At 67.5% G+C, this 57,671-nt stretch carries 51 protein-coding genes (1 of these 51 running past the window's edge); 30 read left to right on the forward strand and 21 right to left on the reverse strand.

Annotation, left to right across the window (positions count from 1 at the left end):
• Positions 1-427: 427 nt before the first annotated feature.
• Both nadC and QZ588_RS08210 read left to right on the forward strand, forming a co-directional pair.
• Positions 428-1,303, forward strand: coding sequence for a carboxylating nicotinate-nucleotide diphosphorylase (nadC, locus tag QZ588_RS08205; protein WP_295541620.1), 876 nt, complete (start codon positions 428-430; stop codon positions 1,301-1,303).
• Positions 1,304-1,465: 162 nt separating this feature from the next.
• Positions 1,466-1,837 carry a sulfur globule family protein gene (locus tag QZ588_RS08210; RefSeq protein WP_295541622.1) on the forward strand — a complete coding sequence of 124 codons (372 nt, stop codon included), beginning with the start codon at positions 1,466-1,468 and terminating at the stop codon, positions 1,835-1,837.
• A 160-nt stretch (positions 1,838-1,997) separates the two neighbouring features.
• Here QZ588_RS08210 and QZ588_RS08215 read toward each other — a convergent pair whose 3' ends face one another.
• The 4 genes from QZ588_RS08215 to QZ588_RS08230 all read right to left on the reverse strand — a co-directional run bounded on the left by QZ588_RS08215 (position 1,998) and on the right by QZ588_RS08230 (position 5,640).
• Positions 1,998-3,212, reverse strand: coding sequence for a glycosyltransferase family 1 protein (locus QZ588_RS08215; protein ID WP_295541624.1), 1,215 nt, complete (start codon positions 3,210-3,212; stop codon positions 1,998-2,000).
• A gap of 35 nt (positions 3,213-3,247) precedes the next feature.
• Positions 3,248-4,075: a 1-acyl-sn-glycerol-3-phosphate acyltransferase gene (locus tag QZ588_RS08220; RefSeq protein ID WP_295541626.1), complete on the reverse strand. Its 828-nt coding sequence runs from the start codon at positions 4,073-4,075 to the stop codon at positions 3,248-3,250.
• Positions 4,072-4,845 carry a GNAT family N-acyltransferase gene (locus tag QZ588_RS08225; RefSeq protein WP_295541628.1) on the reverse strand — a complete coding sequence of 258 codons (774 nt, stop codon included), beginning with the start codon at positions 4,843-4,845 and terminating at the stop codon, positions 4,072-4,074. Before QZ588_RS08225 ends, QZ588_RS08220 begins: the two co-directional genes overlap by 4 nt.
• Positions 4,846-4,974: 129 nt before the next feature.
• On the reverse strand, positions 4,975-5,640 hold the full coding sequence (locus tag QZ588_RS08230) for an HAD family phosphatase (protein ID WP_295541630.1): 666 nt from the start codon (positions 5,638-5,640) through the stop codon (positions 4,975-4,977).
• 108 nt (positions 5,641-5,748) lie between these two features.
• Between QZ588_RS08230 and QZ588_RS08235 the strand changes: the two genes are divergently transcribed.
• Entirely contained in the window at positions 5,749-6,384 is a 636-nt protein-coding gene (locus QZ588_RS08235) for an RNA pyrophosphohydrolase (protein WP_295541632.1), read from the forward strand.
• Positions 6,385-6,434: 50 nt separating this feature from the next.
• On the forward strand, positions 6,435-8,696 hold the full coding sequence (gene ptsP / locus QZ588_RS08240; RefSeq protein WP_295541634.1) for a phosphoenolpyruvate--protein phosphotransferase: 2,262 nt from the start codon (positions 6,435-6,437) through the stop codon (positions 8,694-8,696).
• A 128-nt stretch (positions 8,697-8,824) separates the two neighbouring features.
• Here ptsP and hemE read toward each other — a convergent pair whose 3' ends face one another.
• On the reverse strand, positions 8,825-9,895 hold the full coding sequence (gene hemE / locus QZ588_RS08245) for a uroporphyrinogen decarboxylase (protein ID WP_295541636.1): 1,071 nt from the start codon (positions 9,893-9,895) through the stop codon (positions 8,825-8,827).
• Positions 9,896-10,389: 494 nt separating this feature from the next.
• On the opposite strand from hemE, the gene uvrD reads away from it, so the two are divergent.
• The 7 genes from uvrD to QZ588_RS08280 all read left to right on the forward strand — a co-directional run bounded on the left by uvrD (position 10,390) and on the right by QZ588_RS08280 (position 19,586).
• The gene (gene uvrD / locus QZ588_RS08250; RefSeq protein ID WP_295541638.1) at positions 10,390-12,573 is read left to right on the forward strand and encodes a DNA helicase II; all 2,184 of its coding nucleotides are present in this window, start codon (positions 10,390-10,392) and stop codon (positions 12,571-12,573) included.
• A gap of 32 nt (positions 12,574-12,605) precedes the next feature.
• Positions 12,606-13,685 carry a TRAP transporter substrate-binding protein gene (locus QZ588_RS08255; RefSeq protein ID WP_295541640.1) on the forward strand — a complete coding sequence of 360 codons (1,080 nt, stop codon included), beginning with the start codon at positions 12,606-12,608 and terminating at the stop codon, positions 13,683-13,685.
• A complete protein-coding gene (gene hemW, locus QZ588_RS08260) occupies positions 13,682-14,872 on the forward strand; it encodes a radical SAM family heme chaperone HemW (protein ID WP_295541641.1) in 1,191 nt (396 codons plus the stop codon). Before QZ588_RS08255 ends, hemW begins: the two co-directional genes overlap by 4 nt.
• Positions 14,873-15,054: 182 nt before the next feature.
• Positions 15,055-15,255, forward strand: a complete 201-nt coding sequence (rpmE, locus tag QZ588_RS08265) for a 50S ribosomal protein L31 (RefSeq protein WP_295541642.1) — start codon at positions 15,055-15,057, stop codon at positions 15,253-15,255.
• A gap of 452 nt (positions 15,256-15,707) precedes the next feature.
• A complete protein-coding gene (locus QZ588_RS08270; RefSeq protein WP_295541643.1) occupies positions 15,708-16,967 on the forward strand; it encodes a malic enzyme-like NAD(P)-binding protein in 1,260 nt (419 codons plus the stop codon).
• Positions 16,968-17,089: 122 nt separating this feature from the next.
• A complete protein-coding gene (gene mdh / locus QZ588_RS08275; protein ID WP_295541645.1) occupies positions 17,090-18,019 on the forward strand; it encodes a malate dehydrogenase in 930 nt (309 codons plus the stop codon).
• A gap of 271 nt (positions 18,020-18,290) precedes the next feature.
• The gene (locus QZ588_RS08280; protein ID WP_295541647.1) at positions 18,291-19,586 is read left to right on the forward strand and encodes a citrate synthase; all 1,296 of its coding nucleotides are present in this window, start codon (positions 18,291-18,293) and stop codon (positions 19,584-19,586) included.
• A gap of 252 nt (positions 19,587-19,838) precedes the next feature.
• Here the strand turns inward: QZ588_RS08280 and QZ588_RS08285 are convergent, their stop codons facing one another.
• Positions 19,839-20,555: a hypothetical protein gene (locus QZ588_RS08285; RefSeq protein ID WP_295541648.1), complete on the reverse strand. Its 717-nt coding sequence runs from the start codon at positions 20,553-20,555 to the stop codon at positions 19,839-19,841.
• Positions 20,556-20,800: 245 nt separating this feature from the next.
• On the opposite strand from QZ588_RS08285, the gene QZ588_RS08290 reads away from it, so the two are divergent.
• The 9 genes from QZ588_RS08290 to QZ588_RS08330 all read left to right on the forward strand — a co-directional run bounded on the left by QZ588_RS08290 (position 20,801) and on the right by QZ588_RS08330 (position 34,415).
• Entirely contained in the window at positions 20,801-21,874 is a 1,074-nt protein-coding gene (locus QZ588_RS08290) for a pilus assembly protein PilM (RefSeq protein ID WP_295541649.1), read from the forward strand.
• Position 21,875: 1 nt separating this feature from the next.
• Positions 21,876-22,481, forward strand: coding sequence for a PilN domain-containing protein (locus QZ588_RS08295; RefSeq protein WP_295541650.1), 606 nt, complete (start codon positions 21,876-21,878; stop codon positions 22,479-22,481).
• 36 nt (positions 22,482-22,517) lie between these two features.
• Positions 22,518-23,129 carry a type 4a pilus biogenesis protein PilO gene (locus QZ588_RS08300; protein ID WP_295541652.1) on the forward strand — a complete coding sequence of 204 codons (612 nt, stop codon included), beginning with the start codon at positions 22,518-22,520 and terminating at the stop codon, positions 23,127-23,129.
• Positions 23,126-23,662, forward strand: coding sequence for a pilus assembly protein PilP (locus tag QZ588_RS08305; RefSeq protein ID WP_295541654.1), 537 nt, complete (start codon positions 23,126-23,128; stop codon positions 23,660-23,662). The genes QZ588_RS08300 and QZ588_RS08305 overlap by 4 nt, the downstream gene beginning before the upstream one ends.
• Positions 23,663-23,685: 23 nt before the next feature.
• Positions 23,686-25,962 carry a type IV pilus secretin PilQ gene (locus QZ588_RS08310; RefSeq protein ID WP_295541656.1) on the forward strand — a complete coding sequence of 759 codons (2,277 nt, stop codon included), beginning with the start codon at positions 23,686-23,688 and terminating at the stop codon, positions 25,960-25,962.
• A 118-nt stretch (positions 25,963-26,080) separates the two neighbouring features.
• A complete protein-coding gene (aroK, locus tag QZ588_RS08315; RefSeq protein ID WP_295541657.1) occupies positions 26,081-26,605 on the forward strand; it encodes a shikimate kinase AroK in 525 nt (174 codons plus the stop codon).
• A gap of 49 nt (positions 26,606-26,654) precedes the next feature.
• A complete protein-coding gene (aroB, locus tag QZ588_RS08320; RefSeq protein ID WP_295541706.1) occupies positions 26,655-27,755 on the forward strand; it encodes a 3-dehydroquinate synthase in 1,101 nt (366 codons plus the stop codon).
• A 495-nt stretch (positions 27,756-28,250) separates the two neighbouring features.
• A complete protein-coding gene (gene gltB, locus QZ588_RS08325) occupies positions 28,251-32,933 on the forward strand; it encodes a glutamate synthase large subunit (protein WP_295541659.1) in 4,683 nt (1,560 codons plus the stop codon).
• Between the two features lie 15 nt (positions 32,934-32,948).
• Entirely contained in the window at positions 32,949-34,415 is a 1,467-nt protein-coding gene (locus QZ588_RS08330) for a glutamate synthase subunit beta (protein ID WP_295541662.1), read from the forward strand.
• A 168-nt stretch (positions 34,416-34,583) separates the two neighbouring features.
• On the opposite strand, the gene QZ588_RS08335 is transcribed toward QZ588_RS08330, so the two are convergent.
• Entirely contained in the window at positions 34,584-34,784 is a 201-nt protein-coding gene (locus tag QZ588_RS08335; protein WP_295541664.1) for a (2Fe-2S)-binding protein, read from the reverse strand.
• A gap of 320 nt (positions 34,785-35,104) precedes the next feature.
• On the opposite strand from QZ588_RS08335, the gene bfr (QZ588_RS08340) reads away from it, so the two are divergent.
• Both bfr (QZ588_RS08340) and bfr (QZ588_RS08345) read left to right on the forward strand, forming a co-directional pair.
• Positions 35,105-35,578: a bacterioferritin gene (gene bfr, locus QZ588_RS08340; RefSeq protein WP_295541666.1), complete on the forward strand. Its 474-nt coding sequence runs from the start codon at positions 35,105-35,107 to the stop codon at positions 35,576-35,578.
• A gap of 2 nt (positions 35,579-35,580) precedes the next feature.
• Entirely contained in the window at positions 35,581-36,069 is a 489-nt protein-coding gene (bfr, locus tag QZ588_RS08345; RefSeq protein ID WP_295541668.1) for a bacterioferritin, read from the forward strand.
• A 377-nt stretch (positions 36,070-36,446) separates the two neighbouring features.
• Here the strand turns inward: bfr (QZ588_RS08345) and QZ588_RS08350 are convergent, their stop codons facing one another.
• Positions 36,447-36,854: a hypothetical protein gene (locus QZ588_RS08350; protein WP_295541670.1), complete on the reverse strand. Its 408-nt coding sequence runs from the start codon at positions 36,852-36,854 to the stop codon at positions 36,447-36,449.
• A gap of 36 nt (positions 36,855-36,890) precedes the next feature.
• Positions 36,891-37,079 (reverse strand): hypothetical protein, encoded by a 189-nt coding sequence (locus QZ588_RS08355; RefSeq protein ID WP_295541671.1) that lies wholly within the window; start codon positions 37,077-37,079, stop codon positions 36,891-36,893.
• Positions 37,080-37,646: 567 nt separating this feature from the next.
• Here QZ588_RS08355 and QZ588_RS08360 point away from each other — a divergent pair.
• Positions 37,647-37,997, forward strand: a complete 351-nt coding sequence (locus tag QZ588_RS08360) for a hypothetical protein (protein WP_295541672.1) — start codon at positions 37,647-37,649, stop codon at positions 37,995-37,997.
• A gap of 133 nt (positions 37,998-38,130) precedes the next feature.
• A complete protein-coding gene (locus QZ588_RS08365; protein ID WP_295541673.1) occupies positions 38,131-38,328 on the forward strand; it encodes a CPXCG motif-containing cysteine-rich protein in 198 nt (65 codons plus the stop codon).
• Between the two features lie 29 nt (positions 38,329-38,357).
• Here QZ588_RS08365 and QZ588_RS08370 read toward each other — a convergent pair whose 3' ends face one another.
• Entirely contained in the window at positions 38,358-38,543 is a 186-nt protein-coding gene (locus QZ588_RS08370; RefSeq protein WP_295541675.1) for a type II toxin-antitoxin system Phd/YefM family antitoxin, read from the reverse strand.
• Positions 38,544-38,722: 179 nt separating this feature from the next.
• Complete coding sequence (locus tag QZ588_RS08375; protein ID WP_366929546.1) at positions 38,723-39,835, reverse strand: quinone-dependent dihydroorotate dehydrogenase; 1,113 nt, start codon at positions 39,833-39,835, stop codon at positions 38,723-38,725.
• A 231-nt stretch (positions 39,836-40,066) separates the two neighbouring features.
• Between QZ588_RS08375 and QZ588_RS08380 the strand changes: the two genes are divergently transcribed.
• The 3 genes from QZ588_RS08380 to QZ588_RS08390 all read left to right on the forward strand — a co-directional run bounded on the left by QZ588_RS08380 (position 40,067) and on the right by QZ588_RS08390 (position 43,205).
• Positions 40,067-41,428: a TrpB-like pyridoxal phosphate-dependent enzyme gene (locus QZ588_RS08380; RefSeq protein WP_295541676.1), complete on the forward strand. Its 1,362-nt coding sequence runs from the start codon at positions 40,067-40,069 to the stop codon at positions 41,426-41,428.
• Between the two features lie 124 nt (positions 41,429-41,552).
• A complete protein-coding gene (locus QZ588_RS08385; protein WP_295541678.1) occupies positions 41,553-42,404 on the forward strand; it encodes a LysM peptidoglycan-binding domain-containing protein in 852 nt (283 codons plus the stop codon).
• A gap of 369 nt (positions 42,405-42,773) precedes the next feature.
• Positions 42,774-43,205 (forward strand): PepSY domain-containing protein, encoded by a 432-nt coding sequence (locus QZ588_RS08390; protein WP_295541680.1) that lies wholly within the window; start codon positions 42,774-42,776, stop codon positions 43,203-43,205.
• A gap of 88 nt (positions 43,206-43,293) precedes the next feature.
• Here the strand turns inward: QZ588_RS08390 and QZ588_RS08395 are convergent, their stop codons facing one another.
• The 10 genes from QZ588_RS08395 to QZ588_RS08440 form a co-directional block, all read right to left on the reverse strand.
• Positions 43,294-43,659: a hypothetical protein gene (locus QZ588_RS08395; RefSeq protein ID WP_295541682.1), complete on the reverse strand. Its 366-nt coding sequence runs from the start codon at positions 43,657-43,659 to the stop codon at positions 43,294-43,296.
• Complete coding sequence (locus QZ588_RS08400) at positions 43,652-43,930, reverse strand: hypothetical protein (RefSeq protein WP_295541683.1); 279 nt, start codon at positions 43,928-43,930, stop codon at positions 43,652-43,654. The genes QZ588_RS08395 and QZ588_RS08400 overlap by 8 nt, the downstream gene beginning before the upstream one ends.
• Complete coding sequence (gene pmbA, locus QZ588_RS08405; protein WP_295541684.1) at positions 43,927-45,276, reverse strand: metalloprotease PmbA; 1,350 nt, start codon at positions 45,274-45,276, stop codon at positions 43,927-43,929. Before pmbA ends, QZ588_RS08400 begins: the two co-directional genes overlap by 4 nt.
• 108 nt (positions 45,277-45,384) lie before the next feature.
• Entirely contained in the window at positions 45,385-46,827 is a 1,443-nt protein-coding gene (tldD, locus tag QZ588_RS08410) for a metalloprotease TldD (RefSeq protein WP_295541685.1), read from the reverse strand.
• A 165-nt stretch (positions 46,828-46,992) separates the two neighbouring features.
• Positions 46,993-47,820, reverse strand: a complete 828-nt coding sequence (locus tag QZ588_RS08415) for a carbon-nitrogen hydrolase family protein (protein ID WP_295541687.1) — start codon at positions 47,818-47,820, stop codon at positions 46,993-46,995.
• A gap of 184 nt (positions 47,821-48,004) precedes the next feature.
• Positions 48,005-52,150 (reverse strand): YhdP family protein, encoded by a 4,146-nt coding sequence (locus tag QZ588_RS08420; RefSeq protein WP_295541688.1) that lies wholly within the window; start codon positions 52,148-52,150, stop codon positions 48,005-48,007.
• Between the two features lie 74 nt (positions 52,151-52,224).
• Positions 52,225-53,679, reverse strand: coding sequence for a ribonuclease G (gene rng, locus QZ588_RS08425; RefSeq protein ID WP_295541690.1), 1,455 nt, complete (start codon positions 53,677-53,679; stop codon positions 52,225-52,227).
• Positions 53,680-53,767: 88 nt separating this feature from the next.
• A complete protein-coding gene (locus QZ588_RS08430) occupies positions 53,768-54,391 on the reverse strand; it encodes a nucleoside triphosphate pyrophosphatase (protein ID WP_295541692.1) in 624 nt (207 codons plus the stop codon).
• A gap of 7 nt (positions 54,392-54,398) precedes the next feature.
• Positions 54,399-54,896: a 23S rRNA (pseudouridine(1915)-N(3))-methyltransferase RlmH gene (gene rlmH / locus QZ588_RS08435; RefSeq protein ID WP_295541710.1), complete on the reverse strand. Its 498-nt coding sequence runs from the start codon at positions 54,894-54,896 to the stop codon at positions 54,399-54,401.
• A gap of 13 nt (positions 54,897-54,909) precedes the next feature.
• Positions 54,910-55,671, reverse strand: coding sequence for a hypothetical protein (locus QZ588_RS08440; RefSeq protein WP_295541694.1), 762 nt, complete (start codon positions 55,669-55,671; stop codon positions 54,910-54,912).
• Here QZ588_RS08440 and QZ588_RS08445 point away from each other — a divergent pair.
• The 3 genes from QZ588_RS08445 to QZ588_RS08455 form a co-directional block, all read left to right on the forward strand.
• Positions 55,670-56,212 (forward strand): TIGR02281 family clan AA aspartic protease, encoded by a 543-nt coding sequence (locus QZ588_RS08445; RefSeq protein ID WP_295541696.1) that lies wholly within the window; start codon positions 55,670-55,672, stop codon positions 56,210-56,212. The two genes, QZ588_RS08440 and QZ588_RS08445, sit on opposite strands and share 2 nt — an antisense overlap.
• Positions 56,213-56,308: 96 nt before the next feature.
• The gene (locus QZ588_RS08450; protein ID WP_295541698.1) at positions 56,309-57,049 is read left to right on the forward strand and encodes a TIGR02206 family membrane protein; all 741 of its coding nucleotides are present in this window, start codon (positions 56,309-56,311) and stop codon (positions 57,047-57,049) included.
• A 61-nt stretch (positions 57,050-57,110) separates the two neighbouring features.
• Positions 57,111-57,671 carry the 5' portion of a PfkB family carbohydrate kinase gene (locus QZ588_RS08455; RefSeq protein WP_295541700.1) on the forward strand. It continues 432 nt past the right edge of the window, so the window shows 561 of its 993 coding nt (coding positions 1-561); the start codon lies at positions 57,111-57,113; its stop codon lies beyond the right edge, outside the window.

Genomic DNA, 57,671 nt, shown 5'->3' on the forward strand with positions numbered 1-57,671 from the left:
CGTGAATACGTCCCTGTAGGCTTCACGACAGCATCCCTGCTGTCGAGACCCCCGCCAGCCGCAACCCAGCCCGCAGAAAGCGAAAACCGAGATGCGACGGGTATAATAGACGACGGCGGCAGAAAGAGACCTCCCAGCCGTGGCGAGCGCCCGGTACGCGCGGCTCGAGAAACCCGGTCGGCGGCTCTCAGCCGAGGCGCGTTGCGGCGATGGCGCCGTCGCGGTACGGCGACGCCCGAATTCGTCTCCCGCACCCTGCTGCAGCTGTGCGCCGACGCGTCATCGTCGGTGAGCCTGGCTCAGACGTCTCTGGTCCCGACGCGGATGGCCTCGGCGGCAGGGGGCGCCCGCACCAACGGTAGCCCGCCGCCGCCGCACCGGCGGTCTCTGTCGCTTGCCAACGTCTTCAACCGCCGCAGGTTCCGTTATGTCTGTTGCGTCAGCACCCGCCGCACTTTCCGCCTGTCTGCCGCCCCTCGATCACATCCGTGCGCATGTGCAGCGCGCCCTCGATGAGGATGTTGGCAGCGGCGACCTCACCGCCGCCTTGTTGCCGGCGCACCAACGGGCCCGCGCGCAGGTGCTCACCCGCGAGCCGGCGGTGCTCTGCGGCCAAGCCTGGTTCGAGCAAAGCTTTCGGCTCATCGATGCCGGTGTCGCCGTGAAGTGGCTCGCCGGCGACGGCGACGCAGTGGCGTCCGGTGCGGGGTTGTGCGAGGTCGAAGGCCCGCTGCGCGCCCTGCTCACCGCAGAGCGCACGGCGCTCAATTATCTGCAAACGCTCTCCGGCACAGCCACCCGCGCGCGGCGCTACGCCGATGCGGTCGCTGGTCTGCCTGTGCGCATCCTCGACACCCGCAAGACCCTGCCGGGCCTGCGCCGCGAGCAGAAATACGCCGTCTGCTGCGGTGGTTGTCACAATCATCGGATGGGACTGTACGACGCGGTCCTGATCAAGGAGAACCACATCGCCGCGGCCGGCAGCATTGCTGCGGCGCTGGGGACGGCACGCCGGCGAGTACCGGCGGCGGTGCCGGTGGAGATCGAAGTGGAGTCCATCGACCAGCTGCGGGAGGCTTTGACCGCCGGAGTCGAGCGGGTGCTGCTGGATAATTTTTCCCCTGCCGATCTGCGCCGCGCGGTGGCGGTGAGCCGGGGACGGGCATGGCTCGAGGCGTCGGGTGGTGTCGCGCTGGATGAGCTGCGGGAGATCGCCGAAACCGGCGTGGATGCCATCTCCGTCGGTGATCTGACCAAGAGTGTGCAGGCGGTGGATCTGTCCATGCGCCTGCTGGATGCCTGACGGGTACCGCACGCCCTTCGGCGATCGATAGCCAAAGACTATCATTTGATGTGAGTCAATTAAAAATAAAAATTTCGTATTTTAGAAGATTCTAATATTATAGTGCTTGCTGTCGCAGACAACGCGCAGCGCTTGCTAACCCAGAATACGAGGAAACTACAGATGAAAAAGCTTGCTACCGCCGCCGCCATCGCCGCCCTGCTGGGCGTTTCCGCCTCCGCCAGTGCCTGGTGGGGTCCGGGCTGGGGTGGCCCGGGTTACGGCTCCGGCTGGGGCGACGGCGTCGGCGACATGTTCAGCGATATGTTCGGCGACGGCTACGGCGACTTCAACATGAGCATGTCCGGCGGCGGTCGTGGCTGGGGTCGGGGCCGCGGTTACGGCTATGGTCGCGGCTACGGCTACGGTCAGCCTTACTACGGCGGCTATGGCTATCCGTATGGCTATGGTTACCCCGGCTATGCCGCGCCTTACGGTGCCCCCTATGGCATGCCGGCGGCCCCCGCTGCGCCGAGCCAGCCCGAGGCGAAGTAAGGCGCGATCCACGCCGCTCCTGCACCCCGCAGAGCGGCGTCGGTATTGGATCTTGCGGCGGCAGGGATGCCGCTCCACCCCCCTGTCGTATCAAACCAGCCCGCTGGCGCCGCCCTTTCCCCGCCCCGGCCGCCGTGGGTACTGCCATGATCGCCTGATCTCAGACGCCGTTCCCCGATGGCGTCGGACCGGGGCGCCCGAGCACCGTTTCGGTGGCCGCCGGGCGCCGCTCGCGTACCACATCGAGGAGGCGTTCCTCGACGCTGGCGATGACTTGCGGCCAGCTCAGGGACTCTGCGGTTTGGCGTGCGGCCCTCCCCATGGCGCGCAGTTGTGCGGGCGCGGCGGCTGCCGTCAGTGCCTGGTCCATGAAGGCGGTCTCATCGCCGCAGGGTGTCAGTAGGCCGTTGGTGCCATGGCGGATATGCTCGTGTGCGGCGGCGTAGTCGAAGGCGCTCACGGTCAGCCCGCTCGCCATGGCTTCTGTGACCACGTTGCCGAAGGTCTCCGTCAGGCTGGGGAAGAGAAACAGATCGCCGCTCGCATAATGTGTGGCGAGCGCCTCGTCGGTGCGGGCACCGACGAACCGATAGCCCGGGTGGCTTCGGGCGAGGCGCGCGCGCCCGGGGCCGTCCCCCACGAGCACGCAGCGTATGTTGCCAATGCGTGCGGTCAGTGCGTCCATGGTGTCGAGGGCGAGGCCGATGTTCTTCTCGGCGGCGATGCGCCCCACGTAGAGGGCGACCACGTCGTCGGCGCCACAGCCCCATTCTCGGCGCAGTGCATGGCTGCGTCGGACGGGATCGAACAGCCCGGTGTCGACGCCACGGCTGAACAGATGAACGTTGCGAAAGCCGGCGTCCCGGAGCTGGCTGCGCAGCGCCGTCGTCGGCACGAGGGTGGCGTCGGAGCGATTGTGGAAGCTCTTCAACGTGTTGACGATGGGCTGGGTGAGCAGCCCCAGACCATAGTGGCGGCTGTATTGGTGAAACTGGGTATGGAAGCCAGTGATCACCGGAATGGAGGACTGTAATGCCGCCTGCAGCGCCGCATGGCCCAGCGGCCCCTGCGTGGCGACGTAGAGCACCTCCGGGCGTCGCCGCAGCCACAGCTGCCGCAAGCGCCAATACACCGGCAGGCCGAAGCGCAGGCCGCGATAGCCGGGGATCGGCAGGCCGGGTACCAGGAAGTGCCCGCGTGGTGGCCGGACTCCCCGGTCGGCGGCCTGGCGTGGGCGCACCAGCAACACGTGATGACCGCGTTCGGCGAGCCCGCCGACGAGCTGGCGCATGGTGTTGGCGACGCCATTGATTTCCGGAGGATAGGTCTCGGTGACGACGGCGATGCGCGTGCCGGGTTGCTTCGGGTTCGCCATGGGTGCACCGATGTTCCAGATCCGGGGGCAGAGGCTCAGGCGGCCTTCGCCGCAAGGGGGGTTGCCTGCGCTGTTGCCGCGTCGGTGCCGCGGCGGCGCCGTCGCAGCTCGTCATCGATGGCGGTGCGCGTGGCCTCCGCCAGCTCGCGGCGACTGCCCGTGGGGCTCAGCACCGGAGGCAGGAACGTCAGTGTCACCGACAACTGCGGATGCCTCAGGATGCGTCCGAGGTGTGCGATCAGGGTGTCATCGCCTACGAAGGGTGCCACCGTATCCGGTTTTGGGCCGCAGCCGTAGTGGATGGCCACGGGCTGGACCGGCATGCTGCTGGCATCGACAGCCGCGAACAGCCGTGCATGGAAGTGCAGCAGGGTGTGGCCGGTTCCGGTCGTGCCTTCCGGGAAGAGCGCAACACGCTCACCGGCCTGCAGCAGCAGGGCAATCTCCCGGGCGATGCTCGTCGCCCGATGGGCGCCGCGCGGCAGAAACAGCGTCCCGGCGAGCTCAGCGAGCCAGCCCACCAGCGGCCAGCGGCGCACGTCAGCTTTAGAGACGAAACGCATCGGTGCCGCGCCGCCGAGCACCGAGATGTCGAGCCAGGACACGTGATTGGCGGCGACGAGTGCGCCCGCAGCGGCGCTGCCCCGACAGCTCACGCTGAGCCCCAGGCAGTGGCATAGCCGGCGATGCCACCAGGCCACCAGCGCTGACAGCCAAGGCGGCGACGCATTGAGGCGATGCAGCAGCGCCACGCCGGCGCCGAGCATCGCCCCGGTGAGCAGGTGCTCGCCCAGGCGCAGTGCCCGCCAGATCGGGATCAGCCTCGGGATCAGCTTCAGCAGCAGGCGTTTCGCGCTGTTCAATGCTCGCTGACACGCTCGAGAAAATGGCGGGCGTAGGTCGCATTCAGCTCGCCGAGATCCAGCAGCATCAAGATGTCGCCCACGTTGAAATCGGGGTCGCGGCAGGCCTCACCGCAGGCGCGCGCACCCAAGCGCACATAAGCCTTCAGCAATGCCGGCAGCGGTGCGTCCAAAACGGCCTCAGGGACGTCGGTGCGCAGCAGTGGCAGCTTGGGTGTGACCCGGAGCCTCGGCGCTGCCATGGCCTGTCTGCGTATGCGATTCATGATCGCCGCCGCCTGTACGTCACCCTCACCCAGTGGCACCGATGCACAACCGAACAGGTAATCGATGTTGTGGAGCTGAATATAGCCTGCAATGCCCGACCAAAGCACGGCGATGGCGGCGCCCTGACGACAGTCGGCGGAGATGCAGGTGCGACCCACCTCCAAGAGCTTGCCGGGTAGTGCGGAGATGGCGCCCAGATCGAATTCGGTCTCCGCGTAAAAGCCTCCGGTCCGCCGGGCCGTCTCGCCATTCAAAAGTCGTGTACAGCCCACCACGGTGTCGGTGCGCGTGTCCCGCACCAACAAGTGGTGACAGTATGCATCGAACGCGTCGGCGTCGAGCGCCGTGGCGCCATGCTCATGTGTGAGCTTGGCGCCCAGTTCTTCGGCGAAGACACGATAACGCAACGCTTGCGCCTGGCGTACCGCCTGCGGCCCCGCCGCCAGTTCCACATACAGACGTGCGCCCCGTCGTACCGGGAGCGCGGACGCGTTGACCCCCATGAGCTCACCTCGCGCAACCATGGGACCCGCGGCTGAACCCTCGGGTCGAGGGCGTAACTTAGCCCACCGGTGTTGCGGCAGCGTGAGGAAACAATGACAGAAAGGTGAATGCCAGGGCGTGTCGCGGGCTCAGGTTGCTCCGCCATGTAGTGAGATCACCGGCCAGCCGTGCTGCTGGGCCGCGGCCGCCAACAACGGATCCGGGTCCACCGCCACCGGATGGTCGACGCGCTCCAGCAGCGGTAGATCATTGATGGAGTCGCTGTAGAAATGGCTGCCGACGAGGCTCGCGTCGTGCTCTGCGAGCCAGTTCACGAGCCTGCTGACCTTGCCCTCGCGAAAGGCTGGGGTGCCGGCGACACGGCCGGTGAAGCCAGCACCGTCGCGCTCTGGCTCCGTGGCGATGAGATGCGGGATACCGAAGCGCGCCACGATGGGGGCGGTCACAAAGGCATTGGTGGCCGTGATGACCAACAGGGTATCGCCGGCCGCGCGGTGGCGTGCCACCAAGTTCAGCGCCGGCTGGCGGATCAGCGGGGCGATGTGCTGCTCGACGAACTCCTGGCGCCAGCGCAGCAGCACCTCGGGCGGGTGCTCGCGCAGCGGGCGCAGCGCAAAGGCGAGAAAGGCGTCGATATCCAGGCGCCCGGCCTTGTAGTCGGCGTAGAAGCGGGCGTTGGCCGCCTCGTAGGCGTCGCCATCGACCACGCCGCGGGCCACCAGGTGCTGGCCCCAGAGGTAGTCCGAATCGCCGGCGAGCAGGGTGTTGTCGAGATCGAAGATGGCGAGTGGCATGCTGCAACGGGTCTCCGGACGGATGCTGCTCAAGGTAGCCGAAGACCGAAGCATCAGCAAAGACTGAAATACCAGTGGATTTGCCCGGTTGCCGGCGAGTGTGGAAAAATGCCGGTTGGCTCAACGAGGTACGCCACCTTGATCGACCCGGAAGGTTTTCGCCCCAACGTCGGTATTATTCTCAGCAACGAGCAGCGCCGACTGTTCTGGGGTCGGCGTATCGGCCAGAACGCCTGGCAGTTTCCACAGGGTGGCATCCGCGCCGACGAAACCCCCTTACAGGCCATGTATCGGGAGCTGGAAGAAGAGGTGGGCCTGTGCCCGCATCAAGTGACGGTGCTCGGCTGCACCCAAGGTTGGCTGCGCTATCGGCTGCCCCGGCGCTTCATTCGCCGGCGTTGCGGGCCCACCTGCATCGGCCAAAAGCAGATCTGGTTCATGCTACGCGTCGACTGCGGCGAAAACGCCTTCTGTCTCGATCGCTCCGAGAAACCGGAGTTCGATGCCTGGCGCTGGGTGCGCTATTGGCACCCACTGCGTGAGGTGGTGTACTTCAAGCGCCATGTCTACGCCCAGGCGCTGGAGGAACTGGCGCCTCTGCTCTATCCGGAGCATGCGCAACGGCCGGTGCGCCCCACCGAGCCCGGCGAGACCGACGGCGCACGACACGGCGAGTCCCCCAAGCCCGGGGGCCGGCACCGTGCACCGCAGATGGCCAGTCAGCTGCGCCAGCGCCGGCGCTGACGCCGCGCCCGTGCCAGGCGCAGGATCGCCGGCCGCGCAACACTCCGACTATGCTCACGACGCTGCGGCGCATCATCGAGGCGGTGGATCGGGCGCCAGCGCTGGATACGGCGCTGGCGATCGTGGTCTGCGAGGTGAGGCAGGCCATCGGCGCTGATGTCTGCTCCGTCTACCTCACCGACGGCGCCCGGCGCGAGCACGTCCTCATGGCCACCGACGGCCTGCCGCCGGCGGCGGTCGGTCGAGTACGCATCCCCCTGCATCGTGGGCTCGTCGGTCGCGCCGCCGAGCGGGCGGATATCGTCAACCTCGACGATGCGCATACCCATGCCTGCTATCTCACCGTCAATGATAGCGGCGAGGAGCCCTACCATGGGTTCCTCGGCGTGCCCATCATCCAGCATCGACGCGTGCTCGGCGTACTGGTGCTGCGTCGGCGGTCGGCGCGCCGCTTCGATGATGACGAGGTGACCTTTGTCGTCACCCTGGCGGTGCAGCTCGCCGCCGCCATCGCCCTGGCGCGTCGCGGCGGCGAGCTGGCGCAGCTCCAGCAGCCCGGGCTGCCGAACCATTTCCTGGGGGGCATCGCTGCGGCACCGGGGGTCGGCATTGGCACCGGATTCGTCGTGTATGCCCCCGCCGACCTCGATGCGGTGCCAGACAAGCCAGCCGCAAGCGTCGGCGCCGAAGTCGACGCCTTCCGCGCCGCCGTTGCGGGCGTCGCCACGGACATTGCCCGACTGGCGGAGCGCCTGAGCGGGACCCTGCGCGACGAGGACCAGGCATTGTTCGATGCCTGGCGCCTGATGCTGGAGAGCGAGAGCTTCGTCGCCGATACGATCCAGCGCATCCACGCCGGCAACTGGGCGCAGGGCGCGCTGCGGGCGACGGTCGCCGAGCTGCTGGCGGAGTTCGATCGCGTGGATGATCCCTATCTGCGCGAGCGCGGTGCGGACGTGCGCGACCTTGGTCGCCAAGTGTTGTTGCGCCTGCAGCAGGGCGCCGCGCCGCGGTCAGACTATCCGGCGCAGACCGTATTGGTTGGCGACGAGATCAGCGCCATGCAGATCGCCGCTGTCCCCCGGGCGGCGTTGGCGGGCATCGTCAGTCGCCGTGGCTCCGCATCTTCCCATGTGGCGATCCTGGCCCGCGGCATGGGCGTGCCGGCGGCCGTGGGCGTGCTGGAGCTGGCGGTGAACCGGCTCGAAGGCTGCGCCATGATCGTCGATGGCTACCGCGGCCGGGTCTATGTGCAGCCCTCCGCCGCCGTCGCCGCCGAGTACCGCCGGCTGGCGGTGGAAGAGCGGGCCTTCTCGGCGGAGCTCGAAGCCCTGCGCGGCCTGCCGTCCGAGACCACGGATGGCTTCGCGTTACCGTTGTACCTCAACACGGGGCTGGTGCTGGAGCAGCGCCCCCTCGGGATCGACGAGTCCGCGGGTGTCGGACTCTACCGCACCGAGCTGCCGTTTCTGGTGCGCGATCGCTTCCCCAGTGAAGAGACCCAGCGCGAGCATTATCGACAGGTCCTGGCAACCTTCGCGCCGCGGCCGGTGACGATCCGCACCCTGGACGTGGGCGGCGACAAGCCTCTGCCCTATTTTCCGGTGGCTGAAGGCAATCCGTTTCTCGGCTGGCGCGGCATTCGCATCACCGGGGATCATCCGGAGATCTTCATGACGCAGGTACGGGCCATGCTGCGCGCGGCGGTGGGCCTGGACAATCTGCAGATCCTGCTGCCGATGATCACCCACGTGGACGAGCTGGACGACGCCCTGGCCTCGATCCAGCGTGTCTGCGATGAGCTCCAGGAAGAGGGTCACGCCGTGCGCCTGCCGCCGGTGGGGGCGATGATCGAGGTGCCCGCGGCCGTCTATCAGGCGGACGCGCTGGCGCAGCGAGTGTCCTTTTTGTCCGTGGGCACCAACGATCTGACCCAGTATCTGCTGGCCGTGGACCGCAACAACGCCCGTGTCGCCGCGCTCTACGATGAGTTTCATCCCGCGGTGCTGCGGGCGTTGATGCAGGTGGCGGCTGCTGCCCGCGCCTATGGCTGCGAGATGAGTGTCTGTGGCGAGCTGGCCGGCGATCCTCGGGCCACACCGCTGTTGTTGGGGCTTGGTGTGCACAGCCTGAGCATGGGCGCGGGCAGCCTGTTACGGGTCAAAGGCGTGGTGCGGAGCATCAGCCGGGCCCGCGCCCGTGAGCTATTGGGCCGTGCGCTGCGGTGCGAGCGCGGCGCTTGCGTACGGGCATTGTTGATGGACGCGCTGGAGGAGATCGGCCTGGGTGGTTTGGTGCGGCCCGGGCGCTGAGGTTGTGCCCGTCACGCCCGGGCGTTCGGTGCTTGCCGGCGGGCGCGTGGCCCTTGGGGGACGCCATGGCACCATCTCCGCCAGCCGCCGCCACGGATTGCTCGCGGTGTGAGCCGGACATTGCGGGATCAGGCGGTGGCGTGATACGGACGGCTCAGCCTGTGCACGGCCTCCACCATGGCTGCGGCGTGGTCCGGATTGGTGTCCGGATGGATGCCGTGGCCGAGATTGAACACATGGCCGTTGCCGGCACCATAACTGGCCAGCACCCGCCCCACTTCGCGCTCGATGCGCGTCGGCGACGCATACAGGGTGCAAGGGTCCAGGTTGCCTTGTAAGGCAACCTTGTCCTGCACCAGGCGGCGCGCGTCGGCGAGGTCGGTGGTCCAATCGACGCCGAGGGCATCGCAGCCGGTCTCTGCCAGGCGGTCGAGCCATTGACCGGCGCCCTTGGAGAACAGCACCACGGGCACGCGACGGCCGTCGGCTTCGCGCGTGAGGCCCTCGACGATGCGCTCCATGTATCGTAGAGAGAATTCGCGAAAGTCGCCGGGCGTGAGCACGCCACCCCAGGTATCGAAGACCATGGCCACCTGGGCGCCGGCGGCGATCTGGGCATTCAGGTACTGGGTGACGGCGTCCGCCACCTTGCCGAGCAGTGCGTGCATGAGGTCCGGACGGTCGAACATCATCGCCTTACTGAGCGCGAAGTGCTTGGTGGTGCCGCCCTCGATCATGTAGGTGGCCAGCGTCCAGGGGCTGCCGGAGAAGCCGATGAGCGGCACCCGGCCGGCGAGCTCGCGGCGGATCACGCGGACCGCGTCCATGACATAGCCCAGCTCGTCCTCCGGGTCTGGCACATGGATGCGCTCTACGTCGGCGGCGGTGCGCACGGGATGCTCGAAATGCGGCCCCTCGCCTTCGGCGAAATCGAGGCCGAGCCCCATGGCGTCCGGGATCGTCAGGATGTCGGAGAAGAGGATGGCGGCGTCCAGCGGGAAGCGCTCCAGGGGCTGGATGGTCACCTCGCAGGCGAGTTCCGAGTTGCGGCACAGATCCATGAAGCTCCCGGCTTGTGCCCGGGTCTTGCGGTATTCCGGCAGATAGCGCCCGGCCTGGCGCATCATCCACACAGGGGTGTAATCGACGGGTTCGCGCAGCAGGGTGCGCAGCAGGGTGTCGTTCTTGAGCTCGCTCACAGGGCAGGATTCCGGGCTTTGGTGGTGTCGAGACGGTGGACGCGCGCCGCAGCTTGGGCGCTCTCCTGGCAGGGCGGGACGCCCCGGCGTGCGTTCGTGGCGCCTGTTGGGCCCTCGCGGCGACGCGGGCGCGAGCACCGGATGGGCAGCACCCGATGCTGGCGGATCGGGTCCGGCCGGGACAGCCGGCCCACATCGCCACCGCGGGCGCGCCCGCAGCATACTACAGGCCCCCTGACAGCGAGCAATGCGCTCGGGCGCCGGGGGGCCAAGCGTGTGCTGCCGCCGGGCTGCATTGGGCAGCACACGCGGTATACCCGGCGGATGTCAATGTCCGGCGCAGGCGTCTGCGGGCCAGGTTGCAGCTGGCGGGGGACGCCGTGAATACGTCCTTGTAGGCTTCACGACAGCATCCCTGCTGTCGAGATTCCCGCCAGCCGCAACCCAGCCCACAGAAAGCGAAAACCGAGATGCGACGGGTATACAATGGCGCGATGGATGACGTCTCTTCGATTCTCGACGCCTTGAACGAGGCCCAGCGCACCGCCGTTGCCGCCGGCGCCGGCAACCGGTTGGTGCTCGCCGGCGCCGGCTCCGGCAAGACACGGGTGTTGGTGCACCGTATCACCTGGCTGATCCAGGTGGAGCAGGTGCCGCCCTTCGCGCTGCTGGCGGTGACCTTCACCAACAAGGCCGCGCGGGAGATGCGCCAGCGCATCGAGGGCCTGCTGGCCCAGCCCATCGGCGCCATGTGGGTGGGAACCTTCCACGGGCTGGCGCATCGGTTCCTGCGCGCCCATTGGCAGGACGCCCGGCTGCCGCAGCAGTTCCAGATCCTGGACGCCGATGATCAATACCGCCTGGTGCGGCGGCTCCTGAAGGAGCTGGCGCTGGATGAGGCACGCTGGCCGCCGCGGCAGGTGCAGGGCTTCATCAATCGCCACAAGGACGAGGGTCGCCGCGCCCAGAACATCGATGCCGGCGGCGACTTCTACCAGCATCAGATGATCGACATCTACCGCCATTACCAGGACGCCTGTGAGCGTGCCGGGGTGGTGGACTTCGCCGAGCTGCTGCTGCGCGCGCATGAGGTGCTGCGGGACCGCCCGGACATCCTGCACCACTACCGCGAGCGCTTCCGGCACATTCTGGTGGACGAGTTCCAGGACACCAACGCCATTCAGTACGCCTGGCTGCGACTGCTGGCGGGGGAGCGCGACAACCTGTTCCTGGTGGGGGACGATGATCAGTCCATCTACGGCTGGCGTGGCGCCAAGGTGGAGCATATCCAGCGCTTCCAGCGGGACTATCCCAACACCGAGGTCGTGCGCCTGGAGCAAAACTACCGCTCCACCGGCAACATCCTGGGCGCCGCCAACGCGCTTATCGCCAACAATCCGAGCCGGCTCGGCAAGCACCTCTGGACCGAGGACGGCGCCGGCGAGCTCATCCGTCGCTATGCCGCCTTCAACGAGGTGGACGAGGCGCGCTTCGTCGTCGAGCGTATCCGCCGCTACTGCGTGGACGAGGGCATGGCCCGGGGCGAGTGCGCCATCCTCTACCGCACCACCGCCCAGTCCCGGTTGTTCGAAGAAGCGCTGATTCAGGCCGGCATTCCCTACCGTGTCTATGGCGGCCAGCGCTTTTTCGAGCGCGCCGAGATCAAGGACGCCCTCGCCTATCTGCGCCTGCTGGTGAACGTCCACGATGACGGCGCCTTCGAGCGTGTGGTGAATCTGCCACCCCGGGGCATTGGTCCGCGCACCCTCGACGTCCTGCGCGAGCAGGCCCGCGCCACCGGCGTCTCGCTATGGTCGGCGGCACAGCAGGTGGTGGGCGGCGGTGCACTGCCACCGCGCGCCCGCGGCGCCGTGCGCCGCTTTCTTGAACTGGTGGACGGCCTGCGCGCAAGGGCCGCTGGCGACGTCACGGCGGATGTCGAGCCGCCGACGGACCTGGCGGCGCTCACCGGCGCAGTGGTCGCCGCCGTCGGCCTGGCGGAGCATTACAAGAAGGAGCGCGACGGTCGCGGCGTGGAGCGTATCGAGAACCTGGAGCAGCTCGGCGAGGCCACCCGCCGCTTCGCGGCCGAAGCCGGCGACGACGAGGGCGATCTGCTCGGGAGCTTCCTCGCCCACGCGGCGCTGGAGGCCGGCGATGCCCAGGCGGATGACGCCCAGGACGCCGTGCAGCTCATGACCCTACACAGTGCCAAGGGGCTCGAATTCCCGGTGGTGTTCGTCACCGGCGTGGAGGAGGGGCTCTTCCCGCACAGCATGTCCGCGGACGACCCGGCCCGGCTCGAAGAGGAGCGCCGGCTCTGTTACGTGGGCATGACCCGTGCCATGCAGCGCCTCTATCTCACCCACGCCGAGAGCCGCCGTCTGCACGGCCGTGAGGAATACCCTCTGCCGTCGCGCTTCCTGCGGGAGGTGCCGGCGGCGCTGGTGGAAGAAGTCCGCGGCGGCGGCGTCGCCCGGCCAGTGGCTGACGCCGCCGCCGCGGTCAGCGACGGCGGTTTCCGTCTCGGTCAGCAGGTGGTGCATCCGAAGTTCGGCCCGGGCGTGGTGCTGAGCACCGAGGGCTCCGGTGCCCAGGCCCGCATCCAGGTCAATTTCGAGTCCGTCGGTGCCAAATGGCTGGTGTTGGCCTACGCCCGGCTCGACGCGGTGGGCTGATTTCCATAAGACATCACGACGAGGAGCATGCCATGCAACGCCGCATCTTCATCGCCGGCGCCGCCGGTGTTACCGCCGTCGGCGCCACGCTGGCGACCCCCGGCGCCGGGGCCAAGCCCCAGCACCAATGGAAGATGGTGACCACCTGGCCAAAGAACTTCCCGGGCCTGGGGACGGGCGCCAACAAGCTCGCGGCGATCATCGGCGAGATGAGCGGCGGGCGTATCGAGGTGAAGGTGTTCGGTGCGGGCGAGCTGGTGCCCGCCTTCGAGGTGTTCGATGCCGTGTCCCGCGGCACCGCTGAGATGGGCCACGGCTCCGCCTACTACTGGAAGGGCAAAAGCGAGGCCGCGCAGTTCTTCTCCACCGTGCCCTTCGGCCTGACGGCGCAGGAAATGAACGGCTGGATGTACTACGGTGGCGGGCTGGAGCTTTGGCGCGAGCTCTATGCCGAGTTCGGCCTGGTGCCAGCACCCGCCGGCAACACCGGCGTGCAGATGGGTGGCTGGTTCAATAAGGAGATCAACGCCGTGGCCGATCTCAAAGGCCTGAAGATGCGCATTCCGGGTCTCGGCGGCGAGGTGCTGAAGCGCGCCGGCGGCACGCCGGTGAATCTGCCCGGCGGCGAGTTGTTCACATCGCTGCAATCCGGTGCCATCGATGCCACCGAGTGGGTGGGTCCCTACAATGATCTCGCCTTCGGTCTGTACAAGGCTGCCAAGTATTATTACTACCCGGGCTGGCACGAACCGGGTACGGTGCTGGAGGCGATGATCAACAAGCAGGCCTTCGATGGACTGCCCAAGGATCTGCAGGCGATTGTGCTGAATGCCTGCAAGGTGGTGAACCAGGATATGCTCGCCGAGTATACGGCGCGTAATCCGGCGGCCTTGCAGACGCTGCTCAACGAGCACGCCGTCGAGCTGCGCAAATACCCCGGCGACGTCCTCGACACGTTGCGCGCGCTCGCCGACGAAGTGGTGGCGGAAATCGCCGAGCAGGACGCCTTCTCCCGCAAAACCTTTGCCTCGTACCAGAAGTTCCTGAAACAGGCGAAGGTCTGGAGTGCCATCTCGGAGCTGACCTACCTGCAGGCGCGGGATCAGGCTTGAGCGCCGTCGACGGGCGGGCGCCGAGCGGCCGGCGCTGGTTTCCCGCTGGCGCGCCGCCTTTGGCCCTCTACGTCCACCTGCCCTGGTGTGTGCGCAAGTGTCCGTATTGCGACTTCAACTCCCACCGTGTCACTGGCCCGCTGCCAGAGGACGCCTACCTGGACGCCCTGTTCGCGGATCTCGATGGCCAGCGCGGGGCGGCGGTCACCGAGCGGGCGATCAGCTCGATTTTCATCGGCGGGGGCACACCGAGCCTGTTCTCCGGTGCCGCCATCGCTCGGCTGTTGGATGGCATTCGTGCCCGCTGCACGCTCAGCGCCGCCGCGGAGATCACCTTGGAGGCCAATCCGGGTGCCGTGGATGTTGGTCATTTTCGTGCCTACCGCGAGGCCGGCGTGAATCGGCTGTCCATCGGCGTGCAGTCACTGTCGGCGGTTCACCTGCAGGCGCTGGGGCGCATCCATGACCCGCAGCAGGCCCGCGCCGCCGTCGCCGCGGCACGCCTCGCCGGCTTCGAGAACATCAATCTGGACATGATGTTCGGGCTGCCGCTGCAGACCCTCACCGAGGCCCGCGCCGATCTGGATGCGCTCCTGGCGCTGGCGCCCGAGCACATCTCCTACTACCAGCTCACGCTGGAGCCGAACACGGCCTTCGCGCATGCGCCGCCGCCGGTGCCGGACCACGACAGCCTGGATGCGATGGCCGAGCAGGGCGCCGAGCATTTGGCGGCCGCCGGCTATGGGCGCTACGAGGTGTCGGCCTATGCCCGGGACGGACGCCGCTGCCGCCACAACCTCAACTACTGGCGCTTCGGTGACTATCTGGGCATCGGCGCCGGCGCCCATGGCAAGCTCACGGATGTGACCACGGGGACGGTGGAGCGGCGTAGCGGTAAGCGCTCGCCGACGGCTTACCTGGCGCGGCCGCAGCAGGCCGGCGGCCGTCGTCATCTCGACGACGCCGACCTGGTGCTCGAGTTCGCATTGAACGCACTGCGCCTGGTGGATGGGGTCGAAACGGCGCTGTTCACGGCTCGCACCGGGCTGCCGCCTGAGCGGCTGGCGGCGGCCCGTGCGCGGCTGACCCGGGCCGGTCTGCTGGCGCCGGCGCCCGAGCGGCTCGCGGCGACGGCGCTGGGGCAGCGCTTCCTGAACGACCTGGTGGCGGGCTTCGCCGGGGATTGACGCCAAGGCTCGCCGGGAGCTGTTGCAGCATTGCCGCAGCCGGCGTATCCTGCACGGTTTATCGCCGGCCGGACTTGTGGTGCGGTCGGTCATCATCGATTTTTGTCCGTGCCGCCTCTGCGTGCCGCCTCAGGCCACCGCGAGGGGCAACCATCAGGGCACAGAGCCCGGGGCGCAGAGCCATGAAAGCCGACATTCACCCAAACTATCAGGACATCAAGGTCGTGTGTAGCTGTGGCAACAGCTTCACCACCCGCTCCACCCACGGCGAAGAACTGCACGTCGAAGTCTGTTCTGCCTGCCATCCGTTCTACACCGGTAAGCAGAAGATTCTCGACACCGGCGGCCGTGTGGATAAGTTCCGGCGTCGTTACGGGCGCTGACGCGGCCGCATCCCCCCACCGGCGCCCCGAGCGCATACGGGTCCGGCACCTGAGCACCCGCCGGGCCTCCGTCGCAGGCGCCCACGCCACTCCCCCCGGTCTGTTTGCAACCGCGCATGCATGCGCATGCAGCAAACCCGCATCCCTGCATCGCGCTCAACGACGGCATCCCGAAGCACAGGCCGTGGCTATCCTGTCGGTGCCGCATGGCCGGCGCCCAACAGGGCGCGGGCAGTCGGGCTATCGGCCCCCGCAATAGTGCCAATTGTTGCGGCTACCTTGCGCTCCTGCGTCGATGGGGACATGCTTGCCCTTTGACCGTCAACATGGGGCGCTCAAGGTCGCGGTGCCGGCGTGACTCCGGGCCCGCGCCCGTCCCCTCGGCCACCCGAATCTGTGCGACCACGCGCCTCGCGCGGTCGCTTCGAGCCCCACCGACCTGAGACCCCGATATGTCGAACACCGAGCGCTTCGCCGATTCCGATGCCGACCTGAATCGGGCGGCTCTTGAATACCATGCCGAGCCCGTTCCGGGTAAAACGGCCATCGAGATCAAAAAGCCCGCCACGACCCAGCGCGATCTCTCACTGGCCTACACGCCGGGCGTCGCCGAGCCGGTGCGCCGTATCGCCGCCGAGCCGTCGGCGGCCTACCGCTATACCAACAAGGGCAATCTGGTGGCGGTCATCACCGATGGCAGTGCGGTGCTCGGTCTCGGTGGCGTCGGGCCCTTGGCGAGCAAGCCCGTCATGGAGGGCAAGGCGGTGCTGTTCAAGCACTTCGCGGATATCGACGTGTTCGACATCGAAGTGCACGCGCGCCATCCGCAGGAGTTCATCGAGACGGTCCGCCGTATCGCCCCCACCTTCGGCGGCATCAACCTCGAGGACATCGCCGCGCCGCATTGCTTCGAGATCGAGCAAATCCTCGTCGAGGAACTGGATATACCGGTGTTTCACGACGACCAGCACGGCACGGCGATCATCATCGCCGCCGGACTGTTGAATGCGCTGGCGCTGCAGGAGAAGCGCCTCGAGGATGCACGTATCGTCGTGCTCGGCGCCGGCGCCGCCGGCATCGCGTCCATCCGTTTGCTGATGACCCTGGGCGCACACCGCAACAACATCTTCGCCATCGACCGCCAGGGCGTGATCCACACCGGCCGTCGCGATCTCAATCCGTTCAAATTCGGCATCGCCGCGGACACCGACAAGCGCACCATGCGCGAGGCGCTGGACGGCGCCGACGTCTTCATCGGCGTCTCCGGGCCTGATCTGCTGCCGCCGGATATGCTCACGACCATGGCACCGCGGCCGATCGTGTTCGCGTTATCGAACCCGGTGCCGGAAATCCGCCCGGAGATCGCCTGGGGCGTGCGCGATGACCTGATCATGGCCACCGGCCGCTCGGATTATCCGAATCAGGTCAATAATGTACTGGGCTTCCCGTTCATTTTCCGCGGCGCCCTCGATGCCCGCGCCTCGCGCATCAACGAGGACATGCAGATCGCCGCCGTCCATGCCCTGAGGGATCTCGCCCACGAGCCTGTGCCGCAGTCCGTGCTGGATGCCTACGGCCTTGAGGCCCTCACGCACGGTCCGGAGTACATCATCCCCAAGCCCTTCGACCCAAGGCTGCGGGAGCGGGTGGCGCCGGCCGTGGCTGCGGCGGCCGTGGCGAGCGGCGTCGCACCGGCCAAGCCCGCCAACTGAGCGGCGTCCCGTGGCCCATGCCCGGGGTTGAGTGCTGGCGACCGGAGGGCGGCGCGTCCCGCGCCCATAACACCAACGCCCGACCCGCGGCGACTGTCGGGCCACCAACCGGAGGAGCTGCCGTGCAGAAAATCAGTATCGTTGGCGCCGGACGGGTCGGTGAGACCACCGCCCAGATCCTGGCCGAAGAAGAGCTCTGCCGCGAAATCGCGCTCTACGACGTGCGCGAGGACGTCCCCGAGGGTGTCGCGCTGGATATTTTTCAGACCGCGCCCTTCTTCGAGTTCGACTGCCGCCTCACCGGCAGCAACGACCCGGCCATCATGGCGGGCTCGGATCTCGTGGTGGTCACCGCGGGCTTTCCGCGCAAGCCCGGTATGTCGCGCTCGGATGTGCTGGCGGCGAACGTCAAGATCATCGACGAGGTCACCGACCACATCCTGGCGCATGCGCCGCACGCGCGCGTGCTGGTGGTGTCGAATCCCGTCGACACGCTCACTTATCGCATCGCGCAGCGCACCGGTTGGGCGCGCTCGCGGGTATTCGGGCAGGCGGGCGTGCTGGACGCCTCGCGCATGGCCGCTTTCATCGCCGAGGAGACCGGCTTCTCGGCACTGGACATCACCACCATCGTGCTCGGCGGCCACGGCGACACCATGGTGCCCATGCCGCGCTATTGCACCATCAACGGCGTGCCGGTGGGCCAGTTCATTGCGCCGCAGCGGCTCGAGGCCATCATCGAGCGCACCCGCAAGGGTGGCGCGGAGATCTTGGCGTTACGTAAGAACTCCAGCGCCTACGACGCGCCGGCGGCGGCGGTGGCGGCGATGGTGGACGCCATCAGCAACGACCGCAAACGGCTCATGCCCTGCGTGGCACTGCTGGAGGGCGAATACGGCGAGCGCGATATCGCCATGGGTGTGCCTTGTGTACTGGACGAGCGCGGTCTCGCGCGGGTGGTCGAGCTTGAGCTCGACGACCGCGAGCGCCGGGATTTCGCGCATTCGGTGGCGGCGGTGCGGGCGGATATCGAGCGCCTGGCGGCGCTCTGAGAGCGCCTCCCGACCGCCGCGCGGCATTCTTCCTGCATGGGGAGTTGCCGCAACCCAGACCGGTGAGCGGATGGTGGGCACAGTGGATCACCGGGCGTCGCCCTTGCCACCATGGGTATTCCCGGCTTTCCCGTAGGCCTTCCGTGCCCCTTCCCGGTCTGCTTTGACATCAATTGGCACCATAGCAGTGCAAATCGGTGCGACCGCGGTGCCAAAGCTGTGAGAGGGCTGGGCGGCGCACGCAATCACTCCGCAGCCAGGAGTTATGTCCATGTCCGATAAGAGCGTCACGATCACCAACAACGCGGACGGCAGCCACCACGAGTTTGCACTGCGGGAGGGCACCCTCGGGCCGCCGGCCGTAGACATCTCGTCCCTGTACCGCGACGCCGGCTTCTTCACCTACGACCCGGGCTTCATGGCCACGGCCAGCTGCCATAGCGCCATTACCTACATCGATGGCGAGCGGGGCGTGCTCCTCTACCGCGGCTACCCCATCGAGCAGCTCGCGACCAAGGCGAGCTTCCTGGAGGTGGCCTACCTGCTGCTCTACTCGGAACTGCCCAATGAGCAGGAGCTGGTGGAATTCGAGCGGGTGATCACGACCCACACCATGCTCAACGAGAACCTGAAGAACTTCCTCGACGGGTTCCACTACGACGCACATCCCATGGCCATCCTCTGCGGCGTCGTCGGCTCCCTGTCGGCCTTCTATCATGAGTCCATCGACGTCAACGATCCGCATTACCGCGAAGTCTCGGCCCACCGTCTGATCGCCAAAGTGCCCACCATCGCCGCCGCCGCTTACAAACACAACATCGGCGAGCCCATCATGTATCCGCGCAACGATCTGCGGTATGGGGCGAACTTTCTGCACATGATGTTCGCCACACCCTGTGCGGACTACGAGCCGGAGCTGCTCGCCGAAAAGGCGATGAACCTGCTCTTCATCCTGCATGCGGACCACGAGCAGAACGCCAGCACCTCGACGGTGCGTCTTGCGGGCAGCTCCGGCGCCAACCCCTTCGCCTGCATCGCCGCCGGGATCGCCTCCCTGTGGGGTCCCGCCCACGGTGGTGCCAACGAAGCGGTACTGGATATGCTGCAACAGATCGGTGACGTGTCCAACGTGCCCAAGTACATCGATAAGGCGAAGGACAAGGATGATCCATTCCGGCTGATGGGCTTCGGCCACCGCGTCTACAAGAACTACGACCCGCGCGCCAAGATCATTCGCGAGGTCTGTCATCAGGTGCTGGAGGAGATGCCCGGCGCCAACAGCCCGCTGTTCGAGCTGGCGCTCAAGCTGGAGGAGATCGCGCTGCACGATGAGTATTTCGTCGAGCGCAAGCTCTATCCGAACGTCGATTTCTACTCCGGCATCATCTACAGCGCCCTCGGCATCCCCCGCAACATGTTCACGGTGATGTTTGCGCTGGCCCGCACCGTCGGCTGGGTCTCCCACTGGATGGAGATGATGAGCGACCCGGCCAATCGCATCGGCCGCCCGCGGCAGATCTACTGCGGACCGCAGCCGCGCGACTACGTCCCGATCTCCAAGCGCTGAGCCCCGGTCACCGCCGGCCGTCGAGCGGCGCCGGGGACGTGCGGGAGGATGACCCGCCCCGGCGCGTCGACGCTCGTGTGGTGCAGGCGCCCTCCGCACGGCTGGACGGGTCGTGCGGCGCGATCAGCTTCGACGTCTCAGGCTGGCGGCGCATGGGAACAGGCGTTGGCTGCCTCGGCGTTGTCCGGGCCGAGACGCCGCGCCACGCGCAAGCGTATCCCGCGGCGGCGACCGACCTGAGCAGCGGCTCGCTCAAGAGGCCCTGATGACGGCCTCGCATGCTGCGCCATCGGCCAGCAGGGCGGCCAGCTCGTCGGCATCGATGCCGCGCTCCGGGCGTTCCGAGATCGGATCCAGCGGGGGCTGGCGGCGCGCCCGCCAAGGCAGTACCTGCAAGTGCACCGGAATGTCGCCGGCGACGAAGGCGAACACCGGACAGGTCTCCACGCTGCCGCTGGCGTAGCGCTGTACGGTCTCGCGCTCCTGCCACGGGATACGCCTGTCCATCAGTGCCATCAACACCTCTTCGGGGCTGTCCGCGAACAGGCGAAGCTCAACACCGTGCTCGCGCGTGGCGGTGCCGCGCAGGGCTGACCCAACCAGACGCGGGCGGAAGTCGGCAAATTCGCGCATGGCGCTCAGGGCGTGCCGACGCAGGTCGATGAGACTGCGGGCACGCTCATCGGGCTCGAACAGTTGCTGCTGCTCCAGCAGGGCATTGTTGATCTCGGCGTTATCCGGCCAGCAGCGCTTGTCGGTGATACCGAGTCGTGCCGCCGCCTTGCGCCGCGCGCGGTCGAGACCGCTGGGATCGTGCTCGACGAGGATGCGCGCCGCCTCATAGGCGAGCCGGCGGCGCTGGTCCTGGCAGCGATGACGGCCGCCGCCCGATTCCGCGGTGCTGTGGCGACGCTTATGGCGCCGCGCGGTGGCCGCCGTGGCGGCCTTGGATCCCGATCGCCTGGGCATAGAAGTCTTGCTCGGATAGCGCCACGCGGTTCCATGATATACCCGTCGCAGCTGGGCGTTCGGTTTTTGCAGCCCGGATGGCGGTTCACCTTACCCTGATTTTTCAGGGTATTAAGTTCCAGGTGTCGGCGCAGTATGCTGTGGTGTACAGCGGTGCCGACCAAGGGGCATCGGCTTGGGCCGGGATAGCCGCTCGGTGGCTGCCGCTCGGGTATGGATGGGCTGGATCTAGCGTAACGACGCAGATGTTCGGTTTTGCTCGCAAGCAAGCCTCACTTCTCGGCGTGGACATCGGCTCCACGGCGGTGAAGCTCATCGAGCTATCCCGGGGCGTTGGTCCCGCGGCGCAGCGCTATGGCGTGAAGGCCTTCACCCTCGAGCCGTTACCCGCGAACGCCGTCGTGGAAAGAAAGGTGGTCGACGTCGACGCCGTCGGGCGAGCGGTCCGGCGTGCGGTGGCGAAGAGCGGCACCAAGACCAAGCGCGTCGCCTGCGCGCTGGCGGACTCGGCGGTCATCACCAAGGTCATCGCCGTGGCGGCGTCCCTCTCGGATGCCGACATGGAGGCCCAGGTCCAGTTGGAGGCGGACCAGTCAATCCCCTTCCCGCTGGAAGAGGTCAACATCGACTTCGATCTCATCGGACCATCGGCGAATCATCCGGACACGGTAGATGTGTTGCTGGCGGCCTCTCGCCGGGAGAACGTTGATGATCGGGTGGCTGTGCTGAAGCTGGCTGGGCTGAGCGCTGCGATTGTCGATGTCGAGGCCCATGCCATGGAGAACGCCTGCGCACTGTTGCTCGGTCGCGGCGGCGACGGGCAACAGGACCAGACCGTTGCGGTAGCCGATGTCGGTGCGACCACCATGACCCTGCATGTCCTGCGCGGCGGTCAGGTCGTCTACACGCGTGAGCAGAATTTCGGCGGTAACCAACTGTTGGACGCGCTCGAGCGTCGTTATCAGCTCGCCCGCTCGCAGGCGCTGGAGCGCTTGCAAAATCAGCGACTGCCGGAAAGCTTCACTCCCGATGTGCTGCGACCGTTCGAAGATGCGGTGGCGCAGCAGATTGCCCGCGCCCTCCAGTTCTTTTATTCGGCGAGCACCCATCACCGCACCGATCGGGTGCTGCTCTGTGGCGGTGGCGCGCGCCTCGAGAAGATCGACGACTTGGTGGCCGAGCGCCTCGGCGTGCCGGTCTCGGTGGCCGACCCGGTTGCGCCGATGGCCGTGGGCCCGGGCGTCGATCCCGGCGCCCTGGCTCGGGCTGCGCCGTCCATGATGGTTGCCACGGGTCTGGCGTTACGGGCATTCGACTGACATGGCGCGGATCAATCTGCTTCCCTGGCGTGAAGCGCAGCGCCGGCATCGGCAACGCGGTTTCCTGCTCGCCACGGGCGCTGCGCTGGTCGCGGTGCTGCTCGTAGGCCTGGGCGTGCGGGTGCAGCTCGAGCGCATGATCGCTGCTCAGCAGTCCCGTAACCAATTGTTGGAACAGGAGATAGCCCAGCTCAGCCAGCGCATTCAGGTCATCGAGCGACTGGCCGCGCGCAAGCGCGATCTGCTGGCCCGCATGGCTGTGATCCAACGCTTGCAAGCGAGTCGGCCGATGGTGGTTCACCTCTTCGACGAGTTGGTGACGACCCTTCCCGATGGCGTCTTTCTGACCGCCGTCAGCCAGCGCGACGATCGGGTCGAGGTCGAGGGGCGCGCCCGGTCCAATGCACGCGTGTCGGCCTTCATGCGCAACATCGATGCCAGTCGCTGGATCGCGGGCGCCAAGCTGCTCGTCATCGAAACCGAAGACCAGACGGGCACCGGCCTCAGCCATTTTCGGCTCAGCTTCAAACAACAGCCCCCCGACCACGATGCGACGCAAGCCGAACGCCCCGGGCTGCGGACATCGGCGCGGACCACGGCGGGTTGAGTCGCCGCACAGGTCCAAGGTTGCGGTAGACAAGGCATGCAGCTCAGCGATCTTGCAGACCTGGAGCTCAACAATATCGGCGCCTGGCCGACCCTCCCGAAGGTCATGGTGGCGCTACTGCTCTGCGCGGGCATGGGCTGGGCTTGGCACACCTTCATCATACGGGACCAGCTCGCGCACCTGGCGCGGCTGGAGCAGCGGGAGCGCACGTTGCGCGCGAGCTTCGAGGACACACAACAGCAGGCCGCAAGCCTGGAAGACTATGAGCGCCAGCTCGCCGAGATGGAACAGTCCTTCGGCGCCATGGTACGCCAGCTGCCGGATCGCACCGAAGTGGCCGGGCTCCTGGTGGACGTCTCCGACACCGGGTTGGCCGCCGGGCTGGAATTCGAGCTGTTCGAGCCCGCCAGCGAGCAATTCGAGGATTTTTATGCAGAACTACCCATCCGCATACGGGTGACAGGTCGGTATCACCAATTCGGGCGCTTTATCAGCGGGCTCGCAGCCCTGCCGCGCATCGCCACCATTCATGATGTGCAGATCGCCGCCGCGGATGAGCGCCGTGGTGGTGCCGCTGCCGGGGGCGTCCTCAGCATGGAGGCCACGGTCAAGACTTATCGCTACCTTGAGGAGGGCGGGGGCCAATGATTGGTGCCGGCGGGCCCTCTGGCGTCGTCGTGCTGCTCGGTCTGACAGTCGTGCTCGCGGGCTGTGGAGCGCCCGACGACGCTGCGCTCGAGGCCTACGTCGCGGCGATCAACGCGCGTGTGCCGGAGCCGCTGGAGCCCGTTCCTGAGGTGGTGCAGGTGAAAGACTTTGTGTACGATCCCGGTGGCCGGCGTGATCCCTTCGAGCGCGACGAGCACACAGCCCAAGCGGCGGTACCTCCGCAGCCCGAGGGCGTGGCGCCCGACCCGTCGCGCCGGCGCGAGGCGCTGGAGCGGTTTGCGTTGGAGGCCCTGCGGATGGTGGGCACATTGGAGCTCAACGACACCCGCTGGGGACTCATCGTGACGCCGGAGGGCCTGCTGCACCGCGTGCGCGTCGGCAACTACCTGGGTCAGAACAATGGTCAGATCATGCGCATCACCCCCGCAGCCATCTCGCTGACGGAAATCGTCGGCGAAGGGTCGGATGGCTGGCGTGAGCGCCAGGCCAGCCTCTCCCTCGGGGAGCCATAACCACGGCAGAGGTCACGCGCACCATGTCTGCGACAACCGGCTCCAAGGCGCTCGCCTGCGCTGCTGACCACATCCAGGAGCGTGGCTCGCGCCGCCGACGGTGGTTGCTGGCCGCACTGGGCTTGCTGCTCGCCCTGTGCTGGATGGCCCCGATGGCAGCTCCGATGGCAGCGCCGGTCCTGCAGGATGTGCAGTTCGCGTCCTTACCCGGCGACCAGGTGGAGATCGCGCTCGTCTTCTCCGCTCGCGCACCGACGCCGGAGGACTTTGTCACGGCAAATCCCGCACGGATTGTCATCGATTTCCCCGGGGCGAGCAGCGCGCTCACGCGCAGGTCCATCCCCATCGGTCTGGGCGATGCCCAAACCGTGGTCGCCATCGAGGCGGGTGACCGCACGCGCGTGGTCATCAATCTGAGCAAAGCCGTCCCCTACGCGCTGAATGCCCAGGATAACCGTGTCACCGTGTCACTGGATCCGGATCGGCCGGCGCCCCTGCCCGACCCGATGCGACCCGCCGGCATCCCCGAGCCCCGCCGCCCGGCACCTCAGCCGCAGGTCCCGCAGGGCATGATCGAGGCGATCGACTTTCGCCGCGGTGTCGACGGTGAGGGACGTGTGCTGATCACGCTGCCGTCTGCCGACACCCAGGTGAGCGTGCGGCGGGAAGGTCGGCGCGTCGTCGCAGAGATTACCAACACCGGGCTGCCACAACGGTTGTTGCGGCGTCTCGATGTCGTTGATTTCGCAACGCCGGTGACAGCGGTGGAATCGCGCAGCATCGGCGCTGATGTGCGCGTGGATGTGGAAGCCGCCGAGCAGTACGAGTACCTCGGATACCGGACCGGCAGGCTTTTCACGCTCGAATTCCGCGCCCTGAATCCCGCCGAGAAGGCGCAGCGCGAGCGCGAGCAGATCGTCTACGCGGGGGAGCGATTGTCGCTCAATTTCCAGGACATCGAGGTGCGGGCGGTCTTACAGCTGCTCGCGGACGTCACCGGTCTGAATCTGGTGGCCAGTGATACGGTGCGCGGCAATGTCACGCTCCGACTCAAGAATATCCCCTGGGATCAAGCGCTCGACATCATCCTCAAGATCAAGGGGCTGTCCATGCGTCGGGCAGGCAATGTCATCATGGTGGCGCCGACGCAGGAGATCGCCGCCCAGGAAAAACTGGAGCTGGAATCGCAGCAGCAAATTCAGGAGCTTGCGCGGCTGCGCTCGGAGTTCATCCAGGTGAATTATGCCAAGGCCGCAGATGTCGCTGCACTGCTCAAGTCCGAGGATAACAATCTGCTCACGCCCGAGCGCGGCAGCGTCACCGTCGATGCCCGCACCAATACGCTGCTGGTGCGAGACACGGCGGCCCGGCTGGAAGAAGTCCGTCGGCTCGTGAACCGTCTGGATGTGCCCGTGCGGCAGGTGATGATCGAAACGCGGGTGGTGATCGCCAACGATGACTTCGCCCGCGACCTCGGTGTGCGCTTCGGACTCTCGACGTCCATGGGCGATGACCAGCGCAACGAGCTTCTGATCGCCGGCGGCCGGCCGGGATATGCGCCGAGTGCAGACTACGACGCCGGACCGTTCTTCGGCAGCGCGACGCAAGAAGGCGAGACCATTACGGGTGATCCGACGGGCCAGCGTGCGCGCTTCAATTCCATCGTCGAGCTCCCCGACGGCGGCGGACTGCCGTCGCTGATGGTCAACCTGCCTGCCAACGCCAACCCTTCCGGCGCCTTCAACTTCATGCTCGGCAAGGTGGGCTCGCATCTGATCCAGCTGGAGCTCTCCGCCATGCAGCGTGAAGGACGCGGCGAAGTGGTGTCCTCGCCGCGAGTGGTCACCTCCGATCAGAGCGAGGCCGTGATCAAGGTCGGCACCGAGATCCCTTACCAGGAACAAACCGGCGGTGCCAGCGGCGGCACCGCGGTGGCATTCAAGGAGGCGGTGCTGAAGTTGGAGGTGACCCCGCACATCACCCCGGATGATCGCGTCATCATGGATCTGGAGGTCAACAAAGATCAGCCGGACTTCTCGAGCACGGTGTTGGGCGTGCCGCCGGTGGATACCCGGTCGGTGAGCACCTCGGTGCTCGTCGACAACGGTGAGACCGTGGTGCTGGGCGGCGTCTACGAGCGCGATAAGACCTACGCCAAAGAACAGGTGCCGTGGCTGGGCAATCTGCCCGTGCTCGGACGGTTGTTCAAAAACGAGCAGCGGCAGGCCAACAAGAGCGAGCTGTTGATCTTCGTCACCCCCAAGGTGTTGCAGGATGAGCTCTCCACACCCTGGGACTAGAGGCACGACGTCGGCCGGGTGGAGGCGGCGGTGATGCCCACACCCGTGCCTGATGGACGCTGTGTTGCTTGCCGGACACCCTTGCCCGCAGCCGCCAAATCTGGCATACCTTGTGGCTATGATACGACCACAGAACATCTTTCTTGTCGGCCCCATGGGCGCCGGCAAAAGCACCATCGGCCGCCAGCTCGCCCAGTCTCTGGGGTATGAGTTCCAGGACAGTGATCAAGAGATCCAGCGCCGCACCGGTGTGGACATCGCCACGATTTTCGAGTTCGAGGGCGAAGAGGGCTTCCGCAACCGCGAGCGCGCGGTCATCGAGGAACTGGCGCAGCAGGACAATATCGTGCTGGCCACCGGCGGCGGTGCCGTCATGGTGGCGGAGAACCGCCAGCAGCTCGCCGCCCGGGGCCTGGTGATCTACCTGCATTGCAGCCCGGAGCAGCAGCATGCGCGCACGTCGCGCGACCGCAGTCGTCCGCTGTTGGACACGGAAGACCCGCAGCAGCGGCTCAAGGACCTGATGACCGAGCGCGAGCCGGTGTATCGGCAAGTGGCGGATATGGTGGTCTCCACGGAGCGTCGTGGCACCTCGTCGGTGGTGAAAGAGATTCGCCGGCGGCTCGAAGAGGAAGATCTCTGACGTGCCCACCTCCACCCACGCGCTGGACGGGCGCGGTCGCGGGATCGCCGTGCGGCGGCTGCAAGTCGACCTCGGTGAGCGCGCCTACCCGATTCTCATTGGCTCCGGGCTCATCGCAGACTCGAGCAGCTACGAACCCTACGTGCGCGACCGGCAGGTGCTGGTGGTCAGCAACGACACCGTCGCTCCGCTGTATCTGAGCGTCGTGCAGCGGGCCCTGGCCAACCTGAGCTGCAGCACGGTGATCCTGCCCGACGGCGAGCGCCACAAGGACCTCGGCACGCTGAATCGCATCTTCGACACCCTGCTGCGCGAGCGCTTGGGGCGGGACGTCACCCTGATCGCCCTCGGCGGCGGTGTGGTCGGTGACATGGCGGGCTTCGCGGCGGCCTGCTATCAGCGCGGCGTCGACTTCATCCAGGTTCCGACCACGCTACTGGCGCAGGTGGACTCGTCGGTGGGCGGCAAGACAGGCGTAAACCACGCGCTCGGGAAGAACATGATCGGCGCCTTCCACCAGCCGCGCGCCGTCATTGCGGACACCGAGACGCTGAGCACCCTGCCAGACCGGGAGCTCGCCGCTGGATTGGCGGAGGTGGTGAAATACGGGCTCATACGCGATGCGGCCTTCTTCGACTGGCTCGAGGCGAACCGCGAGCGGCTGCTCGCCCGCGACGGCGATGCGCTGGCCGAGGCCATCGAGCGCTCCTGCCGCAACAAGGCTGCGGTTGTGGCCGCCGATGAGCGCGAGTCCGGGCAGCGGGCGCTGTTGAACCTCGGTCACACATTCGGTCATGCCATTGAAGCAGGCCTGGGCTACGGCGAGTGGCTCCACGGTGAGGCGGTGGCGGCGGGCATGGTGCTGGCCGCCGAGCTGTCCGCGCGCCTGGGTTGGCTCGCCGCCGCCGAGGTTGCGCGCACACGCGATTTGCTCGCCGGCTTCGGCCTGCCGGTGGACCCGCCCACCAGCCTGAGCGTCGAGCGCTGGCTCGCGCTGATGGCTGTGGACAAAAAAGTTCAGGGCGGTCGGCTGCGCCTGGTGCTGCTGCGAGGTATCGGTGCGGCTGTCGTCACGGCCGATTTCGACCCTGATGCGTTGCGGGCACTGCTGGCTGCGGTGGCGGCGCCTAAGGCTTCTGGCATGCTCTAGATGGCCGGGGACACGACCAAGTGTCGACGGGCAGTGGTGCATCCGGGCGCATGCGCAGTCCTTTGGCAGCGGGCAGTCGCGCTAGCACCAAAGCCGTGCATCGAGACACAAGACTGCCCCGCCCGAGTGCCATGCTCGCCGCCGAGGGGCGCCGGTCGCCGGCGGCGTACTGGCATAGTCCCTGCTTCGACGTTATGATGCTCGGCCCGGCGCTCGGTCGTGACTTGCGGTGATGGCAGATGCCGGGCCGCTCGCCGCCTCCGACCCCACCGATGGCCGCAGCCGACGCCGCCCCAGGGTCTGCGTCAGCGAGCCATTGCCCGGGCGGCCTTCGTCAGGCGCCGAGCACAGCCGGCCAGTCAAAACCGCGGACGCTGCGGACGGTATTTCACCCGCGAGCGGAACTTCCCGGCGCGCAAGCCGACTGATCTGCGAATCACACACCACCCGTCGGGTCCGTTAACCGATCACCAGGCGACTACGAGGTCCTCCGTCATGAACCTTCGTGCCTATCCAGCGGCGCAGGGGCTCTACGACCCCGCCAACGAGCGCGACGCCTGCGGCGTCGGCTTCGTCTGCGATATCCACAATCGCAAGAGCCATCGCATCGTCCGGCAGGGCCTCGAGATCCTGGAACGCCTGACGCATCGCGGTGCCGTGGGCGCCGACCCCAAGGCCGGCGACGGCGCCGGCATCCTGGTCCAGATCCCGGATGAGTTCTTCCGGGCCAAGGCGGGCTTCGAGCTGCCAGCAGCCGGTCACTACGGCGTCGGCATGGTCTTCCTGCCGCAGGATGCGAGCGCCCGGGCAGACATGGAGGAGACGGTCCAGCGCCGACTCGAAGAGGGCGGTCAAACCGTGCTCGGCTGGCGCGACGTGCCGGTGGACAACTCAGACCTCGGCGAGAGCGTCCTGCCCTCCGAGCCCGTGGTGCGCCAGATCTTCGTCGCCTGCGGCGACAACTGTCCGGATCAGGACGCCTTCGAGCGCAAGCTTTTCGTCATCCGTAAGCACATGGACAACGAAATCCGCGCCGCGGGCTATGACAAGACGGCGTACTACGTCGCCTCCATGTCGTCGCGCACCATCAACTACAAGGGCATGCTGCTGGCGACCCAGGTGGGTAACTACTACCTCGACCTGCAGGACGAGCGCTTCGCCTCGGCCCTGGCGCTGGTGCACCAGCGTTTCTCCACCAACACCTTCCCGACCTGGGATCTGGCCCAGCCATTCCGTATGATCTGCCACAACGGCGAGATCAACACCCTGCGCGGCAACGTCAATTGGATGGCGGCACGCCGCCACACCATGCGCTCGGAAGTGCTGGGGGAGGATCTGGACAGCATTTGGCCGCTGATCCCCGAGGGCCAGTCCGATTCCGCCTGCTTCGACAACGCCCTGGAGCTGCTCGTGATGGGGGGCTATTCGTTGGCCCACGCCATGATGCTGCTGGTTCCGGAGGCGTGGTCCGGCAACCATCTCATGGACGAGAAGCGCCGCGCGTTCTACGAGTATCACGCGGCGCTGATGGAGCCCTGGGATGGCCCCGCCGCCGTGGCCTTCACCGACGGTCGCCAGATCGGCGCCACGCTGGACCGAAACGGACTGCGCCCGGCGCGATACCTGGTGACACACGATGGCATGGTGGTCATGGGCTCGGAGATGGGCGTGCTGGACATCGCCGAGGAGCGTATCGCCAAGAAGTGGCGCCTGCAGCCCGGTCGCATGTTCCTGATCGATCTGGAGCAGGGCCGCATCATCGATGACGACGAGCTGAAAGCCGAGCTCGCCGATGCCAAGCCCTACCGCGAGTGGCTGCACCGGACCCAGATCCACCTCGACTCCCTGCCGACGGACGTGGCCCCCATGGCGCCCGAGGCGAATGTGCTGCTGGATGCCCAGCAGGCCTTCGGCTACAGCCAGGAGGACATCAAGTTCCTGCTGACGCCCATGGTGGTCTCAGGACAGGAGGCGATCGGCTCCATGGGCGCCGACAACCCGCCATCGGTGCTCTCGTCGCGCTCCAAGCACCTGTCCACCTACTTCAAGCAGAATTTCGCCCAGGTCACGAATCCGCCCATCGACCCCATCCGCGAAGAGCTGGTGATGTCGCTGGTGTCGCTCATCGGTCCGCGCCCGAATCTGCTGGGCCTCAATGAAGCGGGCCAACACTGGCGCCTGGAGGTCAACCAGCCCATCCTCACGAACGAGGATCTGGAGCGCATCCGCCATATCCAGGACAACTCCGGCGGTGCCTTCCGCACCGAGACCCTGCACATGGTCTATCCGGCCGGTGAGGGGGCCGTGGGCATGGGGCCGGCGTTGGATCGACTCTGCCAAGAGGCGGAGCAGGCGGTGCTGGAGGGGCATAACATCCTGATCTTGTCCGATCGCCACACCAACGCCGATTACGTGCCCATCCCGGCGCTGCTGGCCACCTCCGCCGTGCATCATCATCTGATTCGCCAGGGGCTGCGCACCAGCTCGGGGCTGGTGGTGGAGACCGGGGCCGCGCTGGAAGTGCACCACTTCGCCACGCTGGCGGGCTACGGCGCCGAGGCCATCAATCCTTATCTCGCCTTCGACACCATCGCCTCGCTCCTGGACAGGCTGCCACACGATGGCGGCAAGCCTCGGTTCGAGGAAGTTCAGTCACGCTACATCAAGGCTGTCGGCAAGGGCCTGAAGAAGGTCATGTCGAAGATGGGCATCAGCACCTTCCAGAGCTACTGCGGCGCGCAGATCTTCGACGCGGTGGGACTCAACCGCGAGTTCGTGGCCAAGTACTTCACCGGTACCGCCAGCATGGTGGAGGGCATCGGCCTGGCCGAGGTGGCCGAGGAAGCCGTACGCTGGCACCAGCGCGGCTATGGCAACGAGCAGATTCTGCGCAAGCACTTGGACGTGGGTGGTGACTACGCCTACCGCCTGCGCGGCGAGGACCACGTCTGGTCCCCCGAGACCATCTCCAAGCTCCAGCACGCGACGCGCGCCAACGACGCCAAGACCTTCGCCGAATACTCCAAGCTCATCAACGAGCAGAGTGAGAAGCTGCTGACTTTCCGCGGGCTGATGGAGCTCAAGTGGGCCGATGAACCCGTACCGCTGGCGGAGGTCGAGCCGGCATCGGAGATCGTCAAGCGTTTCGCCACCGGCGCCATGTCCTTCGGCTCCATCAGCTACGAGGCGCACTCGACACTGGCCAAGGCCATGAACCGGATCGGGGGCAAGTCCAACACCGGCGAAGGGGGTGAGGAGCCCGAGCGCTTCCTGCCGCTGCCGGACGGCTCCCGCAACCCCGAGCGCTCCGCCATCAAGCAGGTGGCCTCCGGGCGTTTTGGCGTGACCGTGGAATACCTGGTCAATGCCGACGACATCCAGATCAAGATCGCCCAGGGCGCCAAGCCCGGCGAGGGCGGCCAGCTGCCGGGCCACAAGGTCAACGCGCAGATCGCGCGCGTGAGACATTCCACGCCGGGCGTGGGCCTCATCTCACCGCCGCCGCACCACGACATCTATTCCATCGAAGACCTGGCGCAGCTGATCCACGACCTCAAGAACGCCAATCCCAAGGCGCGGATTTCCGTCAAGCTGGTCTCCGAGGTCGGCGTCGGCACCGTCGCCGCCGGCGTCTCCAAGGCCCACGCAGACCACGTGACCATCGCCGGCTACGACGGCGGCACCGGCGCCAGTCCGCTCACGTCCATCAAGCACGCCGGCAGCCCGTGGGAGATCGGCCTCGCCGAGACCCACCAGACCCTGGTGCTCAACCGCCTGCGCGGGCGTATCGCGGTGCAGGTGGACGGTGGCATGCGCACCGGCCGCGACGTGGTCATCGGCGCATTGCTGGGCGCCGATGAGTTCGGCTTTGCGACGGCGCCGCTGATCGTCGAGGGCTGCATCATGATGCGCAAGTGCCACTTGAACACCTGCCCGGTGGGTGTGGCCACGCAGGATCCGGAGCTACGCAAGAAGTTCACCGGCCAGCCGGAGCACGTGGTGAATTTCTTCTTCTTCGTCGCCGAAGAGGTGCGCCAGCTCCTCGCCAGGCTCGGCTTCCGAACCCTGAACGAGGCCGTTGGCCAGATGGACCGCCTGGAGATGCGCCATGCCATCGCGCACTGGAAGGCCAAGGGGCTCGACTTCTCGCGCATCCTCACCAAACCGCACGTGCCGGACGACGTCGCGCACTACAACTGCGAGACCCAAGACCACGGGCTCGACAAGGCGCTGGATCACAAGCTCATCCAGGCGGCCGAGCCGGCCCTCGAGCGCGGCGAGCCGGTGCGCATCGAGACCGAGGTCAAGAATTTCAACCGCACCGTCGGTACCATGCTTTCGGGCCGTGTGGCGGAGCGTTACGGCCACGTCGGTCTGCCGGACGACACCATCTACATCAAGGCCCGTGGCATCGGCGGCCAGTCCTTCGGTGCCTGGCTCGCGCACGGTGTGACCATCGAGCTGACGGGAGAAGCCAACGACTATGTCGGCAAGGGACTTTCCGGCGGGCGGCTGATCATCTATCCACCCGCGGACTCGGGTATCGACAAGGCCGAGGACAACATCATCGTCGGCAACACTGTGCTCTACGGCGCCATCGGCGGTGAGGTCTACTTCCGCGGCGTCGCCGGCGAGCGCTTCTGCGTGCGTAACTCCGGCGCCACCGCGGTGGTCGAGGGCGTTGGCGACCACGGCTGCGAGTACATGACCGGCGGCGTCATGGTTTGTCTGGGCCCCACCGGCCGCAACTTCGCCGCCGGCATGTCGGGTGGCGTCGCCTATGTGCTGGACGCGGACGGCACCTTCGCCGAGCACTGTAACCAGGCCATGGTGAATCTGGAGCCCGTCCCCGCCGAGGACGCAGCGCTCGAGCATCTCGACCACCAGCGTGGCGATCTGGAATCCCACGGCTTCGTGGACGTGAGCCACGACATGACGCGCTTCGACGAGATCCGCCTGAAACAGCTGATCGTCAAGCACAAGCACTACACCAACTCGGACGTGGCCAAGACCATCCTCGATGACTGGGAGCGCAGGCGTACCCAGTTCGTCAAAGTCATGCCGGTGGACTACCGCCGGGCGCTGGAGGCCATGCAGGCCCAGCAGAGTCGCCCGCCGGGTGCGGCCACGCCGAATCTGTCCAAGCCGACCCTAACCAAGCCTTCGCGGCAATCCTGAAGGAGGGCATGAGCCATGGGTAAGCCAACCGGATTCATGGAATACGAGCGCGCCGAGATGGCCTACGAGCCGGCGGCGGATCGAGTCGTGCACTACAACGAGTTCGTGTTGCCGCCGTCCGACGAAGCGATGGCCATCCAGGGTGCGCGCTGTATGGACTGCGGCATTCCCTATTGCCACCAGGGCTGTCCGGTGAACAACATCATTCCGGACTGGAACGACCTGGTGTATCAGAACGACTGGGCGTCGGCCATCGAGGTGCTGCACAGCACCAACAACTTCCCGGAGTTCACCGGGCGCATCTGTCCGGCACCCTGCGAGGCGGCCTGCACCCTCAACATCGACGACAAGCCGGTGGCCATCAAGGCCATCGAGCGCGCCATTGCCGACAAGGCCTGGGACGAAGGCTGGGTGCGCCCGCAGGTGCCTGAGCACCGCACCGGTAAGCACATCGCCGTGGTGGGCTCCGGTCCCGCCGGACTCGCCTGTGCCCAGCAGCTGGCACGCGCCGGGCACGCCGTGTCCTTGTACGAAAAGGAAGACCGCATCGGCGGCCTGCTGCGCTACGGCATCCCGGACTTCAAGCTCGCCAAGAAGATGATCGATCGGCGCATGGCACAGATGCGCACCGAGGGCGTGGAGTTCCACACCCATTGCCACATCGGTGTCGACATCCCCATAGAACAGCTCATGGCAGAGCACGACGCCGTGGTGCTCGCCGGTGGCTCCGAGAAGCCCCGCGACCTGGACGTCCCCGGGCGCAGCTACGACGGCATCCACTTCGCCATGGATTTCCTGCGCGCCAACTCCAAGCGCGTGCAGGGCGTGCATGTGCCGGACGAGGACTTCATCAGCGCCAACGACAAGCATGTCATCGTCATCGGCGGCGGTGATACCGGCTCCGACTGCATCGGCACCAGCAACCGCCATGGCGCCAGATCCATCACCCAGATCGAGATCCTGGACAAGCCGCCGGAGAAGGAGGACAAGGGCCTTACCTGGCCCGACTGGCCGCACAAGCTGCGCACCTCCAGCAGCCAGGAAGAAGGCTGCGAGCGGCATTGGAACGTGCTCACCAAGTCCTTCGATCACGATGGCGATGGCAACGTCAAAGCCCTGAACTATGTGTTGGTACGCTGGGATAAGGACACGCACGGACGCTGGCAGATGACCGAGGTCCCGGGCAGCGAGGGTCACTTCGAGGCCGACCTGGTGCTGCTCGCCATGGGCTTCGTCCACCCGGTGCACGAGGGCATGCTGGCGGAGCTGCGAGCGGCAAAAGGACTGGAGCTGGACGGCCGTGGCAACGTCAAGGGCAGCACCGAGGGCCCGAAGGCTTACTACACCAACGTCGACGGTGTCTTCACGGCGGGCGATATGCGCCGCGGACAGTCGCTGGTGGTCTGGGCCATCCGCGAGGGCAGACAGTGCGCGCGTGCCGTGGACGAGTGGCTGATGGGGACGACCGACCTACCGCGATGAGCTCGGAAGATGGTGACCCCTCTTGGGGGATCCGGTATGAAAAAAGCGGCCTTTGGCCGCTTTTTTTGGTTGGATGATTGCGGTACGGCGCTGGCACCATTAGGCTCGGCCATGTCGTTCTGCGGTCCCCCCGGGCCGGGCGCCGCAACGCGACACCGCCGGTCGGGCTCAGGCGGCGACGCGATGCAACTGCTGGTCGGGGCGCGCGGCCGTGGCGTCGTTGAGCATCCGCTGGGCACACTCGGCGCAGCGCCCGCAGCAGGTGGCGACCTTGAGCCTGCGCTGCAGGCACTCCATGGAGTGCGCGCCGTTCTCGCAGGCCGTACGGATTTGGCTGTCGGTGACCTTATTGCAGACACAAACGTACATGGCAGGGCAATACTAGTGGATGATTGATGACACACCGACGGTAACAGAAAAAAGAATGATTCGCAATAATGTTTTTATGATTTTGGTCAATGCTTTTGAAAACAGGTGGTTGTGCGCGCGAGACCTCGATCACCCTGCGCAGGGTACCGCGACGGCCTGGCAAACCTGGTGATGCTCTTGATTACTGTTGGGACAGCAGCATGTCGCGTGCCAAGGCGGGGATCATGTCGGCGGCGGATGCATCAGGTCCGCCCCGCTGGCATCCTGAGCACTTGATCAACACAACATCAACGTCATGACAACGACCGGAGAACCGCGCAGTGCAAGGCGACAATCCGATTCTGCAAGCCCTCAATGGGTGCCTCAAAGATCAGCTGACGGCAATCAACCAGCTCTTTCTGCATGCGCGGATGGCTAAGAACTGGGGTCTGAACGGACTCAACGACTACGAGTACAAGCGCTCGATCAAAGCCATGAAGATGGCCGATGACCTGATCGAGCGCATCCTCTTCCTGGAGGGTTTGCCAAACCTGCAGGATTTGGGCAAGCTCCTCATCGGCGAGAACGTACCGGAGATGTTGGGGGGCGATCTCTCCATGCTGAGCGTCATGCGCGGCAATCTACTGGATGCCGTGAAGCTGTGCGAAGACCGCAGAGATTATGTGAGCCGCGATGAGCTCACCGAGATTCTGGAAGAGGTGGAGGAGCACATCGACTGGATCGAGTCCCAGCAGTGGCTGATCGACAATACCGGGCTTGAGAATTATCTGCAGGCCATGATGGAGGGGGCGTGATCATGCAAGGTAGTCAACATGTGCTCGCACACCTGCAGGCCTTGCTCAACTGCGAGCTCGCCGCCCGGGATCAGTACCTGGGTCATGCCCGCAAATTCCGCGATTGGGGCTTATTCAAGCTCGCCGAGCACTTGGAGCACGAGCTCCAGGAAGAGGCCGAGCACGCCGACAAGCTCATCGAGCGCATGCTATTCCTGGAAGCGGAGCCGGATTTCAACCAGCGGGACAAGGTCAACATCGGTAACAACGTCGCGGAGATGCTGCGGCTGGACCTGGACGTCGAGTACCGGGTCGCGGGTGCGCTGAAGGAGGCCATCGCCACCTGCGAAGCCGAGCAGGACTATGAAACCCGCACGATCCTCATCCAGCTCCTCGACGACACCGAGATGGACCATGCCTGGTGGCTGGAGCAGCAACTGCGACGCATCCAGCTGATGGGTGTTCAAAACTATCTCCAGTCGCAGATGGGCGCGCACGGGCAGGGCGCCTGAGATTTGGTGGCTGACCTGACCGGCTCGGGCGCCGAGGCCCGTGTCCCGGTCGCCGGGGAAGCCGCCGCAGCGCGTCATCAATATGGACGTCCCGCGGTGTGGCGCCGGAGTCCCTGTGGGGCCGATCAATGCCCGGGCTGAGACCATGCTCGTGGCCATGCCCCGTCGCCGGATCGTCTGGTCGCCATCTCGCATCGCATGTCATGCCCATGCGCGTCGGCACGCCTGATCCGCCACCCCGGGTCGACCTGCACCGATGAGCCGCCACTGGCAGCGGCGCAGGTCAATGCGCCGATGGCGTGCAATGTCGGGTGGCTGCCCGGCTTTGGGCGGCCTCGCGGTATCCGTCGTTGCGCCCTTTTCGTGTGGTGTGCGGCTCAGAGGGGGAGCAAGCTCGTCAACACAAGTAGCAGCAGGCCGACGATGCCAAGCCAGTCGAAGAGTCGTTGCCAGCGTCGATGCTTGTGGTGCAAGCGAGCAGTGGCCGCACGCCACGCCGGACTCGCCGCCAGCGCTGGGGCGAGGTAGGTGCGCTGGTGCTGTAGCTCGATGGCATCCAGCGCAGCGGCGGCCTCCACCATGTCGGCGCGGTACGCGCGCCGGTTCGCATCCAGCAGGTGGCGGCGAAGATCCGCGTGAAAATGCATCATCGCCGCATCCAAGTCCCAAAAATACGCGACAATCGCGACGCCTTCGGGCGCCTCGGCCATGATGTCCGCCTCTTCCAGGCAAATGACCCTGGGTGTGCTCCCGCAGGGCGCGATATAGAGATAACCGGCTCGCATGAGGCCCGTCGCTGTCTTGCAAAACCTGGGTGTCGCCTACGCCAGTCGAGCCTGGCATTCCCGGTTGGCGATGTGAATCAGTTCCATCACCTCGCGGGCCAGCGGCAGGGGTTCCGTGGGGACATAACCTTGGCCCTGGGACCAGGCCTCCTCCGCCTCTGCGGCCATGCCGTGAAAGCCCTGTCGGCAAAGCTCCCAAACGGCTTTGTCTTGATACGTCGTCATGTTGCTGCCCCCTCATCGATGCAATTCCCAGGGCTCGGCGGATTACCGAATGCGAACAGCCGCCGAGCCTTACCGGTACGGCCTTAGCGTAGCCATTGTGTATGAAAATTTTGTGTGTGCCCCAGGTTGCGCCACCACCGGTTCCGCCGCCGCTGGTTGCCATGCGCCGCTGTCAGGGCCTCGACAACCCCGACGCGATGCCCGACGGCGTTGGCACGAGCGGCAGGACCGTCGCGCGCGTTAGCGGTTGTCGGCCGTCCCCCGCCGATATGGTATCGCGCTGAGCAACACCGTCGTTTTCAGGCTACAACATCAGCATAGTCGATGGTTGCGGACGCACCATTGGTAAATACCGGATTCTGCGTAAGCGCTCACCCCGCGAAGTCTCCAGGATCCACCCAAGCAGCAGCTGCCAGCGGCCTGTTGTCAGAGCACCACATGTGCTCATCGTGCGACGGAAATCCCCGCTGTGCGCGCGCCCGCATCCCATCGCCGGCCCGCGGGCATTGATTCCAATCTACGAAAGCAATACCTACCGCCCAGCACGGATTAGGAGCCGCACCGTCAGTGAACACATCAGACATACCGCAAGGAGTCGTGCCCCTCGGCGTCGTGCTCGCCGGCGTCGCTTTCGCCTTCGGCTCAGCCGTTGTGCCCCACTTCGACTCAGCCCACCGTCTGCTGGCACTGCCTTTCGGCATCGGGGTGGCGCTCTACGCCCTGTATGGAGTCGTCGCCGCCCTGGTGCCCCAATCACTGGCTGATCGGCTGGGATTGCGTATCCTTGGCCTGCATGTCGCGATGGGTGTTTTGCTACGCGCATCCATCGACGTCCGTATCGTGGAAGGCTGGCTTGTCCTCGTGCCAGCTCTGTTGATGGTGTATCTGTTGGCCGACGTCTACCTGCGGCGGGCATGACATGTTTTGCACCTGAGCGTACAACACCGACGACGCCCTCCCCGGGGCGCTCCGCGCCGTTGTCTGCAAACCACTGAATTCAGCGAGCCGTGGCCCCGAACGACGGTGGCCGGGCCACTTTGGCGGATGCTTCATGGAAGCCTTGCAAGTGTGCGTGCAGCAATGCCCCTGGTGCGGCGAGCTCATCGAGCTCACCGTCGATTGCAGCTACGGCGATCACGTCTATGTTGAGGACTGTAGTGTCTGCTGCGCGCCCATCGAAGTGACAATACGTTTTACCGGGGCGGACCCGGTGTCGCCGCGGGTGGACCTGCGGCGGGAGAATGAATGACTCCGGCGATGCCCGGGCGCGACCGGCGCTCAATCGCCGTAGAACGCCTCTTCGACCTCTGCCGCCGGCACTTCCTGATCTGAGTCTCGTTCGATCCGCACCAGTCGTGCAACAGGGTGCCCATCCTGACTCAGCGTAATGACCTCTCCCCGGCGCACGCGCTCGATGAGCTCGTCGAGGTGCGCTGTGGCGTAGTCGGTGGTTACGGTCTGCATAGCGTCTTCTCGTTGTTGTGCGGCGCGGCGCCCCGGGGCAGCGCCGACAGCCTCGCTGCGATGCGGCGACGGCGCCGCTGCGCGGCTGGATATGGGGCCGGCGCCCGCGGATACAGCTGTAGCCCCGCCGCCACCGGCGACACCACGAGCGGCCGTACGGACTCGCCATCCGGGCGCACCTATCGCGCGGTTGCCAGTCCCCTCAACAGGGTCCGCGGGAGCGCGGGCCCGCCGTAGATCAGCCCGGTATACAGTTGAATCAGGTCGGCGCCGGCCGCGAGCTTGGCGTTGGCGCTGGCGGCGTCCATGACGCCGCCGACGCCGATGAGGACCGGGCTGCTGCCGAGGGACTCCCGTAGCAGCCGCAGCAAAGCGGTGCTGCGCGCGAACAGTGGTGCCCCGGAGAGCCCGCCGCTCATGCCCGCGGTAGCCGTGGTGGCGGTGCTGAAGTCCACGGTCGTATTGCTGACCACCAGCCCGGCGCAGCCCGCCTGCAGTGCCGCCCGGGCACAGGCGAGGGCATCGGCATCGGCGAGATCGGGTGCGAGCTTCACCAACAGCGGCCGCGGTCGCGCGAGCGTTTGGTTCGGCGTCTGCACCGCATCGACGATGCCCCGCAGCTGATCCACCGATTGCAGATCCCGCAGCCCCGGCGTGTTGGGACTGGAGACGTTGACCACCACGAAATCCGCCAGCTCGCCCAGGCGCTCGAAGCTGCGCCGATAGTCGGCGGCGGCGTCCGCCGCCGGCGTGGCTTTGGATTTGCCAATGTTGATGGCGAGCGGCACCCGCAGCGTCTCCTGCTGGCGCAGGCGCTCGATACGCGTCGCCACCACGTCGGCGCCATCGTTCGGAAAGCCCATGCGGTTGATGAGCGCGCCGTCCGGCGGCAGACGGAACACCCGCGGGCGCGGATTGCCGGGCTGGCGCAGCGCGGTTACCGTGCCCACCTCAACGAAGCCGAAGCCCAATGCCTGCCAAAAGCCGAGCGCTTCGGCGTCCTTGTCGACGCCGGCGGCGAGGCCGAGTGGATTCGGGAAGTCCAGTCCCATGACGCGGGTCGCCAGTGTTGCTGACCCGGCCACATCCGAGCCGGCGTGGCGGCGACCTGACGGCGCCGTCAGGGCTGCAGGCAGCAGGCGCGCCAGCAGCAGGCCGAGCTGGTGGGCGCGCTCGGCCTCCAGGCGAAACAGCAGTGGTCGCAGGATGCGCCAGAGGCCGATGGCAGGTGGCGGGACCGAAGACGGGCTCAGAGCGGGTACCGGGTGGCTAGTGGACGGGTCACCCGCCACTTTCGCACAATGCGAGCGCGACGGTCTACCAGTGTGGCGCAGCACTCGGCGCCGGGCTGGCGCATGGCCGGCGGCGGCCGCCGCCGATGTCCGTTGCGTGCAAATCATTGCCCCAGGTCGGTGTTTGGGGCCTGTTGACATGGCAAACTAGGGTGATTTGCAGGCGCCCGCCTGAGGTGCCGTCGCCCGCGCAGACCGGCGCATTGCCGCCCCCCGGAGGTCACCCTACAAATGAGCGATCGCGTCAAGTTCCTGCTCGACGAAGAGCACCTGCCCACCCATTGGTACAACATCAGCGCCGACTTGCCGGAGCCGCTGGCGCCGGTGCTGCATCCGGGCACGAAACAGCCGGTGACGGCGGACGACCTGGCGCCTATCTTTCCGCGGGCGGTGATCGAGCAGGAGATGTCCACCGAGCGCGACGTGGAGATCCCCGGCCCCGTGCGCGACGTCTATCGCCAGTGGCGCCCGGCGCCGCTGTTTCGCGCGCGTCGCCTGGAGCGGGCGCTGGGCACACCGGCGCGCATCTACTACAAATACGAGGGCGTCAGCCCCGCCGGTAGCCACAAGCCCAACACCGCCATCGCCCAGGCCTTCTACAACAAGGCCGAAGGCGTCAAGCGCATCACCACCGAGACCGGCGCCGGCCAATGGGGCTCGTCGCTGGCGCTCGCCGGCAGCTTCTTCGGCCTCGAGATCGTGGTGTTCATGGTGCGGGTCAGCTTCGACGGCAAACCCTACCGACGCGCCTACATGGAAACCCTGGGCGCCCAGTGCATCGCGAGCCCCAGCGACCAGACCGAATCGGGCCGCGCCATCCTCGCCGAGCATCCCGATAGCACTGGCAGCCTAGGCATCGCCATCAGCGAGGCCGTAGAGATGGCCGTGCAGCGCGAGGACACCCGCTATGCGCTCGGCTCGGTGCTCAACCATGTGCTGCTGCACCAGACCGTCACCGGGCTCGAATCATTGCAGCAGATGGCCATGGCCGATGACTATCCCGACCTGGTCATCGGCTGCACCGGTGGCGGCAGCAACTTCGCAGGGCTGGCCTTTCCCTTCCTGCGCGAGAAATGGCGGCGCGGGCTCGACACCGAATTCATCGCCGTGGAGCCGTCCGCTTGCCCGACCCTCACCAAGGGGGCCTTCGCCTACGACTATGGCGACACCGCACATCTGACACCGCTGGTGAAGATGTACACCCTGGGCTCGGGCTTCGTGCCCCCGGGCTTCCATGCCGGCGGGCTGCGCTACCATGGCATGGCGCCGCAGATCAGCCACCTCGCCAAGCTCGGGCACATTGCGCCGCGCAGCTACAATCAGTTGGAGTGTTTCGCCGCGGGCATTCAGTTCGCCAAAGCCGAGGGTATTCTGCCGGCGCCGGAAGCCAACCATGCCGTCAAAGCCGCCATCCATGAGGCGGAGCGCTGCCGAGCGTCCGGCGCGTCCAAGGCTATCCTGTTCAACCTCTGCGGCCATGGCCACTTCGACATGCAGGCCTACATCGACTACAACGCGGGCAAATTGGCGGACCTTGCGTATGACGATACCGAAGTGGCCATGGCGCTCGCCGGGCTGCCCTCCGGCTGCTGAGCCGGTGTCTGCGCCCGCAGCCCTATCCACCCCCGCGCACCCCAAGGGGCGCCACCGAACGGAGGACAGACGCGTGACTCGCATTGCAGCTCTTGCCGTGGCAGGAGGCAGGCGGCGAGCCCGCTTGACCACCGCCGCGCGTGCGCTCATGGCCCCCGCCGCCCTCGCGGCCGCCTGCCTGCTGACAGTTGTTGCGCCGCCGCCGAGCCACGCCGCCGGCGAGGCCGGTGCTGCCGCCGAGCCCGCCGCCACCGGCCCCGCGGTCTCCGCTACGGAGCCGGTGTCGACGCCGGATGCGGCCGAGGACCTCAGGGCGCTGCGGGCAGAGCTGGCGCGCACCCGGCGGGCACAGGCCCAAGCCGAAGCCCGGGTGGCGGAGCTGGAGGCGATCCTGACGCAGCAGGACGAGCGCCGCCAGTCCACCGCCATGGAGCATACCGCCCAGCTCAATGCCGCGGAGCTGCGTACGCGCGAGCACAAGCAGCGGCTCTTGGATGCCGAGGCGCGTATCCGGGCGCTCGAGGACCAACTCGCCGAGCGCGACGAGCGCATTGCGGCGCTGCAAGAGGCCGCTGCTGCTGCGCGAGAGACGTTGCGTGAGCGCCTGGAGGCCGTGCGTGCCCGTCTGCCCGCGGCGGAGGGGGGCAGCCTCACGGCTGCGCAGGCCAGACGGCAGGCCGAGGCGGATGCGCGCTATCTGAAGACGCTGGTGGAGGACGCGCTCGGTATCGATAACCCCCGCCTGTGGGGCGACGTGCGCAGCGCCGAAAACGCGCTGCACCGCAGCCAGTTCCTGCTCGCCCGCGCCGACAACGCCCGCACCGTCTACCGGGTGCGCCCGGGCGACAGCCTGCGCCAGGTGAGTCTGCTGTTTTATGGCACCGGCGAGCGCTGGACCGAGCTCTTCGAGGCCAATCGTCACGTCCTGCAAGCGCCTGAGCAACTGCTCCCCGGCCTCACGCTGGTGGTGCCCTGAGGCTCATCTCTTCTGTCGAGACTCCCTCTGGGTGCGATCCAGCCCCTGTCCTTCAGGTGCGCTGCCAAAGGGTCCCCACGTTCAGCGCGCACAAATGCGCGGCGTTATCGTCGCGCGGTCACTGCCGTCTGTGAAGACGACCGTTCGAGATTATCGAAGCAAGCTTCGCTTGAATGTGTGTGAGGCCGTCGCCCCGCATCCCAACTCTCCCGTCGACGGCGGCAGATGCCATGACCGGTTCAGCCGCCAGACACTTCCGATAATTCGAATTCGTTGTCTTGGAGACTGCACGACATGACCAATCCCATGCTTCCCGTTGCGCTGGCCACCACCCTGCTCGCTTCAGGGCTCGCCAACGCCTCTACTCCCATGACCTTCATCGAGGCGATCACGGCTGCTGAAAGCCAGTTCGGCGGCGAGGCGTTCGACGCCGAGCGTTATACACAAGGCGGGCGAGATTACTTCGAGATCGATGTCCTGAGCAGTCGCGAAATCTACGAGGCCGAATTTGATGCCCAAACGGGTCGGCTCATCGACTGGGACAGCTATAACCGGCCCCGCCGGGCGCGTTACATCGCCGCCGCGCTGAAGCGGGCGCGCCTGCCACTCATGGAAGCGATCTTTACGGCCCTGGAAGCCAAGGGTCCCGGTGCGACCGCAATCGATGCGGACATTCTGCTCAGCCGGGATCGGCGGCGCAACGGTCGGCGCTACGAGGTGGATGTGCGCACCGATGACGGGGTCTTCGAGGTCGTCATCAATGCGCTGAATGGCCGCATCGTTCGCATCAGCCGCGATTGACCGGGTTGTCCCGGCATCGGCCGGGCGGTGGTCGTACCGCTCCGCCCGGTCGAATCAGCCGCTTGATAGGGCGGCCGGCGCCTGAGGCTCAAGGCAGGACGGGCAGGTAGACGAAGGCCCGGGGCACGCCGGCGCCAACGATCTCGATGGCTTGGGGCTCGTAGTAGTTGCCGAGATCCACGGTCTTCCCGGCGGGGTAGGTGCCGAGGGTGATTTCGTTGCCGGTAACCCGATACTCGCCGTCGCCCGGCGGCATCTGCAGCAGGATGCGACAGGGGGCGATGGCACACTGGCCGGTGTCGCCAGGCTTGACGGTGACGGTGATGGCGCCGGAGGGGTTGCGTTCCAGGCTGGTACAGCCAGCCACGACATTGCCACCCAGGATCAGCACGGCGACTAAACCGAAGACCCGGTGGGTCGCCTGGCGTGGGCCGGAGCGCTGTGCATCAAACACCGCGGATGGCCCGGTCCATGCGGGCCTTGGCCTGCTGCCAGGCGTCATCAGCAACGGTTTCGTCCGCCACCAATTCCATCAGGCCATAGGCGAGCCGGCGCGCTTCGGCGTCCATGTCCCGCAGCTTGATGAGCTTGAACAGGCAACCGGCGCGCTCGTATTCCAGGGTGCTGGCGAGTGCGTAGAGGGTGAGTGCATTCGCAGACTCCGGCGCCTGCTCGATGAGATCGACGCTGCGCATCAGCGCCTCACGGCCGTCGAGCATGATCATTCCCCCGCCACCGTCATGCGCTCGATGAGCCAGGAGCCCGTGGTCATGCTGCTGGCGAAATCGTAATCGTTGCCGACGGCCACCAGACCCCGGAACATGTCGGCGAGGTTGCCGGCGATGGTGATCTCTTCAACCGGGTACTGAATCTCACCATTTTCTACCCAGAAGCCGGCGGCGCCGCGGGAGTAGTCGCCGGTGATCATCTTCACGCCCTGGCCCATCAGGGAGGTAACCAACAGGCCGCGGTCCAGGCGGCGGAGCATGGCGTCACGGTCGTCGCTGCCCAGCCCGATGCTGAGATTACGCGCGCCGCCGGCATTGCCGGTGGTGGTCAGGCCCATGCGACAGGCGGAATAATGATCCAGCAGCCAGCTTTGCAGCACGCCGTCGGTCACCAGATCTTTGGCGACCGTCGCCACGCCGTCGCCGTCGAACGGTGCGCTGCCGAGTCCGCGCAGTCGATGCGGCTGCTCATAGATACGCACGAAGTCGGGGAAGATCTGCGCACCAAGCTTGTCCAGCAGGAAGCTCGTACGGCGGTACAGGTTGCCGCCACTGATGGCCCCGGCGAAGCTGCGCAGCAGGCCCATGGCGACGTCGGCGCGGAAGAGTACCGGCACCTCGCAGGTCCCCAGGCGGCGGGCATTGAGCCGCGCGACCGTGCGCTCGGCGGCGCGGCGACCGACGCTTTCGGCGGATTCCAGATCTTCGGGGGCGCGCGCGGTGGTCCACCAGAAGTCCCGCTGCATGGAATCGCCGTCTTTGCCCACCACGGCGCAGCTCAGCTCGTGCCGGCTGCTGGGGTAGCCGCCGACGAAGCCGTGGCTGTTGCCGTACACTGAGAGCGCGGTGGTGGTGCCGAAGCTCGCGCCCTCGGAGTTGACGATGCGCGGATCGGCGGCGCGGGCCGCGTCCTCGCAGGTGATGGCCAGCGCAACCGCTGCGTCGACCGGAATGTCCCAGGGATGGCTGAGGTCGAGGTCCGGGACATCCGTGGCCATGAGCTCGGCGGGGGCGAGGCCCGCGCAGCGGTCTTCCTGGGTGTGGCTGGCGATGCTGCAGGCCTGGCGCACCGCATCGCGCACGGCGTCGGGGCTCAGGTCCGAGGTGCTCGCCGAGCCCTTGCGATGGCCGAAGTAGACGCTGATGCCAAGACCATGGTCCCGGGTGTGCTCGACGGTCTCCACCTCGCCCAGGCGCACGGCGATCTCGAGACCCGTGGTGTTGCTGACCACCGCCTCGGCGGCCGAGGCGCCGTGGCGCTTGGCTTCCTGCAGCAGGTCTTCGATGGTCTGTTCGAGGGTGGCGAGTCGCTCGGCGGTGTCGGCCGTGGCCAGGTTGGGCATGGTTCTGGATCCGCGTTTCGCGTGGAAGATCGATGGGTGAGGGTGACGAGCGCCGTCTGTCGGGCCGAACGACCGAAGCGTCGGTGGCAGCCGACGCCAGCGCGGGGCTCAGCCGGCGGTGCCGCCGACGGTGAGTCCGTCGACCCGCAGCGTCGGCTGGCCGACGCCCACGGGCACGCTCTGGCCGTCCTTACCGCAGGTGCCGACGCCGTCGTCGAGCTTGAGGTCGTTGCCGATCATGCTCACCCGGGTCAGCACGTCGGGGCCGTTGCCCACCAAAGTGGCGCCCTTCACCGGCCGGCCCAGCTTGCCGTTTTCGATCAGGTAGGCCTCGCTGGCGGAGAAGGTGAATTTGCCCGAGGTGATATCCACCTGGCCGCCGCCGAAGTTGACCGCATACAGGCCCTTGTCCACCGACGCGATAATCTCGGCCGGGTCCTTGTCGCCGGGCAGCATGTAGGTGTTGGTCATGCGCGGCATGGGCAGATGCGCGTAGGATTCGCGCCGGCCGTTGCCGGTGGCCGCCATGCCCATGAGCCGGGCGTTCAGGCGGTCCTGCATGTAGCCGGCGAGCATGCCGTCCTCGATGAGGGTGGTGCAGCTGGTGGGCGTGCCCTCATCGTCCACGCTCAGGGAGCCGCGGCGCTCCGGCAGGGTGCCGTCGTCCACCACGGTGACCCCCGGGGCTGCCACGCGCTCGCCCATCCGCCCGGCGAAAGCGGAAGTGCCCTTGCGGTTGAAGTCGCCTTCCAGGCCGTGGCCCACCGCCTCGTGCAGCAGCACGCCGGGCCAGCCGGCGCCGAGCACCACGGTCATGGTGCCGGCGGGGGCCGGACCGGCCTCCAGGCTCACCAGGGCTTGGCGCACCGCCTCGCGGGCGAAATCGAGCGCGCGGTCGTCCTCCAGGAAGTAGCTCAGGTCTCGGCGCGCGCCGCCGCCGCTGCTGGCCTGCTCGCGGCGGCCGTCGTCCTCGACGACGACGCTGACGCTGAGGCGAATCAGCGGGCGCACGTCGGCACTCATCCGGCCGTCATCGCCGATCACCAGGATGGTGTCCTGGACCGCCACCAGGCTGGCCACCACCTGCGTGACCCGCGGGTCGGCGCGACGTGCCTCGGTATCCACCCGGTGCAACAGCGCCACCTTGTCGGCGTCGACCAGGCTGTCGATGGGGTTCAGGGGCTGGTAGAGGCGGGCCGCCGCGGGCGAGGTGGCGGTGCGCACGCTGCCCTCACCGCCGCCGCCGGCGATGGCGCGGGCGGCCTCTGCCGCCTGGGCGAGCGCCGGGAATTGCAGCTCATCGGAATAAGCGAAGCCGGTTTTCTCGCCGGCGATGGCTCGCAGCCCCGCGCCCTGCTCGATGTTGAAGTTGCCGTCGCGGATGATGCCGTCTTCCAACACCCAGGACTGCAGGCGGCTGGACTGGAAGTAAATGTCGGCGGCGTCGATGGCGGGGCTGTGCAGGGCGCCCACCAGGCGCTCCAAGTGGCCGTCGTCGAGGCCGACGGGCGCCAGGATCTGGCGACGGGCGATGGCTAGGGTGTCGGACATGGAGGTGCGGGTCTCGAGCAGCGAGTTGCGAGGAGTGGGGGGCGACGGATAGCCGCCGCGATGAACAAAGAATTGGGATCGACGCGGCTTTCGACAACGGTCCTCACAAACTACCGAGCGTCACACGCCCGGCCGCAGGCCTTGCCACTCAACGCTAGAAGCCCTTCACTTGCATTTCAGTCGCCGATGCTCGAGCGCCGGAAACGTCCGCCGCACCGAGCCCTGAAAGCCGCGGTCGATGGCGGCACAGATGCAGCCGGTACCACGGGGTAGCTGTGCCAGGATGCTGCCCCAGGGGTCGACGATCATGCTGTGGCCGTGGGTCTCGCGGCCGCTCAGGTGATAGCCGCCCTGGGCGGAGGCTACGACATAGGCCAGGTTCTCGATGGCACGCGCACGCACCAGCGTCTCCCAGTGGGCCTTGCCGGTGACGGCGGTGAAGGCGGCGGGCACGGCCAGGATCTCGACACCGCTGTCCAGCATGTGGCGCACCAGCTCAGGGAAGCGCAGGTCGTAGCAGACGACGATGCCGAGGCGGCCGAAGGGGGAGTCCACCACCACCGGGCTGCTCCCCGGCTCGATGGTGGCGGATTCTTCATAGTGCTCGTCCGCCCCCGGCAGATTCACGTCGAACAGATGCATCTTGTCATAACGGGCGACGCGCACGCCCTGATCGTTATAAACCAAGGAAGCCGCACGCAGGCGCGCCGGCGTCTGCGTGCGCAGCGCGATGGTGCCGCCCACCAGCCAGAGGCCGAAGCGCGCGCTGATCTCCGCCAGGAAGCGCTGCAGGGGCCCGTCTCCGTCGTCCTCCAGAATAGACAGGCTGTCATCGTCGCGCTGGCCCATAAAAGCGAAGTTTTCGGGCAGCACCACGAGCCCGGCGCCGGCCTCCGCCGCACTGCGGATCAGTCGCTCTGCTTCCAGCAGGTTGGCATTCAAATTGGGGCCGGTGGCCATTTGAATGGCGGCGACACGGGGCTTTGCACGCATCAGGCTTGGCTCCCAAAGCGTCCACCGGGGCGATGGCAGCCCCGTGACGCGCCTGTGACGGTTGGATCGAGCGCCAAAGATAGCACCACACGGCGGTGACCGCCCTCAGGGCGATACCCCGGCCGGCCAGCCCCGTCGACCCATGCGCTGGTGGCGCCGGCACGGATGGTGGCCCGCGTCGCACTCAGTCCTGATCCAGGAATGGGCTCACCGCTGGCGCCGGCGACCCGCTCTGGGCTCCGTCATCGTCGCCCTGGCCCGTCGCCGCCTCTGGTAGCAGCAGGTCGGGCACGGAGCGCACGCCGTGACTGCCGGCGACACGTTGGATGTCGGGCTCGGCCCACGGACCGGTGACCTGGTATTCGTAGCTCGCGATCTGGCTCACGGCGTTACCGGCGACCTGGTCGGCGAGCAGCACCGCCGCCCCCACCAGCGGTCCGCCCGCGACGGCCCCGGCGATGGCCACACCGGCGCCGATCTCGGGCGTCACCCGCACCCGTTGGTCGAAGGTCTGTGCCACCAAATCCGTACTGCCACGGACCCGAATGTCTGCCGTGGAGGAGAGAATATCGAGCTGGCCGATGCGGGCCTTGCCGCCGCCGATGGCCAATGTTCCCTGGATGCGGTCGAAGGTAAAGCCCGTGTTCAGCACGTCGCTGAAATCCAGGCTGAGCCGCCGCTCCAGGGCGCCGAGATTGAGCACGCCCAGCATGCGCCCGACACCGGGCTCCACGTCCAGCAGCCGACCTGCATCCACATCGAGCGCCAGACTGCCGCGGGCCCGTCGCAGGCGAAAGTTGCCGGGTCCCCCGGGCCAGCCGAGCGCGAGCGCCGCCTGTGAGGGCGCGTCGGCGATGGCGCTGTAATAGCCGGCGTGGCGCAGCAATTCGCCCAGATCCGGGGTGCGCAGATCCACCGCGACGGCGGTCTCGGTATAGCCGGTGGCATCGCGGGTCCAGCGGCCGCTACCGGTGGCCGTCACCAGCGGGCCTGTCAGTGACAACTCTGTGGCCTCGAGCCCGTCGCGCGTGCGCGCCAGCTCAACCCGCAGTCGCCCCAGTGCATCATCGCCCCGGCGCAGCGACGCCACCTGTAAGGATAGCGGCGGCACTTGGCGTGGGTCCGGCCCGGCCGTGACCGTGTCGGGCTCGGTCTCCCGTGGCGCGAGCAAGGGGCTGATATCCAGGGTCTCCAGGCGCACGCTCACCGGGGCGTCGTCCGCGCCCGGCAGGCGTATGCCGGCGCTGTTGCCATCGGCTTCGAGGTCGGCGCGCCAGCCGCCGTCGGCGTCCATTCGCAGCGCGGCGCGAACGTTCTCGAATCGCAATGGACCGAGGCGCAGGGATCGCGCAGACAGGCGCGCCGGGAGCAGCGGCGGCAGCGCTGCGGGGGGCTCGTCGGCTTGCAGCAGCGAGGGGTGGGCGTGGCCCCATTGCAGCCAGTCGCCGAGCGTGACGTCCCCGAGTTGGCCGCGCAGCTCGATGCCGGTGTCTTTCGGCAATGCGGCGGGCATCCGACTCAGGTCCACGGCGGCGCGATCGAGCGTCAGGCCAGTCTGAGCGCGCGTGAGCCTCAGGCGTGCGCCCGCCTCCCCCAGCCGCGCCGAGAGTGCCAGTGGACGCTCCGGCGCCAGGCGCGCGTCGAGTTGCAGCAGGCGCTCGCCGGCGGCGTCCTTACCAAAGGGTGCCGGCAAGTCCAGCGCGACGCCGCGCAGGTCCGATCGCAGCGTCAGGTCGAGGGGCGGGTCGCCGGCGGCGGCGTCCGCGGTGTCGATGCTCGCTTGCAGCCGCCAGTCTGCGCTGCCTTCGGCGAGCGTCCACCAGGGGCTCGGTAAGACTGCGGCGAGCTGCGCGATGGCGGTGTTGCCGCGGGCGATGATGTCCGTGCGCCCGGATTCGGTGCCGGCGCCCGGCTGCTGGGTTTCGATGTCTACGCGCAGCGGCTGTTGGCCGAGACGGGCGGCGATGGCCTCGGCGTGCAGCCCGGTGGTATCGAAGCGCAGGCTGCCCTGCATGTCCGCCAGGCGCAGGTCATGCGCGCGCAGGGCAACCGCGGCAGCCTCGAGGAATTGCAGCCGTCCCGCGTAACCGAAGTCGAGCCCGCGGCGCAGGGGCACGTCGAGGGCCAGCCGCAGCCGGCCGCGGCCCTCCACCGACAGGGCTTGGGGAATGCCGCCGAGCGTGTTGGACAGTGGCGTGTCGGCGAGCACCGCAAAGCCGTCCGTCAGCGGGCCGGTGCCTTCGGCCTCGAGACGCAGGTGTTCGGGGCGCCAGAGGTTCGGCAGGCGGGCGCTCCCGGCGGTGATTTCGGTGCTCAGGATGCGGGCGCTGGCCAGTTCGATGTCGAGGCGGCGGCGATCGAAATAGAGCGTCACATCCATGTCCTCCAGGCGCGGCCAGGCGGTTCGGCCCGCAGCGGCCGGTCCCCGTGCATCGGCGGCGGACAGACCGGGCGCTTGCGGGGCGCGGCGCGGCGGCTGGTAGTCGAGCACACCATCGCGCACCCGCAGCACCAGCTGGAAGCTGCCGTTGTGGGCGTCGAAGGGGAAATCCGCCAGCGGACCACGCAGGAGCAGATCGCCGGAGACGAGCTCGCCGGCGACGATGGCCCGCGCCAGCCAGGCCTCCAGCCGATCGTCCATCTTCGATGCTGGCAGGTAGCGGGGCACGGCGTCCGCATCGCCGCCGCGGAGGTGGGTGTGCAGATCGATGACCGGCCCGGCCTCGGGTGGGATGTGCAGGTCGAGCCGGCTCAGGGTTGCCACGTCCGGCGTGTCCGCGGCGAGGGCATTGGTGGTGATCCGCAGGCCCCCGGGCGTGCGCCACCATTGCAAGCGTCCCGCCAGCCGCGTCAGCGTCAGCGGGGCGATGAGATGCGGGCGCAGGTCCAAAGACGCGTTGCGGGCGCTCACATCCAAGGCGCCCCGATCGGGGGCGGCGGTGAAGCGTAGATCCAGGCCGGCCAGCGCCGGCATAGACTCGGTGGGTGCCGGGGCCGCCGCGTCGGGCATGGCCGTGGGACCGAGACCGAAGTTACTGATGCGCCCGTTCACCCGCCAATCCGCAATGCGCAGGCCGCCCGCCGCCGGCAGGTCGACGCGAAAGCGCAGGTCGTGCAGTCGGCCGGCGATCGGCTGGGTGAGCAGCGGCGCCGGCGGCTCCGCCTGAGCCGCCGGGGCGGCGAAGCGCGCGCCGGCCACGAGCTGCGCCAGTGGCAGACCGGCGATCCAGCCATGCACCGCCAAGCCATCGCCCGCCGCCGCGCGGTGACTGACGAGCCGCAGCGCGGACGCCTCCGCGCCGGGCAAGCCACCGAAGAGCGCGAGGCTGGGCACATCCAGCCGCCAGCCGCTGGCCTGCCGCTGCCAGCGCACCAACGCGCTGACATCGCCCAGCACGAGGCGCGTTGCCGGCGCTGCGGCGTCCGCCATGTCATCCTGCGGCCGTGGGGCTGCCGCCGCGTCGGACGATGGCCGCCGCAGCACCAGATCATCGATGCGCACGCGCGCGGTGGCGCGCGTAAGCCGGCCCCCGCGCAAATGGTTCCAACTGCTGAGCCGCAGCCCCCCGGCGCTAAGCCGCAAGCCCGCCGGCAGCCGTCCGCGCAGCATCTGCGCCGGATCGCCGCCGCGCCAATCGGCGTAGACGCGGCCGGACCACTGCGCCGGGCGGCCCGACGGCCCGCGCAGGTCCCCGAGCAGGGTCAGCCTGCCCCGGGGATCGCCGGGCGCCGACGCGCGCAGGCGCAGCCGATGGACGCCGCCTCGATTGAACAAATCCAGCCGGGCGACGTGGAACGCCAGCCTGGGCACCTCGCCGCCGTCGCCGGCGTCGGTCCAGCCGATCTCGCTGTCGGCGAGGCTGAAATGCCCCTGGCGCAGGAAAAAGGCGGCGGCGTCGCCATCGCCGGCGCCGAGCCGGTCGAGGCCGCGGACGGTAAGACGTCCGTCCGCGCTTCGATGGACATCCAGCTGCGCCCCGACCAGGGTGAGACCGTCGATGCGCGGCGCCGCCGCCAGGAGGGACGCGCGCAGGTTCAGGTCCACCCGCAGGGCATGCAGGGCGAGTAATGCCTCGCCGCTCTCGCGATCGCGCAGCACCGCCCCCTCGAGGCTCAACGTCGGTTGCAGCCCGCGCAGGTGCAGCCCCAGGGCCTGCACCGTCAGCTCGGCGCCCAGCGCCTCGCCCAGACGCTCGGCGAGCAGACCGCGCAGCCCGTCGGCATGGGGCAGCGCCAGGCGCACCACCAGCGTGAGGCATGCGAAGGCGATGATGGCTGCTGCGGCGAGGCCGATGAGGCGTCGCAGCAGGCTACGCAGCAGCCGGGACATGGCGTTGGCGTGGCTGTCGCGTCAGGGCCTGCCCGCGGGGCATGGACGCGCCGGGGTGGCGGCGCGCTGGCGCATCAGATGAGGACGACGTCGTATTGCTCCTGGGTATACAGGGCCTCCGCCTGCAGGCGGATGGGCTTGCCAATGAATTCTTCCAGCTCGGCGAGGTGTCCGGACTCCTCGTCCAGGAGTCGGTCTACCACCTCCTGGGAGGCGAGCACCAGCAGGGTTTCCACCTCGAACTGGCGGGATTCGCGCAGGATCTCGCGGAAGATCTCGTAGCAGGTGGTTTCGGCGGTCTTCATGGAGCCGCGGCCGCCGCAGCAGGGGCAGGGCTCGCAGAGCACATGCTCCAGGGATTCGCGGGTGCGCTTGCGCGTCATCTCCACCAGCCCCAGCGCCGAGACCTCGGTGATATGGGTCTTGGCGTGGTCCTTGGCGAGGCACTTCTCCAGGGCACGCAGCACCTGGCGCTTGTGCTCGTCATCGGTCATGTCGATGAAGTCGATGATGATGATGCCGCCGAGGTTACGCAGGCGCAGCTGACGGCAGATGGCCTGGGCCGCCTCCAGGTTGGTCTTGAAGATGGTCTCCTCGAGATTGCGATGGCCGACGAAGGCGCCGGTGTTGACGTCGATGGTGGTCATGGCCTCGGTCTGGTCGATGACCAGGTGCCCGCCGGATTTCAGCTGTACCTTGCGCTCCAGGGCCTTGCGGATCTCGTCCTCGACGCCGTAGAGATCGAACAGCGGCCGCTCGCCGGCGTAGTACTCGATGCGCTCGACGATCTCCGGGATGTACTTGACGGCGAAGGGCATGGCCTTGTCCACGGTGGCGCGGGAGTCGATGCGCACCCGCTCCACTTCCGGGGTCACCAGATCCCGCAGCGCCCGCAGCGCCAGCGGCAGATCGTCGTGGATGAGGCCCACGGCATCGCCCGTTTCGCAGCGCTCCTTGATGCCGCGCCAGAGCTTGGCCAGGAAGGCCATGTCCCGGCACAGGGATTCGTCGTCGACGGCCTCGGCGGCGGTGCGGGCGATGTAGCCGCCGGCGTCCTCGTGCTCATCGACGTATCGTTGCAGGATTTCGCGCAGGCGCCTGCGCTCGTCGTCGTCCTCGATCTTCTGCGATACCCCGGTGTTGCCGAGCCGCGGCATGAATACCAGGTAGCGTGAGGCGATGGAGATGTTGGTGGTGAGGCGAGCGCCCTTGGTGCCGATGGGGTCCTTGACCACCTGCACGACGATGCGATCGCCCTCGCGCACCAGGTCCATGATCTGCTCGCTGCGCGGCTCGCCATCCTTGCCGATGATGTCGGACGCGTGCAGGAAGGCCGCCCGTTCCAGGCCGACGTCCACGAAGGCCGCCTGCATGCCGGGCAGCACACGGCAGATACGGCCGCGATAGACATTACCCACCAGCCCGCAGCGCTCGGCGCGCTCGATGATGATCTCCTGCACCACGCCGTTTTCAACCACGGCGACGCGGGTCTCCGGCGGCGTGACGTTGATCAGGATCTCTTCACTCATGGTTGCAAAGGCGGGCGCGACGGTGCATGGGCTGCCTATTTCTACGACAGTCCCCGGGGGGCGATTGCTCGCGGACGGTATACATGTTTTAGCCGCCGGTGAGCACCGGCAGGCCCTCGGCCGCCAGTAGCTCAGCGGTCTCGAACAGGGGCAGTCCAACCACACCGGACCAGCTGCCCTCCAGGCGCTCGACGAAGACGGCACCGAGGCCCTGCAGGGCATAGCCGCCCGCCTTGTCCCGCGGCTCGCCGCTGGCCCAGTAGGCAGCGGCCTCGGCGGCGCTGATGGTGCGAAACCAGACCCGTGTGCTGGAAACCACCGTGCGCTCGGCGCTGCCGAGCAGGGCCACGCCGGTGAGCACCTGGTGCGCCCGGCCGGAGAGCAGCGCAAGCATCCCCGCCGCCTCGTCGGCATCGGCGGGCTTGCCGAGCATACGATCATCGCAGATCACGGCGGTGTCCGCCGCCAGCACTGCGCATGCCCCGGCGGCGCCTGTTGCCCGGACCGCCCGCGCTTTGGCCAGGGCGACGCGGCGCACGTAGTCAACGGGCGCCTCGCCGGGGAGGGGTGTCTCATCCAGGTCGGCGCTGCGCACCTCGGCGGTGAGTCCGATCTGCCCGAGCAGATGGCGCCGGCGGGGGGAGGCCGATGCCAGCACGAGCCGGGGAGCGGCATCGCGTGCGTCGGGTGGTGGGGGGTCGTTACGGATCATCGTCGAATCAGCCGCGGTGGTAGGGATGGCCCTGCAGCTGACTCCAGGCCCGGTAGAGCTGCTCGGCCAACACCACGCGCACCAGCGGATGCGGCAGCGTCAGCGGCGACAGGGACCAGCGCTGCTCGGCCCGCCCGAGGCAGGCCTCCGACAGGCCATTGGGCCCGCCCACCAGCAGCGCCAGATCCCGGCCGTCCGCGAGCCAGCCGGCCAGTTGCCCGGCGAGCTGCTCACTGCTCCAGCCGCGCCCGCGAACGTCCAGGGCGATGATCCGCGCCTGGGCGGGCACCGCGGCGAGCAGGCGCTCGCCTTCATCCCGCCGCAGGCGCGGCAGCTCGCCGTCGTCGACATGGCCCGTGCGGCTGCGGCCCTTGCCGGCGAGACCGCCGGGCACGGCCTTGAGTGCCAGGGCACAGGATTGGGGCAGCCGCCGGGCGTAGTCCTCGAAGCCCGCGTCCACCCAGGCGGGCATGCGCTGGCCGATACTGATGAGGTGGATGCGCACGCGTTCGCCGCCGTCATCCCGCATCGCGCGCCGCGAGCACATCGAGCAGGCGCTGGGCCTCGGCGCCGACGTCGGAGTCGGGCGCCAGGTCCCGTGCCTGGGTGAGCGCCCGCCGGGCGGTGGCCGGGTCGCCGGCCCGCAGCGCGACGAAGCCGAGGCTCAGGTGAATGCGCTGGGCTTGCGGCGCCGCCGCCGCGCCCGCCTCCAGGATCGCCAGTCCCGCCGTCGTATCACCGGCGTAGTGCAGCGCCAGGCCGAGATCGTTCTGCGCATCCACATCCGCCGGCGCGAGTGCCAGCAGTCGCTTGTATAAGGGCACCGCCGCGGCGAAGCGCTGGGCCTGGAACAGCCGGTCCGCCTCCCGCGCCAGCACCGCCGGGTCGTCGCTCGCCGCCGCTGCGGCGATGGCCCCATCGTCACCGGCGAGGGCTGCGCGCATCTGCTGGCCCAAACGCGCCATGTCCGGCTGCTTGGCCTGCGCCGCCGAGACCGCCCGCGGCGGGTGACGCAGATAATAGTCGCGGGTCACGGCGAATACCGTGAAACCGTAGAACAACAGGCCCGCCACGACGACGAGCCATTGCAGCGATGTCAGCTTTGGAAACATAAGCGCGAAAGACGTATGTTGCTCGGCGATGCCGATGGCGGTCGGCACGGCCGACGGGGCGATGATACGGCGCCCGGCGGCACCCGATGGCGCCTGGGCATGCTCGGAGCCAACGGCGAGTGTGTCAAGGATACTACTGCTGGCGGTCGCCCCCACTTCATTGCCCATGACCAATGATCTCCCTTCCGTCCGCGACATGCCCTCGCGCCTGGGCAAGGCGATGCTGGTCGCCGCCTGGGTCGTGGGGCTGGCGTTGTTGGTGCTCCTGTTCCAAACCTACCTGGACCGCCAGCACAATCCGAACCCCGACCCGACCATGCGCGTGGATGCGGCGGGCCTGCCCGTCGTGGTGCTGCAGCGCAATCGCATGGGGCATTACGTCACCAGCGGCAGCATCAATGGTGAACCTGTGACCTTCCTGTTGGATACGGGCGCGACGGCAGTGGCACTGCCCCTGGCGCTGGCCCGTGAACTGGGCTTGTCCCTGCTGCCGGGAGGGATGAGCAAGACCGCGAACGGCCTGGTCAGCACATGGCAGACCCGCCTCGACAGCGTCGATGTGGCGGGTCTCACGGCCCGCGGCGTTCGCGCCGTGGTGTTGCCCAACATGCCCGGCGAGGAGGTGCTCCTGGGCATGAATTACCTCAAGCGCTTCGAACTGATCCAGCGCGGCAACACCCTGACGTTGCGTGCGCAAGACCGATTCTGAACATGGGACCGACGTGGCCGCCGCGGTGTCCTCACGCCGCCGGCCCCCGCGGCTTGGACTAATGGCATACGCCGCGGCGTATCGAGGCCAAGTCCCTTGAGCCCGACGTTTGTGCTCTTCGGCGTCGCCCACCTGCTCACTTTGGCGCTGATCGCCGCAGTGGCGATACTGATGCCATTGGTGGTGCGGCGGTATGCGCCGGCGTTGCTGCGCCCGCTCGCACTGACGCTGGCAGGCCTGCTGCTTGCCCAGGAAATCGCGGATGTCATCCGACAGCTCGACCGCTTCGGCCCCTCTGTGGAGCTGTTGCCACTGCATCTGTGCACGCTCGCTGTCTTCGTCACCGCTGGGATGCTGGTGATGGCCAATCAGCGCTTGTTCGAGCTGGCCTATTTCTGGGCCTTGGCTGGCACCACCCAGGCACTGGCGACACCGGATCTGTATCAGAGCTTTCCGGACCCGGCCTATTTGTTCTTTTTCGCGGGGCACGGCCTCGTCATCGTCGGCGTCGCCTACGGGGCCCTGGCGCTCGGGCTGCGGCCCTACCCCATGTCCATCCTGCGCGTCGCGCTGACGACGCTGCTATTGGCGGTGGCCGCGCTCGGTGTGAATCTCTGGCTCGGGACGAATTTCCTGTATCTCATGGCCAAGCCGGCGGGTGCCTCACTGCTGGATTGGCTGGGTCCCTGGCCCTGGTACTGGCTTGGCTTGGCGGCGGTGGCCCTGGTGTCCATGCTGGTGCTCTACGTGCCTTACCTGGTGACGGACCTGCACGCCGGCCGCGGCCATGCGAGCCGCCGGGACCGCGGCGCCGACGGTGCGCTGCGGCGGCATTGATCCGCACGTCGCAACCCGCGTACCCTCCCGCCGATGATCGCCTGTCACTCCCCCCGGCACCATGCCCGCTGAGCGCGGCCGCGGCGGCGGCGTCCTCGGCGTCGGCATCGCAACCCTGGACATCATCAATCGGGTCGCCGCGTATCCTGCCGAGGATGCCGAGGTCCGTGCCTTGTCCCAGCGCAGGGCGCGCGGCGGCAATTGCGCCAACACCCTGGATGTGCTTGCGCAGCTCGGCCACCCCTGTGCCTGGGTGGGCGTGCTGGCGGCGGACCGGGGCGCAGATTTCATCGTCGACGATCTCACGCGCCGTGGCATCGCTCACCACCATGCCCGGCGCCTGGCCGGTGGTGCGACGCCGACCTCCTACATCGCACTGAGCCGCGCGAGCGGCAGCCGCACCATCGTCCACCATCGCGACCTGCCGGAGCTCGACGCCGCTGATTTTGCGCGGGTGCCCCTGGCGGACTGGGACTGGGCCCACTTCGAGGGCCGCAACCCGGTGGAGACGGCGCAGATGCTGCGGCGCGTGCGGCGCGAGCGCCCGGACCTGCCGATTTCAGTGGAGATCGAGAAGCCGCGCGATGGCATCGAGCGGTTGTTCGGCGAGGTGGATGTGCTG

The organism is uncultured Thiohalocapsa sp. (assembly GCF_913062725.1).
In the GTDB taxonomy this organism is placed as follows: Bacteria; Pseudomonadota; Gammaproteobacteria; order Chromatiales; family Chromatiaceae; genus Thiohalocapsa.

Excerpts from the sequence above, each read along its gene's own strand:
- nadC (WP_295541620.1), top strand. The coding sequence starts at position 428 with ATGTCTGTTGCGTCAGCACCCGCCGCACTTTCCGCCTGTCTGCCGCCC.
- QZ588_RS08210 (WP_295541622.1), top strand. The coding sequence starts at position 1,466 with ATGAAAAAGCTTGCTACCGCCGCCGCCATCGCCGCCCTGCTGGGCGTT.
- QZ588_RS08215 (WP_295541624.1), bottom strand. The coding sequence starts at position 3,212 with ATGGCGAACCCGAAGCAACCCGGCACGCGCATCGCCGTCGTCACCGAG.
- QZ588_RS08225 (WP_295541628.1), bottom strand. The coding sequence starts at position 4,845 with ATGGGGGTCAACGCGTCCGCGCTCCCGGTACGACGGGGCGCACGTCTG.
- QZ588_RS08230 (WP_295541630.1), bottom strand. The coding sequence starts at position 5,640 with ATGCCACTCGCCATCTTCGATCTCGACAACACCCTGCTCGCCGGCGAT.
- QZ588_RS08235 (WP_295541632.1), top strand. The coding sequence starts at position 5,749 with ATGCCGGTTGGCTCAACGAGGTACGCCACCTTGATCGACCCGGAAGGT.
- ptsP (WP_295541634.1), top strand. The coding sequence starts at position 6,435 with ATGCTCACGACGCTGCGGCGCATCATCGAGGCGGTGGATCGGGCGCCA.
- uvrD (WP_295541638.1), top strand. The coding sequence starts at position 10,390 with ATGGATGACGTCTCTTCGATTCTCGACGCCTTGAACGAGGCCCAGCGC.
- QZ588_RS08255 (WP_295541640.1), top strand. The coding sequence starts at position 12,606 with ATGCAACGCCGCATCTTCATCGCCGGCGCCGCCGGTGTTACCGCCGTC.
- rpmE (WP_295541642.1), top strand. The coding sequence starts at position 15,055 with ATGAAAGCCGACATTCACCCAAACTATCAGGACATCAAGGTCGTGTGT.
- QZ588_RS08270 (WP_295541643.1), top strand. The coding sequence starts at position 15,708 with ATGTCGAACACCGAGCGCTTCGCCGATTCCGATGCCGACCTGAATCGG.
- QZ588_RS08280 (WP_295541647.1), top strand. The coding sequence starts at position 18,291 with ATGTCCGATAAGAGCGTCACGATCACCAACAACGCGGACGGCAGCCAC.
- QZ588_RS08285 (WP_295541648.1), bottom strand. The coding sequence starts at position 20,555 with ATGCCCAGGCGATCGGGATCCAAGGCCGCCACGGCGGCCACCGCGCGG.
- QZ588_RS08290 (WP_295541649.1), top strand. The coding sequence starts at position 20,801 with ATGTTCGGTTTTGCTCGCAAGCAAGCCTCACTTCTCGGCGTGGACATC.
- QZ588_RS08295 (WP_295541650.1), top strand. The coding sequence starts at position 21,876 with ATGGCGCGGATCAATCTGCTTCCCTGGCGTGAAGCGCAGCGCCGGCAT.
- QZ588_RS08300 (WP_295541652.1), top strand. The coding sequence starts at position 22,518 with ATGCAGCTCAGCGATCTTGCAGACCTGGAGCTCAACAATATCGGCGCC.
- QZ588_RS08305 (WP_295541654.1), top strand. The coding sequence starts at position 23,126 with ATGATTGGTGCCGGCGGGCCCTCTGGCGTCGTCGTGCTGCTCGGTCTG.
- QZ588_RS08310 (WP_295541656.1), top strand. The coding sequence starts at position 23,686 with ATGTCTGCGACAACCGGCTCCAAGGCGCTCGCCTGCGCTGCTGACCAC.
- aroK (WP_295541657.1), top strand. The coding sequence starts at position 26,081 with ATGATACGACCACAGAACATCTTTCTTGTCGGCCCCATGGGCGCCGGC.
- gltB (WP_295541659.1), top strand. The coding sequence starts at position 28,251 with ATGAACCTTCGTGCCTATCCAGCGGCGCAGGGGCTCTACGACCCCGCC.
- QZ588_RS08330 (WP_295541662.1), top strand. The coding sequence starts at position 32,949 with ATGGGTAAGCCAACCGGATTCATGGAATACGAGCGCGCCGAGATGGCC.
- QZ588_RS08335 (WP_295541664.1), bottom strand. The coding sequence starts at position 34,784 with ATGTACGTTTGTGTCTGCAATAAGGTCACCGACAGCCAAATCCGTACG.
- bfr (WP_295541668.1), top strand. The coding sequence starts at position 35,581 with ATGCAAGGTAGTCAACATGTGCTCGCACACCTGCAGGCCTTGCTCAAC.
- QZ588_RS08350 (WP_295541670.1), bottom strand. The coding sequence starts at position 36,854 with ATGCGAGCCGGTTATCTCTATATCGCGCCCTGCGGGAGCACACCCAGG.
- QZ588_RS08355 (WP_295541671.1), bottom strand. The coding sequence starts at position 37,079 with ATGACGACGTATCAAGACAAAGCCGTTTGGGAGCTTTGCCGACAGGGC.
- QZ588_RS08365 (WP_295541673.1), top strand. The coding sequence starts at position 38,131 with ATGGAAGCCTTGCAAGTGTGCGTGCAGCAATGCCCCTGGTGCGGCGAG.
- QZ588_RS08370 (WP_295541675.1), bottom strand. The coding sequence starts at position 38,543 with ATGCAGACCGTAACCACCGACTACGCCACAGCGCACCTCGACGAGCTC.
- QZ588_RS08380 (WP_295541676.1), top strand. The coding sequence starts at position 40,067 with ATGAGCGATCGCGTCAAGTTCCTGCTCGACGAAGAGCACCTGCCCACC.
- QZ588_RS08390 (WP_295541680.1), top strand. The coding sequence starts at position 42,774 with ATGACCTTCATCGAGGCGATCACGGCTGCTGAAAGCCAGTTCGGCGGC.
- QZ588_RS08400 (WP_295541683.1), bottom strand. The coding sequence starts at position 43,930 with ATGATCATGCTCGACGGCCGTGAGGCGCTGATGCGCAGCGTCGATCTC.
- pmbA (WP_295541684.1), bottom strand. The coding sequence starts at position 45,276 with ATGCCCAACCTGGCCACGGCCGACACCGCCGAGCGACTCGCCACCCTC.
- tldD (WP_295541685.1), bottom strand. The coding sequence starts at position 46,827 with ATGTCCGACACCCTAGCCATCGCCCGTCGCCAGATCCTGGCGCCCGTC.
- QZ588_RS08415 (WP_295541687.1), bottom strand. The coding sequence starts at position 47,820 with ATGCGTGCAAAGCCCCGTGTCGCCGCCATTCAAATGGCCACCGGCCCC.
- QZ588_RS08420 (WP_295541688.1), bottom strand. The coding sequence starts at position 52,150 with ATGTCCCGGCTGCTGCGTAGCCTGCTGCGACGCCTCATCGGCCTCGCC.
- rng (WP_295541690.1), bottom strand. The coding sequence starts at position 53,679 with ATGAGTGAAGAGATCCTGATCAACGTCACGCCGCCGGAGACCCGCGTC.
- QZ588_RS08430 (WP_295541692.1), bottom strand. The coding sequence starts at position 54,391 with ATGATCCGTAACGACCCCCCACCACCCGACGCACGCGATGCCGCTCCC.
- QZ588_RS08445 (WP_295541696.1), top strand. The coding sequence starts at position 55,670 with ATGACCAATGATCTCCCTTCCGTCCGCGACATGCCCTCGCGCCTGGGC.
- QZ588_RS08440 (WP_295541694.1), bottom strand. The coding sequence starts at position 55,671 with ATGGGCAATGAAGTGGGGGCGACCGCCAGCAGTAGTATCCTTGACACA.